At 62.2% G+C, this 57,671-nt stretch carries 53 protein-coding genes and 2 pseudogenes (2 of these 55 cut by a window edge); 23 read left to right on the top strand and 32 right to left on the bottom strand.

Annotation, left to right across the window (positions count from 1 at the left end; translation table 11 throughout):
• Together istA and L0U84_RS40030 are read right to left on the bottom strand one after the other, a co-directional pair.
• Positions 1-155: the start of an IS21 family transposase gene (istA, locus tag L0U84_RS40035; protein WP_267939715.1), read on the bottom strand. It extends 1,324 nt beyond the left edge of the window; only the first 155 of its 1,479 coding nucleotides appear in the window; the start codon lies at positions 153-155; its stop codon lies beyond the left edge, outside the window.
• Positions 156-265: 110 nt separating this feature from the next.
• On the bottom strand, positions 266-547 hold the full coding sequence (locus L0U84_RS40030; RefSeq protein WP_233859225.1) for a hypothetical protein: 282 nt from the start codon (positions 545-547) through the stop codon (positions 266-268).
• Between the two features lie 13 nt (positions 548-560).
• On the opposite strand from L0U84_RS40030, the pseudogene L0U84_RS40025 reads away from it, so the two are divergent.
• Positions 561-815 (top strand): annotated as a pseudogene (locus L0U84_RS40025) (sorbosone dehydrogenase family protein); the annotation flags it as partial.
• A gap of 213 nt (positions 816-1,028) precedes the next feature.
• Positions 1,029-1,436, top strand: a complete 408-nt coding sequence (locus L0U84_RS40020) for an OsmC family protein (RefSeq protein WP_233859224.1) — start codon at positions 1,029-1,031, stop codon at positions 1,434-1,436.
• 137 nt (positions 1,437-1,573) lie between these two features.
• Here L0U84_RS40020 and senB read toward each other — a convergent pair whose 3' ends face one another.
• Positions 1,574-2,590, bottom strand: a complete 1,017-nt coding sequence (senB, locus tag L0U84_RS40015) for a selenoneine biosynthesis selenosugar synthase SenB (RefSeq protein WP_233859223.1) — start codon at positions 2,588-2,590, stop codon at positions 1,574-1,576.
• Here senB and senA point away from each other — a divergent pair.
• Complete coding sequence (gene senA / locus L0U84_RS40010; RefSeq protein ID WP_233859222.1) at positions 2,562-3,791, top strand: selenoneine synthase SenA; 1,230 nt, start codon at positions 2,562-2,564, stop codon at positions 3,789-3,791. The two genes, senB and senA, sit on opposite strands and share 29 nt — an antisense overlap.
• A gap of 15 nt (positions 3,792-3,806) precedes the next feature.
• On the opposite strand, the gene L0U84_RS40005 is transcribed toward senA, so the two are convergent.
• The 20 genes from L0U84_RS40005 to L0U84_RS39910 form a co-directional block, all read right to left on the bottom strand.
• Positions 3,807-4,352 carry an aspartate carbamoyltransferase gene (locus tag L0U84_RS40005; protein ID WP_233859220.1) on the bottom strand — a complete coding sequence of 182 codons (546 nt, stop codon included), beginning with the start codon at positions 4,350-4,352 and terminating at the stop codon, positions 3,807-3,809.
• 227 nt (positions 4,353-4,579) lie between these two features.
• Complete coding sequence (gene chrA, locus L0U84_RS40000; RefSeq protein ID WP_233859219.1) at positions 4,580-5,815, bottom strand: chromate efflux transporter; 1,236 nt, start codon at positions 5,813-5,815, stop codon at positions 4,580-4,582.
• Positions 5,816-5,949: 134 nt separating this feature from the next.
• The gene (locus L0U84_RS39995) at positions 5,950-6,165 is read right to left on the bottom strand and encodes a hypothetical protein (protein WP_233859218.1); all 216 of its coding nucleotides are present in this window, start codon (positions 6,163-6,165) and stop codon (positions 5,950-5,952) included.
• A gap of 19 nt (positions 6,166-6,184) precedes the next feature.
• Complete coding sequence (arsB, locus tag L0U84_RS39990; protein WP_233859217.1) at positions 6,185-7,255, bottom strand: ACR3 family arsenite efflux transporter; 1,071 nt, start codon at positions 7,253-7,255, stop codon at positions 6,185-6,187.
• Positions 7,256-7,278: 23 nt separating this feature from the next.
• Entirely contained in the window at positions 7,279-7,773 is a 495-nt protein-coding gene (locus tag L0U84_RS39985) for an arsenate reductase ArsC (protein WP_233859216.1), read from the bottom strand.
• 24 nt (positions 7,774-7,797) lie between these two features.
• Positions 7,798-8,274, bottom strand: a complete 477-nt coding sequence (locus L0U84_RS39980; protein ID WP_233859214.1) for an ArsI/CadI family heavy metal resistance metalloenzyme — start codon at positions 8,272-8,274, stop codon at positions 7,798-7,800.
• A gap of 12 nt (positions 8,275-8,286) precedes the next feature.
• Entirely contained in the window at positions 8,287-8,610 is a 324-nt protein-coding gene (locus L0U84_RS39975; RefSeq protein WP_233859212.1) for an ArsR/SmtB family transcription factor, read from the bottom strand.
• Between the two features lie 97 nt (positions 8,611-8,707).
• Complete coding sequence (locus L0U84_RS39970; protein ID WP_233859210.1) at positions 8,708-11,209, bottom strand: ATP-binding response regulator; 2,502 nt, start codon at positions 11,207-11,209, stop codon at positions 8,708-8,710.
• Positions 11,210-11,309: 100 nt separating this feature from the next.
• Positions 11,310-11,966, bottom strand: a complete 657-nt coding sequence (locus L0U84_RS39965; RefSeq protein ID WP_233859208.1) for an iron-containing redox enzyme family protein — start codon at positions 11,964-11,966, stop codon at positions 11,310-11,312.
• 50 nt (positions 11,967-12,016) lie between these two features.
• Positions 12,017-12,421, bottom strand: a complete 405-nt coding sequence (locus tag L0U84_RS39960; protein WP_233859206.1) for an N-acetyltransferase — start codon at positions 12,419-12,421, stop codon at positions 12,017-12,019.
• 871 nt (positions 12,422-13,292) lie between these two features.
• Positions 13,293-14,594: an MFS transporter gene (locus tag L0U84_RS39955; protein WP_233859204.1), complete on the bottom strand. Its 1,302-nt coding sequence runs from the start codon at positions 14,592-14,594 to the stop codon at positions 13,293-13,295.
• Positions 14,595-14,961: 367 nt separating this feature from the next.
• On the bottom strand, positions 14,962-16,179 hold the full coding sequence (locus L0U84_RS39950; RefSeq protein ID WP_442794111.1) for a porin: 1,218 nt from the start codon (positions 16,177-16,179) through the stop codon (positions 14,962-14,964).
• Positions 16,180-16,324: 145 nt separating this feature from the next.
• Entirely contained in the window at positions 16,325-16,684 is a 360-nt protein-coding gene (locus tag L0U84_RS39945) for a cupin domain-containing protein (RefSeq protein WP_233859202.1), read from the bottom strand.
• A 127-nt stretch (positions 16,685-16,811) separates the two neighbouring features.
• Positions 16,812-18,260 carry an APC family permease gene (locus L0U84_RS39940; RefSeq protein WP_233859195.1) on the bottom strand — a complete coding sequence of 483 codons (1,449 nt, stop codon included), beginning with the start codon at positions 18,258-18,260 and terminating at the stop codon, positions 16,812-16,814.
• Between the two features lie 299 nt (positions 18,261-18,559).
• Complete coding sequence (locus L0U84_RS39935; protein WP_233859193.1) at positions 18,560-19,498, bottom strand: helix-turn-helix domain-containing protein; 939 nt, start codon at positions 19,496-19,498, stop codon at positions 18,560-18,562.
• Between the two features lie 174 nt (positions 19,499-19,672).
• The gene (locus L0U84_RS39930) at positions 19,673-21,172 is read right to left on the bottom strand and encodes an aldehyde dehydrogenase family protein (RefSeq protein WP_233859190.1); all 1,500 of its coding nucleotides are present in this window, start codon (positions 21,170-21,172) and stop codon (positions 19,673-19,675) included.
• A gap of 217 nt (positions 21,173-21,389) precedes the next feature.
• Entirely contained in the window at positions 21,390-21,851 is a 462-nt protein-coding gene (locus tag L0U84_RS39925; RefSeq protein WP_233859188.1) for a hypothetical protein, read from the bottom strand.
• 98 nt (positions 21,852-21,949) lie between these two features.
• Positions 21,950-22,318, bottom strand: a complete 369-nt coding sequence (locus L0U84_RS39920; protein ID WP_233859186.1) for a cupin domain-containing protein — start codon at positions 22,316-22,318, stop codon at positions 21,950-21,952.
• Positions 22,319-22,351: 33 nt separating this feature from the next.
• On the bottom strand, positions 22,352-23,653 hold the full coding sequence (locus tag L0U84_RS39915) for an NAD(P)/FAD-dependent oxidoreductase (RefSeq protein WP_326491252.1): 1,302 nt from the start codon (positions 23,651-23,653) through the stop codon (positions 22,352-22,354).
• A gap of 221 nt (positions 23,654-23,874) precedes the next feature.
• Complete coding sequence (locus L0U84_RS39910) at positions 23,875-24,801, bottom strand: LysR substrate-binding domain-containing protein (RefSeq protein WP_233859181.1); 927 nt, start codon at positions 24,799-24,801, stop codon at positions 23,875-23,877.
• Positions 24,802-25,121: 320 nt separating this feature from the next.
• Here L0U84_RS39910 and L0U84_RS39905 point away from each other — a divergent pair, with 320 nt between their 5' ends.
• The 3 genes from L0U84_RS39905 to L0U84_RS39895 all read left to right on the top strand — a co-directional run bounded on the left by L0U84_RS39905 (position 25,122) and on the right by L0U84_RS39895 (position 29,299).
• A complete protein-coding gene (locus L0U84_RS39905) occupies positions 25,122-26,435 on the top strand; it encodes an MFS transporter (protein ID WP_233859180.1) in 1,314 nt (437 codons plus the stop codon).
• A 69-nt stretch (positions 26,436-26,504) separates the two neighbouring features.
• Positions 26,505-27,968 (top strand): amidase, encoded by a 1,464-nt coding sequence (locus L0U84_RS39900; protein ID WP_233859178.1) that lies wholly within the window; start codon positions 26,505-26,507, stop codon positions 27,966-27,968.
• Between the two features lie 128 nt (positions 27,969-28,096).
• Positions 28,097-29,299, top strand: coding sequence for a porin (locus tag L0U84_RS39895; protein ID WP_233859176.1), 1,203 nt, complete (start codon positions 28,097-28,099; stop codon positions 29,297-29,299).
• Between the two features lie 149 nt (positions 29,300-29,448).
• Here L0U84_RS39895 and L0U84_RS39890 read toward each other — a convergent pair whose 3' ends face one another.
• The 3 genes from L0U84_RS39890 to glyA form a co-directional block, all read right to left on the bottom strand.
• Positions 29,449-29,817 carry a BON domain-containing protein gene (locus L0U84_RS39890; protein WP_233859174.1) on the bottom strand — a complete coding sequence of 123 codons (369 nt, stop codon included), beginning with the start codon at positions 29,815-29,817 and terminating at the stop codon, positions 29,449-29,451.
• Between the two features lie 150 nt (positions 29,818-29,967).
• Positions 29,968-31,113, bottom strand: coding sequence for a branched-chain amino acid ABC transporter substrate-binding protein (locus L0U84_RS39885; RefSeq protein WP_233859172.1), 1,146 nt, complete (start codon positions 31,111-31,113; stop codon positions 29,968-29,970).
• 105 nt (positions 31,114-31,218) lie between these two features.
• Positions 31,219-32,535 carry a serine hydroxymethyltransferase gene (glyA, locus tag L0U84_RS39880; RefSeq protein ID WP_233859170.1) on the bottom strand — a complete coding sequence of 439 codons (1,317 nt, stop codon included), beginning with the start codon at positions 32,533-32,535 and terminating at the stop codon, positions 31,219-31,221.
• Between the two features lie 225 nt (positions 32,536-32,760).
• Here glyA and L0U84_RS39875 point away from each other — a divergent pair, with 225 nt between their 5' ends.
• The 4 genes and pseudogenes from L0U84_RS39875 to L0U84_RS39860 form a co-directional block, all read left to right on the top strand.
• Positions 32,761-33,663 (top strand): LysR family transcriptional regulator, encoded by a 903-nt coding sequence (locus L0U84_RS39875; protein WP_233859168.1) that lies wholly within the window; start codon positions 32,761-32,763, stop codon positions 33,661-33,663.
• A 96-nt stretch (positions 33,664-33,759) separates the two neighbouring features.
• Positions 33,760-34,122 carry a hypothetical protein gene (locus L0U84_RS39870; protein WP_233859166.1) on the top strand — a complete coding sequence of 121 codons (363 nt, stop codon included), beginning with the start codon at positions 33,760-33,762 and terminating at the stop codon, positions 34,120-34,122.
• The gene (locus L0U84_RS39865; protein WP_233859164.1) at positions 34,119-35,204 is read left to right on the top strand and encodes a DUF3443 family protein; all 1,086 of its coding nucleotides are present in this window, start codon (positions 34,119-34,121) and stop codon (positions 35,202-35,204) included. Before L0U84_RS39870 ends, L0U84_RS39865 begins: the two co-directional genes overlap by 4 nt.
• A gap of 265 nt (positions 35,205-35,469) precedes the next feature.
• Positions 35,470-36,189 (top strand): annotated as a pseudogene (locus L0U84_RS39860) (DUF2242 domain-containing protein); the annotation flags it as partial.
• A gap of 532 nt (positions 36,190-36,721) precedes the next feature.
• Here the strand turns inward: L0U84_RS39860 and pntB are convergent.
• The 4 genes from pntB to L0U84_RS39840 all read right to left on the bottom strand — a co-directional run bounded on the left by pntB (position 36,722) and on the right by L0U84_RS39840 (position 41,402).
• Positions 36,722-38,134 carry a Re/Si-specific NAD(P)(+) transhydrogenase subunit beta gene (gene pntB / locus L0U84_RS39855; protein ID WP_233859163.1) on the bottom strand — a complete coding sequence of 471 codons (1,413 nt, stop codon included), beginning with the start codon at positions 38,132-38,134 and terminating at the stop codon, positions 36,722-36,724.
• A gap of 13 nt (positions 38,135-38,147) precedes the next feature.
• Complete coding sequence (locus L0U84_RS39850) at positions 38,148-39,746, bottom strand: Re/Si-specific NAD(P)(+) transhydrogenase subunit alpha (RefSeq protein ID WP_233859160.1); 1,599 nt, start codon at positions 39,744-39,746, stop codon at positions 38,148-38,150.
• 131 nt (positions 39,747-39,877) lie between these two features.
• Entirely contained in the window at positions 39,878-40,015 is a 138-nt protein-coding gene (locus L0U84_RS39845; protein WP_233859158.1) for a hypothetical protein, read from the bottom strand.
• A 610-nt stretch (positions 40,016-40,625) separates the two neighbouring features.
• Positions 40,626-41,402: a maleate cis-trans isomerase family protein gene (locus L0U84_RS39840; protein WP_233859156.1), complete on the bottom strand. Its 777-nt coding sequence runs from the start codon at positions 41,400-41,402 to the stop codon at positions 40,626-40,628.
• A 312-nt stretch (positions 41,403-41,714) separates the two neighbouring features.
• Between L0U84_RS39840 and L0U84_RS39835 the strand changes: the two genes are divergently transcribed.
• The 6 genes from L0U84_RS39835 (at position 41,715) to L0U84_RS39810 (ending at position 48,721) form a co-directional block, all read left to right on the top strand.
• Positions 41,715-42,917, top strand: coding sequence for a branched-chain amino acid ABC transporter substrate-binding protein (locus L0U84_RS39835; RefSeq protein WP_233859151.1), 1,203 nt, complete (start codon positions 41,715-41,717; stop codon positions 42,915-42,917).
• 25 nt (positions 42,918-42,942) lie between these two features.
• On the top strand, positions 42,943-43,842 hold the full coding sequence (locus L0U84_RS39830) for a branched-chain amino acid ABC transporter permease (RefSeq protein ID WP_233859150.1): 900 nt from the start codon (positions 42,943-42,945) through the stop codon (positions 43,840-43,842).
• 3 nt (positions 43,843-43,845) lie between these two features.
• A complete protein-coding gene (locus tag L0U84_RS39825; RefSeq protein ID WP_233859149.1) occupies positions 43,846-45,654 on the top strand; it encodes a branched-chain amino acid ABC transporter ATP-binding protein/permease in 1,809 nt (602 codons plus the stop codon).
• Positions 45,642-46,373, top strand: coding sequence for an ABC transporter ATP-binding protein (locus tag L0U84_RS39820; RefSeq protein WP_233859148.1), 732 nt, complete (start codon positions 45,642-45,644; stop codon positions 46,371-46,373). Before L0U84_RS39825 ends, L0U84_RS39820 begins: the two co-directional genes overlap by 13 nt.
• 167 nt (positions 46,374-46,540) lie before the next feature.
• Positions 46,541-47,386, top strand: a complete 846-nt coding sequence (locus L0U84_RS39815; RefSeq protein WP_233859146.1) for an urea carboxylase-associated family protein — start codon at positions 46,541-46,543, stop codon at positions 47,384-47,386.
• Between the two features lie 90 nt (positions 47,387-47,476).
• Positions 47,477-48,721: a D-amino acid dehydrogenase gene (locus L0U84_RS39810; protein WP_233859876.1), complete on the top strand. Its 1,245-nt coding sequence runs from the start codon at positions 47,477-47,479 to the stop codon at positions 48,719-48,721.
• Here the strand turns inward: L0U84_RS39810 and L0U84_RS39805 are convergent.
• Positions 48,657-49,709: a 2-hydroxyacid dehydrogenase gene (locus tag L0U84_RS39805; protein WP_233859144.1), complete on the bottom strand. Its 1,053-nt coding sequence runs from the start codon at positions 49,707-49,709 to the stop codon at positions 48,657-48,659. The two genes, L0U84_RS39810 and L0U84_RS39805, sit on opposite strands and share 65 nt — an antisense overlap.
• 93 nt (positions 49,710-49,802) lie before the next feature.
• Positions 49,803-51,158 carry an MFS transporter gene (locus L0U84_RS39800; RefSeq protein ID WP_233859143.1) on the bottom strand — a complete coding sequence of 452 codons (1,356 nt, stop codon included), beginning with the start codon at positions 51,156-51,158 and terminating at the stop codon, positions 49,803-49,805.
• Between the two features lie 150 nt (positions 51,159-51,308).
• Between L0U84_RS39800 and L0U84_RS39795 the strand changes: the two genes are divergently transcribed.
• The 7 genes from L0U84_RS39795 to madL form a co-directional block, all read left to right on the top strand.
• Positions 51,309-52,454 carry a citrate synthase family protein gene (locus tag L0U84_RS39795; protein ID WP_233859141.1) on the top strand — a complete coding sequence of 382 codons (1,146 nt, stop codon included), beginning with the start codon at positions 51,309-51,311 and terminating at the stop codon, positions 52,452-52,454.
• A gap of 295 nt (positions 52,455-52,749) precedes the next feature.
• A complete protein-coding gene (gene mdcA, locus L0U84_RS39790) occupies positions 52,750-54,411 on the top strand; it encodes a malonate decarboxylase subunit alpha (RefSeq protein ID WP_233859139.1) in 1,662 nt (553 codons plus the stop codon).
• Complete coding sequence (locus L0U84_RS39785; protein ID WP_233859138.1) at positions 54,411-55,325, top strand: triphosphoribosyl-dephospho-CoA synthase; 915 nt, start codon at positions 54,411-54,413, stop codon at positions 55,323-55,325. Before mdcA ends, L0U84_RS39785 begins: the two co-directional genes overlap by 1 nt.
• Entirely contained in the window at positions 55,325-55,633 is a 309-nt protein-coding gene (locus tag L0U84_RS39780; protein ID WP_233859137.1) for a malonate decarboxylase subunit delta, read from the top strand. The genes L0U84_RS39785 and L0U84_RS39780 overlap by 1 nt, the downstream gene beginning before the upstream one ends.
• A 5-nt stretch (positions 55,634-55,638) precedes the next feature.
• Positions 55,639-56,490: a biotin-independent malonate decarboxylase subunit beta gene (locus L0U84_RS39775; RefSeq protein ID WP_233859136.1), complete on the top strand. Its 852-nt coding sequence runs from the start codon at positions 55,639-55,641 to the stop codon at positions 56,488-56,490.
• Entirely contained in the window at positions 56,487-57,302 is an 816-nt protein-coding gene (gene mdcE / locus L0U84_RS39770; protein ID WP_233859133.1) for a biotin-independent malonate decarboxylase subunit gamma, read from the top strand. The genes L0U84_RS39775 and mdcE overlap by 4 nt, the downstream gene beginning before the upstream one ends.
• A gap of 111 nt (positions 57,303-57,413) precedes the next feature.
• Positions 57,414-57,671: the 5' portion of a malonate transporter subunit MadL gene (gene madL, locus L0U84_RS39765; RefSeq protein ID WP_129958490.1), read on the top strand. It continues 138 nt past the right edge of the window; 258 of the gene's 396 nt are visible here — the first part of the coding sequence; its start codon is at positions 57,414-57,416; the stop codon falls past the right edge of the window.

Raw genomic sequence — 57,671 nt, 5'->3', positions numbered from 1 at the left:
TGTGCGGCCCACTCGTCAACAACGCTCGGACTGACGCGCTTTGGATACTTCGGCTCGACAGAATCGGTCTGCCGCAGCCAGCTGCGCACCGTGTTTCGGGACAGGCCCGTACGCCTCGCAATCTCGCGCAGCGGGACCTGCTCGCGGAAATACATCCGCCTGATCTTGGCCAATATGCCCACCGTGATCACCTCTGTATCCCCTGCTCAAAGATTGAGCAGGACATTCAATCACGTGGGTCAAAATTCGATGAAAATTACGCCCCTTAGTGGGTCAATTCTGCGTGAACATCAACAGTGTAAAGCCAGCGCGGGTGCGTGAGGCCACCGGCAAACTCGGTGACGAAAAAGCCGGTGGGGGCGGTGGGCATGAAACCGTTGGGGCGCGTCTGAATGGGCGCGATGTTGACCATCGGAACCAACGACGCAGTTTGAGCCGGCATGGCCGGCCACGCGCCGAAACCCGCATCGCTTGAACCTGACGGTCCGATCGCGCAGGAGGCCAGCGGCAAAACCATTGAAACAGCGAGACGATTTAGCAGACGCATGTGGGTCCCGAACGCGTGGAACCGTAAACCGCGTACCGGCTACAAAGTAGTGTTCGTGCCATTTGTCGATGGAGAACCTGCTGGGGTACCCGAGAATTTCCTGAGCGGCTTTCTGACCGCAGACGGCCACGCCGTGGGTCGCCCGGTCGGCGTCGCACTGGACGCACACGGAGCCTTGCTCGTGGCTGACGACGTCGGTAACGCCGTATGGCGAGTGGCGCCGCGAACGACATCGCGCCGGCAGGAAAATGACACGGCGCCGGCCTGATGCGGGCCCGCTTCTCGCAAAGCGCCGATTAAGTTGGCAGCCGAAGTACGGCGCGAAGCAGCCCTGGATCGTACAGGCTGCTTCGCGCCGCCTCGCAGGCGATGGCACAATCGTTCCAGCCAGCGCCGGGTGCCCCACGCCACCGGCGAAACCGAACGCGCTCCGCCGCAATCCGCCACTGCCGCGGCGGGCGTACAGTCACGAGGAGATACCATGCCACTTGCCACCGCCTCCGCGCGACTTGCCGCCGATGCCCCCAACTATCTCGTCTCCCTCGAAGCTGGCAGGCATGCGCTTGCCGGCGACGAGGGGCCGCACGAAGGCGGTCAGGATCGCGGCCCTGCCCCTTTCGAATTCGTACTTGCGGGACTCGCCGCGTGCACGTCCGCGACGCTGCGCATGTACATGCAGCGCAAGGGCTGGCCCGACGGCACCATCGACGTGACTACCACTTTACATGTGGACCATGATGGCAACCAGTATGTTCGCCGCGCCGTCGTCGTGGATGCGCCTCTCGACGCCGCCCAACGGGCCCGTCTCGCGGAGATCTGCGAGAAGACGCCCGTCACGCTCTTCATCAAGCGTGGCACCCGCATTGACACCACGATGATGGAGCGGTGAAGGCATGTGATTCGGCTAGTTGTTGTCGAACCGCAGACCCCATGCACCGCGTCGCGACAGGTAGCACGAACCTGGAAGAACGATTGTAGATGCGACGGCTCGAAGAAGGCAGCGACTGCGGTTGGCCACAGCTCGCTTTAGCTGTCGGGAGTTCTTTGAGCCAAGGCCTCCGTTACCAGTCGGATTACTTGTGCTTCTTCCAACGCGGGCGCAAACAATGGCGCCCGACGGGCGCACTGCTGCTGCAGCGTCGTCAGAAAAGCCCGATCCCGACTCGCCCTATCGAGCAACCGGGCCAGCGCCTTGTCATCACCCAGCGGAAAGTAGCCGTCGTAGTCGCGGCCCAGCATGCCGATATTGCCAGGAATGTGGCTGGCAAGCACCGGCACACCCGCATTCACCGCTTCAATGATCACGTTGGCGCCCCCTTCCATCACGCTTGAAATGATCAATGCCTGGGCGTTGGCAATGCGCCGCAGCGTGGCGCCATGTGGCAGCCCATCGAACCAGACGTACCGCCTCACGGTCCGCCATACCCGCGCTTGCAATGCGTGCGCCGCGATCCGATACTCGTCATCCAGCGCGCGGCCGATATGGATCAGCCGGACTCGCGAATCGTCGGGCAGATGGTCCAACGAGCGCATGGGCGTGCACGGGTCCTTCTCCGCGCGCATGTGGCCGACCAGCACGACATCGAACGTTCGCCGTCGGCGCGTCGACGACACATCGGATGTGCGCGCCGGTGCGGACTGGTAGATGACACGGCATTTCGCGCGATACGCAGCCGTCATTTCCGCCAGGCCTTCCTCCTGCAGCACGACCAGATGTGAAGCAAGATCGAGCGAGTGACGGGCCGTTTCGTCGGTGCGAATATCGCGGTACAGATCGGTGCCCGTCAGGACGACCACAAGCGGACGTCCGGGGCAGGCATCCGCGAATCGGACGATACTCGGTGCCGAGCGTCGCGCATGCAATGCAATCAGACATGCGGGCAGCTCCTGCGGCTGATCAGCGGGAGTCCACTGCGCACCCAGCGAAACGCGGTAGTCTTCATGCAGAAACCTGGACCATCGATGTGCCGTCTGCCAATTGCCGTTGTTGGCGCTTCGAAGTGCCGGGCTGACGATGAAAATTCTGCTCATTGGAGGACGCATGGCGTTACGAACTGACAGAGTGACATCGCGCAGTCTGAACAAACCCCAGCTGGATGCGGCATTCGTCGACGCGCATCGGCGCACATGGGCCATCCTCGCGGACCTGACGCCCGCGCAGATGCAGGTCCCCTGCGACTCTGGCATCAATCCGCCGGCGTGGGAATATGCGCATATTGCCTGGTTCACGGAACACTGGATACTGCGCGATCCACAACCCGACGCGCAGGGCCGCTTCATACCCACGCGCCCTTCGCTGCTCGAGCATGCCGACCGCTGGTTCGATTCGGGGCGAGTGCCCCACGACGATCGCTGGCTTCTGGATCTGCCGCCGCTTGCACAGATTATCGACTACGCCCGTGCCGTGCTGGAACTCGTGCGCGCCCGGCTCGCCGCGGCCGAGGATACGGACGAGGCCCTCTATTTTTTCCGACTTGCCTTGTACCATGAGGATATGCATGCCGAGGCGCTGACCTATATGCGACAGACGCTGGACTATCCAGCGCACGCACCGCTCGCGATGTTGCCCCTCGAGCATCGTGCAGGCGCGAGCGACATCGCGATTGGCGACGAGACGTTCATGACGGGAGGGGCGCGGGACGAAGGATTTGTGTTCGACAACGAAAAATGGCGGCACCTCGTGAGAATCGGGCCGGTGCGAATCGACCGTCAATGCGTGAGCAATGCTCGGTTCGCGGAATTCGTCACGGCGAACGGGTATGTCGACGAGCGCTGGTGGTCAAGCGAGGGGTTGGCGTGGTTGAAGCGCACAGGGCTGAAGGCACCACGGCGTTGGCGTGAATCGAGCAACGGGTCTAGAGACTGGGAGCATCGCTGGTTCGGACAATGGGAGCCACTGCCGGTTTCTCTGTCCATCTGCCACATCAACGCGTACGAAGCGGAAGCCTTTTGTCGGTGGCAAGGTCGACGCCTGCCTAAGGAGGCCGAGTGGGAATATGCCGCATGCAATGGACTGATCGATTGGGGCGAGTCCGTCTGGGAATGGATGGCCGATGCTTTCGAGCCGTACCCAGGCTTTTCGCCTGACCCCTACCATGACTATTCCGCCCCCTGGTTTCATACGCACAGGAGCGTGCGCGGTGCGTCATTCGCCACACATGACAGGATGTGCAATCCCCGCTACCGAAACTTCTATCTGCCCGATCGAAACGACATCTTTGTGGGATTCCGCACCTGCGGATGAAACCACGCTGAGAGCCTATTCGGGGGAGGCATCCATCGGATGATGCTGCATCATGCCGGAATCGTGCCCTGCCATCGCGTCGTGGCCATGATCGGACAACTGTGCATCGAACCATTCGTGCAACGCGGCGACGATGCGTGGTTCGTCCGAACGGTATGCGATTTCGCCCCCATCGGGCAAGTCGCGATAGCGGATCTTCAGTGAGCCCGGCTGTGCTGTACGCAGCGTGGCGAGTCCCGGCATGTTCTTGCCGTGGATCGTCTCAGGCGCTTCGAAATCGCCCATCGAAAACTGCCGGGCGACCGCGGCAAGATGCCTCTGGATCAGCGCGACCTGCTTTGGGTCATGCCCCCTCGCGACGACCTGCTGGATCCCGCCGTCTGAGGTCTTCGTAAAGATGTGAGTGGTGGCCGCGAGCGCAAACGGCATCACCTCAGCGCCGTGTTGCGAGACGTCCTTCTGGTGTGCCGTGCTTTCGGCGCGGGCCGACGACGCAGAACCTGCCGCGCCAAGCAGGAAACCGGTTGCTGCCGCGACTACAGCGGCTAAACGAAATTTCATGGACGACTCCAATCGAACAGGCACTCGCACTCTAGCGCTGGTATCAGCGCGCCTGCACAGCTTTCGCTCGAACTGATCCGGGGTATCGGGTTGTCGAAGGACGCCCGGATCATCGACGCGGACGCCGGCGCATCAACGCTCGTCGACAACCTGCTCGACGACCGCCATGAGAACCTGTCGGTCCTCGACCTCTCAGGCGAGGCACGCGCCATCGCCCGAGAGCGTACTCATTGGATCACTGCGCTGGCAAGCCCTGCCAGCGCGCACAGCGCGACCACGAGGACGGGCGGAGTCTTCCAGCGCACAAGCAGGACAAATGCGACGCAGGCAACCGCAAAGTCAGGTACCGAATGAACCGCACTGGTCCAGACCGGTGAATAGAGTGCAGTGGCCAGCAATCCGACAACCGCGGCGTTCACGCCAGTGAGCGCGGCTGCCATCGACGGATGCGCGCGCAGCGACTGCCAGTACGGCAACACGGCGATCACCAGCAGCAACCCCGGCAGGAACACGCCCGCGGTGGCGATCAACGCACCCGGCAAGCGGTTCGGCACACCGCTCGCGATCCAGCCAAGAAAGGCGGCGAACGTCGAGAGCGGCCCCGGGATTGCCTGTGCGGCGCCATAGCCGGCGAGGAAATCGTTTGGCGTCACCCAGCCCGGTGCAACCGTCTGCTGCTGCAACAAAGGGAGGATCACGTGTCCTCCGCCGAACACGAGCGCACCAGAGTGATAGAACGCGTTGAAGACCGCCACGGCGTGCGTGGTGTCGAGCCGCGCCACTACCGGCAGCGCAAACAGAAGTGCGAGGAACAGGCCGAGCGCGAAGATCGCGACCGTGCGACTAACCGGAGAAAACGGCATGCGCGTCGGGGCGGCGATGCCGTTTGCGGCGCCAGTCTCGCGGCACAGCGCAAGACCCAGCACGGCGCCGCAGACGATAACCGCAAGCTGCGCGAACACGGTCGCGAGTAGCGCCGACATGACGATGGCGACGAGCGCGATCGCCGCGCGCCGGCGATCCGGACAGAGGCGCCGCGCCATGTCCCACACCGCCTGCGCGACCACCGCCACGGCGACGAGCTTGAGACCGTGGATGAACCCCGAGCCCATCGGGCTGTTCAGTCGGGGCGAGAGGACCGCGAATGCGAGCAACAGCAGGACCGAGGGCAGCGTGAAACCGATCCATGCCGCGAGGCCACCCAACCAGCCCCCACGCAGCAAGCCGACCGAAAAGCCCACCTGACTGCTGGCCGGACCCGGCAGAAACTGGCACAGCCCGACGAGATCGGTGAACGTCTCATCGTCAAGCCATCGGCGCCGTTCGACGAATTCCCTGCGGAAGTAGCCTATGTGTGCGACGGGCCCGCCAAAACTGGTGAGACCCAGCTTCAGGAATACCGCCAGGACTTCGAACGCCACGTACATTCGGGCGCGCTTCGCAGTGTAGATGCGGGTTTGCATGAGTTGATGAGAGGTCTTTCGCTAAGGCGCAGAAAAGAATGTTACCTGGTTATTGCTACCCCGTCGCCATCGCGACGATGCGCAACCATCACGGATCAACCTGCGGCAGTTCAGTCGTGAGCTCAGTCGGCAGATCAGACACGCCTGCCCTCCCCAGCGATGACCACTTCGCCGTCTTCCTTCGTGAACGCGCCGCGTTGCGGCTCGGGCAGATCGATCAGCATTTCGCGCGACGGCGGATGTTTCAGGTACTCGATGACCGTGGGCTCGATACCCGAGTTGCGGATCATCGCGAGGGTGTGGCGCGAGGTTCCACAGTCCGGGTTGTGATAGATGATGACTTCGTTCATGTGGTTCGTTCCGTAACCGTCAGGCGCACTCGTACCAGTTCTTCGAACGGTTGACGATCCTCACGACGAGCAACATGACCGGCACCTCGATCAGCACCCCCACGACCGTCGCGAGCGCGGCGCCTGAGTTGAAACCGAACAGGCCGATTGCCGTGGCGACGGCCAGTTCGAAGAAGTTCGACGCGCCGATTAGCGCAGACGGGCAGGCGATGTTGTGCTTTTCGCCGACTGCTCGATTGAGCCAGTACGCCAGCGCCGAGTTGAAGAACACCTGGATCAGGATCGGCACGGCGAGCAGCACGATGACGAGCGGCTGCTTCAGGATGGCTTCACCCTGGAACGCGAACAGCAGCACCAGCGTCGCGAGCAGCGCCATGATCGACCAGGGACCAATCCTGGCCATTGCTGCATCAAACGCCGCCGCTCCATCGGCGAGCAGCACCTTGCGCAGAATCTGCGCGAGGATCACGGGAATGACGATGTAAAGCACGACCGAGGTGAGCAGCGTTGCCCACGGCACCGTGATCGCCGAGATGCCGAGCAGCAGGCCGACGAGCGGCGCAAACGCGACCACCATGATGCTGTCGTTGAGTGCGACCTGCGAGAGCGTGAACAGCGGGTCGCCACCGGTCAGGCGGCTCCAGACGAACACCATCGCCGTGCAGGGCGCGGCGGCCAACAGGATCAGCCCGGCCACATAGCTCTCGAGCTGCGCCGCTGGCAGCATCGGTGCGAACAGCTGCTTGATGAAGAGCCACGCCAGGAACGCCATCGTGAAAGGCTTGACCAGCCAGTTGACGACGAGCGTGACGCCAATGCCCTTGATGTGCTGACGCACTTCATGCAGCGAGCCGAAGTCGACCTTGATGAGCATCGGGATGATCATCACCCAGATCAGCAGACCGACCGGCAGATTGACGTGTGCGTATTCCATCCGGCCAATTGCCTGGAACACGCCAGGCAGAATCTGGCCGAGCAGGATGCCCGCGACAATGCACAACGCGACCCAGATAGTCAGGTATCGCTCGAAGAAGCTGATGGCCGGTTTCGGAGCGGTCTTGCGCGAAGCCGCGACGTTGGGGGTATTCATGGGACAACTCGACAAAGAAGGTTTCAGCTGTGCAGAATGGCGTCGAGTGCCTGTTGAAGCTCGGCATTCCCGAGCCGCTCCAGGGGCAATTCAAGCAGTTGCAGCATGCGATAGCCGATGGCCTGGCGTGTGAGCTCGAATGCCTGGCGCCTGCCTTCATCACCGCCCGGTGCGTTCGACGGATCGGCGTAGCCCCAGTGGACCTTGACCGGGCTACCGGGCCAGAACGGGCACTGTTCAGCGGCCGCGCTGTCGCACACCGTGATGACGATGCGCATTTGCGGCGCGCCATTCTGTGCGAATTCATCCCAGCTCTTGCTCCGATAGCCTTGCGTATCGATACCCGCGTTCGTCAGTGCTTCGAGCGCGAACGGATTGATGCGGCCGCTCGGGGCGCTGCCGGCGCTGAACGCGCGTACGTCCCTGCCGAGCTTGCGCGCCCAGTGGTTCAGCATGGCTTCGGAAAGCACGCTGCGCGCGGAATTGTGCGTGCAGAGAATCAGGACGTTGGTGGGCATGGTGTTATCGGACGCGTTGCGCGATCAACAGCAGGCCGAACCGGCCGGTTTCACGGGAACAGCAACGGACTTGCCGCTCGACCCGCAGCAGGCCGCCGCGCCCGGCGCCGGCACTTCCTGCCGGCTTTCGCCGTAGACCGGGGCGCTCTCGAGGGTATGGAAATGCTCCCAGGCAATCCCTTGCGGATCGACGATCCAGTGCTTGTCGCTTCGCGCATAGCAGCAGGTCGTTTTGCCCTGGTCGAGCAACGCCATGTCCGCGGCCTGCGCACGCTGCGCGAGTTCGGCCAGCTCCGCCGTGTCATCCACCTGGAAACCGAGGTGGTCGACACCGACCTTCGTGCCGCGTGTCGAGATCGCGAAGTTCACGCGAGGATCGTCCAGCATCCACTTCGCGTAGTCCGTTTCGGCGCGTGTCGGCTCTGCGCCGAACAGCTTCGAATAGAACGCGACACTAGTTGCGATGTCGTTCACGCGAACATGAATGTGAAACCGCTTCATGATGGTTCTCCGTCAGCATTGGCATGAATTTGCGCCCGGCGTGAGGCAGGCCTGCCCCTGGCAGCAGTTCTCAGTCAGAAAGCCGAGGACTGCGTTCATCTGCTCGTAGGCAGCCCGGTAGATCAGGCTGCGCCCGTCGCGCTCCTGCGTGACCAGCCCGGCGAGCATCAGCTCCTTCAGATGAAAGGAGAGCGTCGCGTTGGGCACATCCAGCTGTGTCGCAATGGCGCCGGGTGTCAATCCGGCCGGCCCGGCGACAACCAGCATCCGGAACACGCGCAGGCGCAGGTCGTGGGCGAGCGCCGCTAAGGCGCGGGTGATGTCTGTCTGTTCCATATTTCGAATATATTCGAAATATGGAACAGCCGCAAGGTGGTTAAAGCCTCGCAGGCCGTGCGCCGCGCTACCCGCTCGTATCGCGTAGCCGACTACGTCACGATCCCAGAGCCGGGCATTCCCGGTGCAGCAGCCGAACGGTATCCGCCATGACGTTCCTGAGTTCACACAACCAGTTTTCGTCCGTTGGCCATCGGTGTTCGTTCGCTACTGGCACATAGAGCCGCCTCACCAGTCGGTGCAGCGCCGCTCCCCCAATGTTTGCGCTTACGCCAAGCAGCGAATGCAACGCTTCATGGGCGTCGCCCAGGTCGTTCGACACAAGGCTTGCGTCAAGCCGGGCAATTAGAGGATCAAGCGTCAAAAGATAGTCGCCCACCAACTCGACGAGCAAGCCGTCACGCTTCAACTCCTGAAGGCGATCGATGTCGAGGAGATTTTCACTTTGAACTGCCGGGGCGTGGTCTTTTCCCTCTGCGTCGTCCGCAGCGTCCAGCGTTGCCACGGGCCACCGCAGGTCTGTCATGCCAGAACAGATGTGCTGACTCAGCTTCTCGAAAAGGACCGCGCCGCGGACTGGCTTCGTCATGACATCGTTCATTCCGGCGTTGAACGCAGATTCCACCGTGACCGCATCCGAGTACCCTGTCAGTGCGATGATCGGTATTGCGGACGAATCACTCGAATAGGAACGGATCGCCCGGCTGGTTTCCAAACCGCCGAGGCCCGGCATGTTCAGGTCCAGCAATATGACGTCGCATCGCTGCCCGCCGGCAATCATATCGAGCACTTCCTGGCCGTGATTCGCCTCGATGACCTCGATGCCGTACTTCTCCAGCCAGCCTCGTGCGATGTGCCGACCGACCTCGTCGTCATCCGCGAGGATAGCCGTCTTGCCTGCCAACACGTCGGCAGCAACACTCGAGCGGTCAAGGCATGATCGCAACGCGCGGACAAGATCAGAGTGTTTGCACGGTTTGGAGATCATTCCGGACATGCCCGATCTCTCGATCTTCATGCGCACGAGATGCGACGGTTCGCTGGTACAGGCGAGGACCGGTACCGACTGGTGGCCCGGGACAACCCCGCTACGAATCAATCGCGTTGCGGCATACCCGTCGAGCACGGGCATCCTCAAATCCATCATCACGAGGTCGTAGCGGGCCGCCCGCATCCGGTCGATCGCATATTGACCGTCGTGCGCCTCGTCGATTTCCATCCCGAGACCAGTCAGTTGCCTGCGTATCGCCATACGCTGCATGGAGTCGTCGTCGACGATCAGTAGCCGCTTACCCGCAAAAATCGCGAGAGAGTCTCGTGTTGATACTTGAGGACGCTCGTCCTCCTCGGCTGATGCGGTTTGCGGAAATCGGAGGGTAAACCGGCTCCCCTCGCCTTCGACCGAATCGCAAGAAATATCTCCATTGAATGCCGCAATTACCCGTTTGCAGTAAGCGAGCCCCAGGCCCGTACCGCCCGCTTTGCCCGATGTCTGGAACGAGTCGAACAGACGCGGCAATACTGATTGCGGGATGCCCGGTCCGGTATCACTGACAATGACATGACCCGCCTGTACAGTAACGACGACCTTCATTCCTGGATAGAGGCGGTGGTAATAAAGGGCGTTCTTCAAGAGGTTGAACACGACAAAAATAAAAAGCGTTTCGTCGCCGCGGAACACAAAATCCTCAATCACCGAAAGCGACACGATCGCGCGCTCTTCTTCGGTTTCGTACGCATATTCAGCCAGCGCTTTCTGAACCGCATCGAAAGCGTGAATGAGCGCAAATCTGCTGGTATCGATGGACTTTGCGTTGACCTCGTCCAATGTCATCGCAATGACCTGCAAGCCTCGCTCAACGGCCAGTTGGCCTTGAGACAGAAAAGCATAGAGATCATTGATCTGCTTTCGCGTCAACGGCTGGACGTCAGGGTTCGTCGTGGGCTCAGGTAGCGCCCGGCTTGCCCCATCAAGGCTGTACTGGATCCGACTCAAAGGGGTACGCATTTCGTGCGCGATCGACCCTGCCAGGGCCGTCGCGCCGCGCAACTTTGCTTCCTGCAATTGCTTTTCGGAAAACTTGAAGAGACTTCCGCCAATTACCACCAGAATGACTGTCGGCAATCTTGCAACATAATCCAGAGGCAAATAAATCTGATCCGTTGTTGCCAGGTAAAGCGCAACTCCCAATCCTGTCCCCAGGCACAACATGGTGACCGTATTGCGCCAGTCGGTCAGCAATACGAGAAAGAAAACCGCCATGAAACTATCCGCGATGAATACGAGATTGCCGTGATTCTTCAGTGACATGAACACGTGGAAGAATGGCAGACAGTAAAGCACCACCGCGTACGACCAGGCGAAGTAGTATTTCCTCAGTCGGGCGGGCCAGTACTCTCGTATCACCACTGCCGCGCACGAAGCCGACGCAATCAACCTCATGCCCAGATTGTCGTACGGTTGCGGAAGAACAAATCTATAGATCAGATAGAAAAGCGGGTACCCGACGGCGCCCACTAATCCGGCATATCTCAGAATTCCTTTCCGGTAATTGCAGTATTCCTCGTAGCTGACAAAGAGCTTGCGTAGATATTTCATGGGGCGTGCACCCGGAAAGGTGGCCGGGAAGCAGTCTTGAGGACCTGAGATAGATGCGGATCGGGGAGGCGCTTTGCTCGGCCGGCGCTCCCCCGCTGATTTATTGGTGTCGCTGCGCGACCTGCTCCAGCATCTGCCCGGTCAGGAACAGCGTCGTCTCCGCGGTTGAGCGAACCAGCGCCTGGTCCGCAGGTGTCTTTGCGTAGCGGTCGATGCATTCTTCCACTTGAACGATGTGCTTTTTGTCGATCGTGGAATGAGCAACAAAAAAGGACATATTCTTTTCGGAGAGCGAGAGGTCGCTGCGAAACTTTCCGAGAACATCGCCGATGTGGTGGTACACGCTTTCCGCCCAGAAACTGTAGCCAAGCCGTGCGATGGGGCCGTACCTGAGCGCCACGAAGTACAAATATCCGATCAACGCCTCGGTTGCAGGAAGGGGCGCGCGTCCCAGTTGCTCCCTGTCAAGCAGGCCAATACTTTCGAGATCGTGAACGGCCATGCGTTCGTGCCCGAGTTCTTCTGCTGCGTGCTGATACGCAAACCTCAGCAGGCCCTCAGGCGCGTTGACGAAAGCCGTGACGGCCTGGTTCATCGAATTATGCTTCGTGTAATGGTGAATCTCGATCATTAAATCGCGATACAACTCCTTGGTGACCGGTTTCTCCATGACGCGATTCCAGAACCGGCCGCCCCTGATCTGTTCCCAATGCTGATCGACCGTTTGCCGCAGTGAGTTAATGAATTCATTTTGCATCGCTTTTCTTCCTTTATTATGTCTTTCTCGTTTTCTCAAACCATACAAAGTCAAGCGGAAAAACCACCCATCATGGCCCTCGAGACATCCGAGAGTGCAGCGTGAATGAGCGTGTACGTCTTGTCTGCTCCAGCCAGCGGCACGTTGGTGGCAAGCGCCGAAAACCCGAATCTGCGGTAAAGCCGGCTCAGCACATGTGAACAGGAGGCGTGGAAATTCTTGCCAGAAGTATTTTCACTGACAAAACCCAGCGCCAGCATCAGGCATTTTTTTAACTGGTCCTGGCCGTGTCTAAACGCGGGATCAAGTACGAGGCGCCCCACTTCCCAGCTGTCTTCAAGCAGTGATGGATCTATGTTTACGCTCTTGTGCAGCTTTTCTGTCAGCGTCAAGTCATGCGTCATAGGCACAAAGCGAATTGTGCCGATTAGTTGACCGTCCTGTTCGAACGCCACTGAAAGTCCAATGTCGTCTCTTTTTTTTCGTCACTATGAAAAAAGGGATTCAGTTGCGCGTGTACAGATAGATCGATCTCCTGGCGCAAACGTTGCACGGCGCCAACGTCAGAGGCGGCGTCCAGGTGCCGCAAAACAATCTCTTGTGACCCAAATGACGGAGGTATGAACGGCAACTGATTTCGTACCTGAAACGTGTCCAGTAGCATATGATTTCCCCTGTGTTGAAGCGAGAACCGATAACGCCTCGGTCAGCCGGCGTTCGAAGCACCGCACAGCGGGTCCTTGTTGAAAAATCAACTTTGGTTCGCCCGCACGTCTGCGCTGATTCCCCACCGTACCAACGTCAAGCACGCCAGATCTGCAACTGATTTGGCTTGAAGCGCATTTTTGTGGATGCAGCCGACATGTTGACATTTGGAACAATAACGTGCGGCCCTGCAAATAGCATCTGTTTTTTAAATGATTAATGCTGATTGCATATTTTTTGTGTGAGACAGCCAACGTTTCTCTCCCGCGGTTCGCTTTACGTCGCGGAATGGACCGAACTATATGCACAGGGCATGTACATGAACGGTCTTCTCCCCTTTTCTGGCGAATCAGTTCAGGAGGAAAGTCCACAGACGCATGGCGAGCGCCACTAGTTCCGTTTGCTGGTACTTGAAAGTCATTGCCAGAGGCCGCTGTTCGACGTGCTCGACCGGCAAACGGCAATCTCGCTTCGACGCAGGAGCAGCACTAGCCAAAAGGGGCGCCCATTCGTCGAATGGACGCCCCTGACTTGTTCGCGCCGGCCTCATCTTCATCAAGTCAGCGTTCGCATCGCGACTCGTTGGGAAGCCGCACGATCAAGACCCGCGTAAACATTACGTTACGCGGCATGCTCCATTTCTTCGACAAGCTGCGCCGTACGCGTTTCCTTGACCACGAATAGATAAACGAGCGCAGCCACGAGTGCGATCGCCGCGCTGATCAGGAATGCATCGACGAACGAATGCGTCCGGTCGACGATCACGCCCGTGAGAATCGGCGCGAGCGAGCCGCCGAGATAGCCGCCGAAATTCTGCATGCCTCCGAGCGATGCCACCAGGCGACGCGGAGCAGCAACGCCCACGAGCGCCCACGCACCGCCGCTGGCGAGATTCAGGAAAAACATCGCCAGGCACAGATACATCACGGCCATCGTGGTAGAGGGTGTATAGGCGGCCGGCACTGTGAACGACGCCGCGCCAACCAGTCCAATGCAGACCGGCCACTTGCGGCTGTTCACCGGTGAAATGCCTCGCCGCGCGATAAAGTCCGCAAAGAAGCCGCTCGAACACATGCCCAGCACGCCGAACACATACGGAATTGCGACCACCCAGCCGGTGCGGGCGATACTCAGATGACGCTCGTGCTCCAGATACGCGGGCAGCCAGGTCACATACAGCCAGATCATATAGATCACGCCCATAAAGCCCAGCACCATTCCCCAGGTGTTACGCTGGCGGAACAGACTTGCCCATTCGGACAAACGCACCGCATGCGACGTGAATGGAGCATTCTCGCCCTCGTCGAGATGTGCGGCCTCCTCGTCCGTCAGTTCGACTTCGGCCCGGTTGCGATAGAAAGCTATCCAGCCGAGCGCAATGACGATGCCGATGGCGCCCATCAAGACGAACATCTGGCGCCAGCCGAACGAAAGCATCAACGCGGTCAGGATCGGCGGTCCAAGCATCGGGCCGATTGCGCTCGACGACTGGTAAATGCCGGTCGGGCCGCCACGCTCGCGAGCGGCGAACCATTCGCTGATGACCTTGACGCCGGCCGGAAACAGCGGGGCTTCGCAAACGCCTAGGACAAGCCGCGAATAGAAAAACTGGTTCAAGGTTTGAATGAAGCCGCCTGCAAATTGCGCGGCGGACCAGAGCAAAATACCAAGGCCGAGCACGACTCGCGAACCAAAGCGGTCGAGCAACGCCCCCACTGGTAACTGCGCGAACGCATAGGCCAGCGAGAACCCGGACAACAGCAAACCCATCTGCGACGCGGACAGGCCGAGTTCCTGGCTGATCGAATGGTTGGCGATCGACAGCGTGCTGCGATCGAAATAGTTGACAGTACCGGCCAGCGTCAGAAAAGCAATGGCCAGGATCTGCGTGCGCTTCAAGCGCCCGCTTTTTGGGTAACGCATGTCAAATCTCCTTCGTTAGTGTTATTTGATCGATTCGGGCAGCCCCAGGCGACGAGCCGCCAACTCCCCGCTCCCGCCACGCCAGCGCAAACGCACCCGCATGTGCGAGTGTCGTCGCAGCGTCCTCCCCGGACGGGAGAAACGCGCGTTCAAAGCCGCCATCTGACGACACTTACATGATCCCCGCCCCCGAGCCCGGGTTTCGATCACAAGTCGAATGCATCGCTGGGCACCAGCAATGGGCGCGCTCGGATGCCCCGTGCGAGGCGCCGGCGATTATATGAAACCCGCGATGTTTTAAGAATATTTGGACAGGAAACTCATATCTTGGGAAATGCGAAGCTCCCGCAGCGTGCCGGGCAGCCGCTCAGAAGTTCGCGCGGAGGCCCGCGAGGATTGCAAGTTGCCGATTCGAGTTGCTATTCACCAGATTCGGAATCTGCGCGTAATTGGCAGACGCGCCCGTCGCCGGATCCACCCCGAGCCCCGCCCCCGACGCCTTCTGCGCGATCCCGACTGCGTACAACGCAGTTCGCTTCGACAGCGAGTATGTCGTGCCGAGACTCAGTTGCTGGAAGCGCGACGAGCTGCCGCCACTGATCCGCACGTTGTTGAAGATATAGGCCGCGCCTAACGCCCACTCGGGCGTCAGGTTGTACACGGTATTGAACTCGGCTATATCGAACGACGCGGTGGCGCCCTCGGGACGCGCGGCACTCGCGAAGTACGCACTGTCCTCGAGGCGCGTATGCGTGTAGACGAGCGCCACCGTCGCTTTGCCCAATGCTACCGAACCGCCGGCGCCGAACGCTTTGATCGCGCGGGCGTCCTGCAGTTTGCAATACATCGCCGCAGCATTGCTGCACGCGAAATCGCCGATATAACCGTTCGCGCCGCCGAGCGCCGCGTTCAACGGATCATTCAGCGTCATGTATCCCGCGCTGAGCGAAACCGGGCCGTGGTTATATGCGGCGGCGAGCGCATAGCCACGCCGCGCGCTGAAGTCGCCCGCCTGGCCGCCGAAGCTGAAAGTGCCACCGAACGTGAAGCCGCCGAAATCCGCGCTCGTGAATTTGGCCGCATTGTTCATGTTGAACGCTTCGTTGAGGTTGTCGACATCGCCGAAATGCGATCCGTACATGGTCGCCCACGAGGTGCTCGATACATAGACGCCAAGAAAATCAGAATACGAATCATATTGCCGCCCGAAGCTCAGTGTGCCGAACCGTTCATCGCGCACACCAACCCACGCCTGGCGGTCGAACAGCGAGCCGCTTTGCAGCATCGCGCCATTGCCGATCAGAAACTGGTTCTCCAGCGTGAACATCGTCTTCACGCCGCCACCGAGATCTTCAACGCCCATCAAGCCCCAGCGCGACGGCACGAGGTTGCCGCCGCCGATCTGCACGTTATGGCCGCTGTGGAGCGCGCCGCTCGCGTCCGTCACCTGCTCGTTGGTGGAATAGATGACGCCGGCATCGACGGTTCCATACAGCGTGACGCTACTCTGCGCGCTGGCTTGCTGGGTGCCCAGCGCGACCAGCATTGCGCATGACAATGTAGACAGCAAAAGGTGCTTTTTCATGGTGGCTTTCAGGAGTTATGGACGTGCGTCGTCGGCGGTGGGCCGCGTCGCGGCCACCGGGCTGAAATAGGAAAGAAGGGAAAAACGAGCCGCGCGCCAGCGGCTGGCAGATGTCCAGTGTTGGGTGCCGTGCGCGCTGTGTGTGCTAGGCGAGCGCCAGGTAGTGCTTGGTGAATGTATCGCTCAGGATGTGCCAGGAGATCGGCGCGCCTTTTTCGATAAACCAGCTATCGCCCGCTTTGTAGTGAACCGATTGGCCCGTATCGCGACGGGTCAACCTGCACTCGCCGTCTATCACCGTCGCATGCTCGTCGAATGGGTACGTCATGTCGAACTTGCCCTTCGTACAGGCGAAATAGCCCGCGCTGACAGGCGTGTGTTCGTCGCCGTGATGCGTGAGCCCGAAGACGAACACGTCACCTTCGATGATCGTCGCTCCGAGATCCGCAACCGTGCCCCATGGCTCGAGCGCAGGCGGCTTCGCGCCCAGTTTGATGCTGTGCATGTGTTTCTCCTGATGTAATTGACAGGGACCGCGGCCGGTTGCCCTGATTGAAGGCGCCCAACGATCGCGCCCGTGACGGGATGTTTCGCCCGCCGGTGCAACTCGCCGACGGAACCACAGACGTGATTTACAGACGTGAGCTGCCCAGCCTGTCGAACGCATGCCGGTCACGCGATCTCAGCCGCAGCGCGGTCACGACGCCGGCCACCGCGAACACCGGCATCAGCGCGGTCAGCCCGTACGAAACCAGCGGACCAGCGCCCGTCAGCAGAGGGAAGTTGACGATGGCCAGCACCAGCACGGCGAGAAGCGCGAGGCCCGAGACCAGCGGAAAGAACACCACGCGCAGCGCGCCTTCCTCGCGGCTTTTCAGGCTCGCGAAGAATGCGATCACAGCAGCGGAAGACAGCGCCATCAACGCAATGATGCAAAGCGTGGCAACGTTGGTGAGCCACGAGAACAACGTCAGCACAGGATCGGCATGCATCACGACGAACACCAGAACCACAACTGCCGCGATTGCCGATTGCCACAGCGAGCCGATATGCGGGCTGCTATGCGACGCGTGCGTGCGGCCCAGTGACGCCGGCAGCAGGCCCTCGCGTCCGCTCGCGTAGAAGTATCGTGAGGCCGAGTTGTGAAACGCGAGCAGACCCGCATACACGCTCGTGATGAACAGCACGCTCATGGCTGCGGTCAGCGTGCGATTCGCGTAGTGGTCGGACAGCGAGTACATGAACGTCGTCGGATCCGCGAGCGCGCTCAGCGTCTTGACGATGTCCGCGCTGCCCGCGCCGATCACGATGCACCACAACGAAAACGCGTAAAAGCCGCCGATCAGAAGCACCGAAATATACGTGGCGAGCGGCACCGTGCGCTTCGGGTCCTTTGCTTCCTCGCTGTAAATCGTCGTGGCTTCAAAGCCGATGAAGCTCGCGAAGCAGAACAGAAAACCGATCGCCGGCGTACCGCCCAGAAATGTGCGAGGCTTGAATGAAACGAAATCGATGCCGTGTGCGCCGCCGGCCTTCAGGATCGCGATGTCGAGAATCAGGACCACGATGTATTCGCCGAACACCAGCAGCGAGAGCACCTTCGCGGACAGATCGATCTGCCGGTAGCCGAGCACCGCGATGCTCAACATGGCAGCGAACGCGCACACCCACCACGGCGCATCGATGCCGAAATGCGTGCCGAGAAATCCCGAGCACACGGCACCAAACATCCCGTACAGGCCGATCTGCATCGCGTTGTAACCGAGCAGCGCGATCAGCGCCGCGGCGCCGCCCGCTGTACCGCCGAGCCCGCGCGCGGTGAATGCATAGAAGCCGCCCGCGTTCGTGATGTGACGCGACATCGCCGTGTACCCCGCGGCGAACATCAGCAGGATCGCCACGGTCGCGATGATCAGCGACGGCGTACCCGCGCCGTTGCCGAGCATGATGCCGATTGGGAAGCCCCCGGCAATCGCGACGAGCGGTCCGGCCGCGGAGATGACAAAGAAAACGATAAAGCCGAGGCCGAGCGCGCCTTGGCGCAACTCGCTCGATGGCTTGGTTTCCAACGCGACGCTCATGGGTCTCACTCCAATTGATTTGACTGATCACGTCGAGCCGCGTCATACGACCCGATTGCACATCCGCGTGCGGCGCGGACGTTGCACCCGCTAATAAATCGCAGCGGATGATTGCAATGTAGGGATTCAAAAAGATCTACCGGGAGCACAAATTGGCAATGAGACACAGGCATCGGGAAAACGACAGCGCGCGGCCTGATGGGCGAAAGAAATTCGCACGCGTTTGAAAGCTGTCTGGAATATTCCGCGCGCGACATAGGCGTTGCCGATGCGGAAATACGTTGTGGAAGGGAGTTCGCTCAGCTCTTGCGTGGCGTCTGCGAAGGCAGCTCGCCGAACAGATCACGATACTCGCGCGCGAAGTAGCTGAGGTGAGTAAAGCCCCATCGCGCCGCGGCATCGCCGATCAGCAGCTCGGTTGTGTTGGTCGAGCGCAATAGCCGACGCACGGCATTGAGGCGGTACGAGCGCAGATACTCTACCGGCGTCACGTTGGCGACGCGCTGGAAGCTCGTCTGCAACGTACGACGGCTGCAACGCAACATCGCGCACAGATCGAGCACGGTGACCGGTTCCTCCGCGTACTCGTGCAAAAAACGTTCGCAACGGCGGACGATATCGCTATACGTGGCGTGCGTGAGATCGCGCGAATTGCCGGTCGCGGCTTCCACGAGTGCGAGCAGCACGCTCATCACTTCGTGTTGAAACCGGCGATCCGACTCGACTGACGAGAGCCGCTCCTCTGTTGATTGCATCGCGTCGAGAAAAGGCACGAGGTGCAACTGCAGCACGGCGGCGGCGGACTCGGGCACCTGCAAGACGCTTTGCGACAGTTTGCTGACCGCGCTTTCGTCGACAGTATCGCTGACGAGTTGCTCCATCAATCCGGAAGGCAGACTCACGCCGATGTAGTGCATCGACTCGGGCGTGTGGAGATGAAACTCTTCGCCCGGCCCCAGCAGCATCAGCGGGAACCCGACGATATGCTGCCCCTGGAAAGTCCCGGTCGATAAACCGTACAACGGCACCGCGATCGACGAAAAGCCTTCCGGCGATACGCCAGCCTGCGCGATCCGCCGGTTGGTCGATTCACGAAAAAACTGGAAATTGTCGTCGCTCGCCTGCACGAGCGTGCTTTCGAACCGCCCCGGCGTGATCTGGTGGTACACCTGTTCCCACCCACTCACCGCAAGTGAATGGTCGTGCACATCGTCGAGCGCGCTGACCCTGAACTCCATCTATGTCTCCCTGCACCGGCGCTCCGGGACCTGTCGCGCTCCACGCGACAGCCGTGTCAATTCGTCCTGGAGCGCCGGCATACGCCATTTGCCCAAGGATAGCAGCGCCGGCTTTGTTTGGCGCGATGGCCTTCCGCAACGGGGGAAAGTCACCGGTGGCGAGCCAGCGCGCCGTCAATGGGCGATGCACACGGATTTGGTTTCGGTGAACGCGTCGATCGCGTGCTTGCCGAATTCACGTCCCATGCCCGACTGCTTCATACCGCCGAACGGCATGCCGGGATCGAGTGGCACGTGCGAGTTGACCCAGACCGTTCCCGCATCGATGTCCCGCACGAGGTTCATCGTCGCGCGCAGATCGTTGGTCCACAGGCTCGCCGCAAGGCCATAAGGCGAGTCGTTGGCGAGACGCAGTGCTTCGGCGGCGTCGTCGAAGGGAACGAGAGCGAGGACCGGGCCGAACACTTCGTCGCGGATGATCGGCGCGTCGTGCGGAACGTCGCCGATGACCGTCGGGCGCACATAGTAGCCCGCGCCTTCGACCGGCGTGCCGCCCGCCAGAAAGCGCAGCCCGGCATGCTTCGCCTGCGCGATATGCTGCTCGACGCGCGCGCGATGATGGCTCGACACCAGCGGGTTGATCTGCGCGGACGGATCGAGGCCCGAACCCAGCGTCATCGCGTTGGCGAGGTCGGCGAGACCGTCGGCGATCTGCCGGTACTTGCTGCGATGCACGTAGATGCGCGAGACCGCGGCGCAGACCTGCCCCTGGTTCAGGAAGCCGCCCGCGAGCGCGCCCTGCACCGCCTGATCGACGTCTACATCGGCCAGCATGATGGCCGGATTCTTGCCGCCAAGTTCAAGCGAGAAGCGCGTCATGTTCTGCACCGCGGCCGAGCCGACCAGCTTGCCGGTCGGCGTCGAGCCGGTGAAAGAGATCTTGCTCACGCCCGGATGCGCGGCGAGCGCCGAGCCGCATTCGCGTGCGCCGGTGACCACGTTGAACACGCCCGCCGGGACACCCGCTTCGATCGCCAGTTCGGCGAGCCGCAGCGCTGTCAGCGGTGTCTCCGGGGATGGTTTGATGACGATCGTGCAGCCGGCCGCGAGCGCCGGAATCAGCTTCCAGATCGCGATCATCAGCGGGAAATTCCACGGCACGATGCCTGCGACGACACCCACCGGCTCCTTGCGCGTGAAGGCGCTATAGCGAGCGCCCGGCGGAAACGGAATCGACACGTCGAGCGTCTCGCCGGTGATCTTGGTGGTCCAGCCTGCCATGTAACGCACGTATTCGATGCTGGCGCCGACTTCGATCGCGCGCGCGATGTTGATCGATTTGCCCTGGTTCAACGTTTCGAGCTGCGCGAGTTCTTCCGCGTGTTGTTCGAGCACGTCGGCCAGACGCAGCAGAATGCGCTCGCGATCCGCCGGACGCAAACCGCTCCATACACGCCGGTCGAAGGCATGTCGCGCGCTGGATACCGCGCGATCGACGTCCTGCGCATCGGCGTCCGGCACAGAGGTGAGGACGTCGCCGGTCGCGGGGTTGAAAACATCGAGCCGGCGCGGCGAGTGCGCCGGCTGCGCACTACCGTCGATGAAAAGACCCAGGTCGCGGGCCAGGAATTGGTTGACGGCTTCGCTAACTACGACATTCGCAACGTTGTTCATTGAGTCTCTCTCGTGGCTAAGGGTGGCGGCGGCCGGTCGGCAGCCGGGACGCGGGGCCGCGCGGCACGCTCACCGAAGCACCACTGCGGGTCTTTTCGCGGGCGGCGGGTGAACTGATTGAGAGGACTGTAAGCAGGCCGATCTTCGGGCGTTAGCGCAAATTGGCATCGTCGCCGGGATTACGGGCAAACCCCGAGTCGAAGCGCCCGCAAAAGCGCTAGCGGGCGAGCGCGGCCATGGCCGTGGCACAACCAATGCACTGCTCGAACGACAGGCGCTCGCCGAATGGCCGGTGCGGCAGCAGCACGGCTTCAGCGGCGTTGATCTGCATCAGCAGCGCGAAGCGGCGGCCATCGTCGTGCGCGACGATCGCGCAATTCGCGTTGACGAAGCCGTTCTTGAAGCGGGGATCGACCGACACGATGTCGGGCTCGTCGTGCAGCCCCACGCAACAGGCCGTATCGACGATGTTCCAGCAGTCCGGCAGCCTCAGAAGAATGTCCGACACGTCTTCCTCGCGCGAGATCACGGCCGCGAGCGCGCAGGGCCGGCGACGGAACCAGCCAGCAGCGTCGGCGGGTTCCACCTGCACGGCGGCGACCGAGAACAGCAACAGCTCGCCACAATCGGCTCGCTGCGCAAGGTCCGCGTAGGCGGCGATGGCGTGAGCGTCATCCATTGTTGAGGGCACCTCGTTGCAGGCGCTTTTTCGCACGCATGGAGTCAGTGGACTCGCCAGCCGGTCTACTGAACACCCGCTGGCGCATGGCGCCAGGATCAGACAAAAGCGAGGTAGTGCTTCGTGAAGCTGTCGCCGACGACTTCCCACACGGTCGGGGTGCCCTTCTTGACGAACCACGAGTCGCCGGATTTGAAATGACGCGTTTCACCCGTCGATTCATCGGTAATTCTGACTTCCCCGCTGACCAGCGTGGCCTGCTCGCTGAACGGATAAACCAGCCGGAACTTGCCCTTGGACGTGCCAAAGTACGCCGCCGAGATCGGCTCGGTCGGGCTGCCGTGAGTGAATTTGCCGAATGCCTGCACGTCGCCGCCCTCGAGGATTTCCCCGCCGATACCCGCGAGGCTGCCCCACGAATCGAGTTCCGAAATGGCGACGCCCTTCCTGATTTCGATCAGACCCATGTTGTGATTCTCCAGTGAAGTAAATTGAAACGATCAGCGACGGCCGTGCCAGTAGCCGGACGTCTGATGCATGACCTTGCCGAGCGTGACCAGCAGCGCGCGGTAGCGATCCTTTCCTTCGATCGTCGCCCGAGGGATCGAGCTGACGAGCCGATATCGCTCGGATCCGCCGAGAATGCCTTCGCCGAGGATCTTGCAGATGATCTGACTCGGCGTGACGCCGAAGCCTGAATACCCCTGCACGAAAAACGCGTTCGGCCGGTCCGGCAGCGTGCCGATCTGCGGAAACAGATTGAGTGTCGAAGCCATCGGACCGCCCCACGCGAGGTCGATCTTCACGTCTTTCAGATACGGAAACACTTCGAGCATCAGGCGGCGGTTCCACGCTTTCAGATCGCTCGGGATGTGCTCGACCAGCGACGTCGACGAGCCGAACAGCAGCCGGTTCTCGTTGGTCACGCGGTAGTAATTGATCACCGGCCGGATGTCGGAATACGCGCCGTGAATTGGACTGATACGGCGGATCAGTTCATCGCTCAGCGGCTCGGTCATCGAGTTGTACGCATACACGTTGATCGTGCTGCGATGCAACTCCGGTTCGATGCCGTTGTTGAAGCCGTCGCACGCCCAGACCAGCTTGCGCGCCGTCACGCTGCCTTTGGCGGTGCGCACGGTGATTCGGTCGCCGTAGGTCACTTCGAGCGCGGGGCTGTATTCGAAGATCTTCGTGCCGTAAATTTCGGTGACCGCCTTTGCTTCGCCGAGCAGCAGATTCAGCGAGTGCACGTGGCCGCCGCCCATGTGCAACAGGCCCGCCTGATAGACTTCCGAACCGACGAGGTCCTGCACGTCCTTGCCCTCGACGTAGCGAATCTCATGCGGCGAGCGCAGCGACTTGAAGTCTCTTTCCCAGTTGCGCAGCGTCTTCGCCTGACGGCCGTTGTAGGCCATGTAACCGTAGCCGCTGCAGAAGTCGGCGTCGATGTTGTATCTGGCGATGCGCTCGCGCATGATCTGCGGGCCGAGGTCGCTGAGCGCGAAGATCGCCTGCAGCCCATCGTCGCCGACATCTTTCTTTATCGCATCGAGGTCGTGGCCGATACCGGCCATCACCTGCCCCCCGTTGCGGCCGGTACCGCCGAAGCCCAGATAACGCGCTTCGAGCACGACGACATCCGTCACGCCCTGTTCGGTCAGCTCCAACGCCGTATGGATGCCGGAAAACCCGCCGCCGATGATCACGACTTCGGCCTGGATATGGTCCTCGAGAGACGGGAAGCTCAGTTCGTACTTCTTCGTGGCCGTGTAGTAGGTAGCCGTTTCATCTGCATGCATCATGTGCCTCTGAAGTGACATCGCAGCCGGGACGTACTGGTCGGTCGACGTTGCGTCGCCGCATTCCAGCCGGTTGCCGATGACTCATTGTCTGCGTGCATTATTCGGGCAGTGAGCACAAATCGGCAAAACAGGGGGCACTGCGCAAGAACGTGATGGGCAGAAGAAATCAGGCGATAAAAGCATTCGGCACAAGTTCCAACTTCGTCGTACCGCCGCGCTCAGCCTGCACCTATCGCTTCGTGGTTGAACAACGGCGCGTTCGCTACCGCCTCGCAAAAGCAGTCGATCAGATAATCGCAAGCGGCCGTATTCAACGCGTCGCGCCGCGAAATGATGCCGACCGCAACGCGCGGCAGCGGCTCGCGCACTGGCAGCGCGATCACCTGCTGTCTGAACCATTCGGATTCGACAAAACTCTTTGGACAGCACGAAAGAAAATCGCTGTGTGACGACAAAGAGAAGCTCCCGCTAAATGAACTGCATTCGACCACGACGCGCGGCGCCGCCGCGCCCACGCTGACGAAATAGTCCTGCAGCACACGTCCGATGCTTTCCGGCGTGGTGTTCAGCATCCATTCGGCGCCTTCCAGTTCGGCGATGGATTGCGCGTGCGCAAGCGGGTGTCCCTTGCGCGCCGAGATGATCAGTTCTGCTTCGAGTAGCGGTCTGAATTGAAACTCGCTGGTGATCTTGGTGTCGTCGACGATCGCGATCGCAAAGTCCAGCGTGCCGTCGCGCAACCCCGCCAGCGCGGAACTGAGAAAGCCCTCCTGCACTGAGAGCCGCGTGTCCGCCATGCGCAGCCGGAACGTGTGGATCGCGCGCGGCAAGTACTTGAGCGCCACGAGCGGCGTGACCGCGCACGACACCTTGCCACCCTCGAAGCCCGACAACTGGATCACATCTTCGCGCGCATGCTGCATCTCCGCGAGTATCAGCTTCGCGCGCGCATAGATCGCCTGACCGAACTGGGTGAGCTGCGCGCCGCGAGCATTGCGCGCGACGAGCGGTACGCCGAGATCCTGCTCGAGTTCGCGGATGGCCTTCGTGAGGGCCGGCTGCGATAGACAGACCGTCCGTGCCGCGGCGCGCAGGCTACCGTGTTCGGCGATGGCAACGAGCGCGCGTAACTGATTGGGTTTCAAGAGACAGGGCCGCGAATGTGGAGTGGGAAGATTGCCGCGATACATCTGACGCAACGATGCGTCGGTGCGCAGGGGCTGCACGATTTGCGCCGATAGTACACGGCGCAAAAGAGCACGGCCATGAGGCTTAGCCCGTATCCGCGTGCGAAGCCGGCTGCGTACGGGGCGATAACCCGCTGTTATCGCGATAAGAAAAAGCAAATCCGCGTTGCTATTTTGGCTCTCTAGACTTTTTCCTGTCGCGATGAAGGCAGCACTGACCGCCTGATGCCGCCGACGTCGTTTCGGCGAAAGCTCCACTCACGATAGGGATGCCGTTCATGAAGTCACCGTCACTCAGCCCAGTCGCCGGCTCGCAGGCCAGCGCGCACTCCACTACGATCTCCACGCGCGGTCTGATCGTCGCGACGACGATCGGCAATGCCTTCGAGTTTTTCGATCTGACCGTCTACAGCTTCTTTGCCGTGCTGCTCGGCAAGCTGTTCTTCCCGCTCGCTTCGTCACAGCAGCAACTGTTGCTGTCCGTCGGCACATTTGGTGTCGGCTTCATCGCGCGTCCCGTCGGCGGCGTGATGTTCGGCATTCTGGCGGACCGTTTCGGGCGCGTCGTCGCGATGAACATCACGTTGCTGACGATGGCAGTCGGCACGGGTCTGATCGGCCTCGCACCCACGTACGCGCAGATCGGCCTCGCCGCGCCCATCGTGATTCTGATTGCACGGCTGTTGCAGGGCTTTTCCGCGGGCGGCGAAGTCGGCGTCGCGACGACCTTGCTCGCCGAGCGCGCCTCGGTGGAGCGGCGCGGATTCATCACCAGCTGGCAGTTCGCGAGCCAGGGCGCGGCGGCACTCGTCGGTTCGCTGGTGGGGTTTCTGCTGTCGCACTTTCTCGATACCGCGTCGCTCGAGAGCTGGGGCTGGCGCGTGCCGTTTCTTGCGGGCGTGCTGATCGCGCCGCTCGGTCTGTATCTGCGGGCACGCATCGACGACGACGGGCACGCCTCGCCCGGCGCGGCGCAGCCCGCAGGCGGCGTTCTGAGAACCGTATTCGCACGCGACGGCAAGCTGTTGCTGCTCGCGTTCATGCTCGTGATCGGCGGCACGTCCGCGCATTTCATCGTGCTGTACTACATGTCGACGTATGCGATCAAGGTGCTCCATCTGCCGATGGATACGGCGATGTGGTGCGGCATTCTCTCCGGCGCGGTGATGCTCGTCGTCTCGCCGATCGGGGGTCTATGGTCCGACCGCTTCGGACGCAAACGCGTCACGTTCGTCTCGCGACTGCTGTTGACGCTGCTGATTTTGCCGGGCTTCTACGCGATCGCTCATATGCCTTCGGTCGGCACGCTGTACCTCGTCGTCTGCGCGCTCGCCGCGTTGCACTCGATCAATGCCGGCGCAACCGGCCCGCTTCTTCCGGAAATGTTCCCTCGCAGCACGCGTGCCACGGGACTGTCGATTTCCTACGCGGCAGGTGTTTCGATCTTCGGCGGCTTCGCGCAGTTCGTCGTCACGTGGCTGATCGGCGCGACGGGCAATGCGGCCGTCCCCGCCTGGTACGTGATCGTCTGCGGCGTGGTTTCCCTGATCGCACTCGCGTTCATCACCGATCGCACCCGTGAAGAAATCTAGCGGCACGCAGTACAGCCTTCCCGCGCTGCGTGAATCAATGGATCAACGAATCAACCGAAGAGCCCTATCATGTCCGACCCATTGCAACTCGATACGAACACCGCCGTCAACGACTCGCTGTGCGACGCGTCCGCGCTGACGCTGCTCGACCTGCAACGCAAACGCGAGGTCAGCGCGACGGAAATACTCGACGCGCATCTTGCACGCATCGAAGCGGTCAATCCGCGCGTGAACGCCCTCGTGACGATCGGCGACGCCGATGTGCTCAGGCAACGCGCCCGACACCTCGACGAGCGCTGGGCGCGCGGCGAATGGCAAGGCCCCCTGCACGGTCTGCCGGTGTCGCAGAAGGATCTGACGGCGACGCGCGGCGTGCGCACCACCTTCGGCTCGAAAGTCTTCGAGCATCACGTACCGACCCAGGACGCACTGATCGTGCGGCGCTGCGATGCGGCAGGCGCGCTGATGATCGGCAAGTCGAACACACCGGAATTCGGCGCCGGTTCGCACACCTTCAATGAAGTGTTCGGCGTGACGCGCAACCCGTGGAATCTGGACAAGTCCGCGGGCGGCAGTAGCGGTGGCGCGGCGGCGTCGGTTGCCTGCGGCATGAACCCGCTCGCGTGCGGCAGCGACATGGGAGGTTCGCTGCGCAATCCGGCTGCGTGGAATGGCGTGGTCGGGTTGCGTCCTTCGCCGGGCCGGGTGCCGCGCGCGCCCGATATCAACGGCTGGGGCACGCTCGGCGTCGATGGCCCGATGGCCCGCAACGTTGCGGACACCGCGTTGTTGCTGAGCGCGATCGCCGGTCCAGGCGGCGAGGTCGCCACCGAACTCAGCGAACCGGGTGCGCTGTTCGCTCGTCCGCTGCAACGCGATTTTCGGGGCACGCGGGTCGCATTTTCGACTGGACTGGCAGGCTTGCCCGTCGACCCGGAAATCCAGCGCACCGTACAGGCTCAAGCGCGCATTTTCGAGGCGCTCGGCTGCGAAGTCATCTTCGCCGACCCCGATCTGGCCGATGCGGAAGAGGTGTTCCGGATGGAACGCGCGTGGATGATCGGCACGCTGGTCCAGCAACTGGATGCCGGTGCTCAGGCACTCCTGAAGCCCGAGATCGAGGACGAATGCCGACTGCACCGCTCGCTCAGCGCCGCGGATCTCGGCCGGATGTTCGTGCGCAAGACCGCGCTGTTCCAGCGGATGCGCAACTTCATGAACGAGTATCCGTTCTATGTGCTGCCCGCCACGCAGATGCTCCCGTTCGACGCCGACTTGCGCTGGCCGGCGTCGTTCATGGGGCAAGCCTATACGTCGTATATCGACTGGATGCGTATCTGCTGGTACCTGTCCTCCACCGAGTCACCCGTACTTGCCGTGCCATGCGGCATCAGTGCCTCGGGGTTGCCCATCGGTCTGCAGATCGCGGGCCGCTATCGCGACGACTGGGGCGTGCTGCAACTCGGTCATGCCTATGAGCAGGCGGCGGCGCACAGGCTGCCCCGCCCTCCAGTGGTCGACGCACTCAGCTAGGCGCCTGCCGTTCCGCTGCCGCGTTTTCCGGTGGCCCAGCGCGGGCCGCCGGCCCCTGTGCGTGCTCGCGAAACGCGGCGCGCCCCCATGCCACTGCAACTGCACCCTCAACCTGAACGTCAAACAACATGAATAAAGCGTTTTTCGCGGTTTGCGTCGCGGCCGCCATGCCCGCGTGTGCTCACGCACAAAGCTCGGTTACGCTGTACGGCATCGTCGACGAGGGCATCAGCTATTTCAGCAATGCCGCCACGACGGCGGCGAACGGAAGCGTCTCGGGACACAGCGCCGTGCGCCTGCTCAGTGGCGTGATGCAGCAAAGCCGCTGGGGCCTGCGAGGTTCCGAAGATTTGGGGGGTGGCCTGAAGACGATCTTCGTGCTGGAAAACGGCTTCGATGCCAGTACGGGCAAGGCGGGCCAGGGCGGCTTGCTGTCCGGCAAGAAAGCGTTCGTCGGCATGTCGACGCCGTTCGGCACGGTGACGCTCGGCCGGCAATACGACACCAACGTCGACATCCTCGGGCCGATGATCGCGGGCGGTCAATGGGGCGGCTATATGGCCGCACACCCCGGCGATCTCGACAACTTCAACAACACGAATTCCACCAACAACGCCATCAAGTTCACGAGCAACAGCTATGGCGGCCTGACCGTGGCGGGCATGTTCAGCCTTGGCGGCGTTGCTGGCAACTTCGCGCGCAACCGGATCTGGTCAGTTTCGGCGGGCTACGTGACGGGCGCTGTGTCGCTTGGCGCGGGCTATCTGTCGGTCGAGAATCCGAACACGTCGTTCTTCGGTAGCACGGGCAGCCCGGCGCCGACCGTCAACGGCGTGCCCGGCAACAACATGCTGTCGCCCGTCTATTCCGGCTATGCATCGGCCCGATCGATGAGCGTAATCGGCGCGGCGGCCGCCTATACGATCGGTTCGGCAACCGTCGGCGCGGTGTATTCGAACACCCGCTTCGACGATCTCGGCGATCTGTCTTCCGGTCCGAACCCACTGGGATTGAGTGGTTCGAAAAGCCTGAACAACGGCGAACTGAACTTTCGCTATCAGATCAGTCCCGCGCTGCTGTGGGGCTTCGCCTACAACTACACGAAAGGCAGTTCGATCGAAGGACGAACGGGCGCGGCATATCATCAGTTCGGCACGGGCGTCGACTACCTGTTGTCCAAACGCACGGACGTCTATCTGATCGGCGTCTATCAGAAGGCGACCGGTACGGACTCGACAGGCAAGCCGGCGGTGGCGGCAATCAACGGGCCCTCGGCATCGTCGGACGACAAACAGGCGGTTGTGCGCATCGGATTGCGCCACAAGTTTTGAGCCCATTCCAGACCTTGTCCGGTTAGCCTCGTCAGCCTTGCGGCTTCCGGACGACCCCTGTTCTGCGCCGTTTCGTTGCTCGCTGCCATCGAGCGCACGCCGACGCATGTTTCAAAGGTACTGACAATGTCTGCGCCGGCGAACGTGCGTCATGGCGACCTGACGTGCAGCTCGTTGTTCACGGAGCGCACCCCCGGCACAGCGTGGACCACCGCAAGCGCTTTCAGAATCTGTGCCTCTGAGTCTACGTCTCCCGACAGCTGCACGACGCCTCGATACGTTGCCACACTCACCGGCAACGATCGGAGCGTCGGGTCCGCGACCAGCGCCTGCTTCACCCGGCCGGCGAGCGTAGCGTCGTCAGTGGGGACGACCGCCGGTGCGGTCGCGGACGGGGGCGGTGCAGGTGTCCGTGTCGCCGTCGCCGTCGACTTACAGCCGCTAGTGAACACGAACGCGGGTAACGCGAACATCGCGACGATCAGCAGGCGGCTTTTGATGTATGACGCATTTCGCATGTCGGCTATGGCATCCAGATCGTTCATCGAGCAGGGACAGCGCCATGAGTCCAATTTCCGGAATGAGCTCTGAATGGCGAACTGAGGTCCCAATGATCGAGTATACGGCGTCGGGCGGCACAGCATGGCATGCGATGCGGCAGTAACGGCTCAGTGTTGTACGCCGAGACTTTCGCGTTTGCCGTCGTTGAACGTATAGAGCGTGAGTGTCGCGTTCTGCAGGTCGCCCCTGGAATCAAAACGGGTCTCGCCAATGACGCCCTTGTAATCCGTCTTCTTCAGATAGGGCAGATACTTTGCCGGATCGGACGAACCCGCCCGCTTCATCGCGTCCACGAGGATCATGACTGCGTCATACGCGTACGGTGCATAGATGACGACGTCCTGACCGTATTTCGCCTTGAACCGTTTCTTGAAGTCTTCCATGCCTGCGGAGTATTCCGGCGTGATCCCGCCCGCCTCTGCACAGATGACCTGCCGCCCCTGCAACGCGGCGCCCGCCAGGCTCGGCAATTCACCGGTACAGATGCCGTCACCGCCCATGAACTTCGACTGCATGCCGAGCTGCTGCATCTGCTTGATCATCGGGCCGCCTTGCGCGTCCATCCCGCCATAGAACACCACGTCCGGGTTTTCTCCCTTGACCGCCGTCAGGACACCGCGGAAGTCCGTGGCCTTGTCAGTTGTGTACTGACGGGAGACGAGCTTCGCACCGGACGCCTGAGCGGACTTCAGGAATTCGTCCGCGATACCCTCTCCATATGCGGTACGGTCATCGATCACCGCGACCGTCTTCGCGTTCCATTTCTGGACAGCATATTTGCCGAGCACCGCGCCCAACTGACCGTCGTTGGCGACCAGACGGAATGCGGTATCGAAGCCTTGCTGCGTGTACTTGGGGTTGGTGGACGACTGGGAGATTTCTGGAATGTGGTTGTCGAAGTAGATCTTTGACGCGGGGATCGTCGCCCCCGAATTGAAGTGACCCACGACGCCCTTCACGCCGCCGTCGACAAGACGCTGCGCAACCTGCGTGGCCTGCCGGGGGTCTCCGGCGTCATCTTCGACCTGCAGGTCGATCTTGACCTTCCTGCCTCCGATAACGGGCGGATTCGCATTCAGATCATCGACCGCCATGCGCGCGCCTCGTTCGACGTCCTTGCCCAGGTTTGCATTCTGGCCGGTCAGCGGACCGGCAAAGCCCAGTTTCACGGTGTCTTCCTGTGCGTGGGCGACTCCCGACGCGAGCGCGGCGACCGCGCCGCCAACAACGATGACCGATTTCAAGAGTTTCATTACCGTTCCTCCAAGCTTCGATTGATGTCTCGCAACATACTTATCGGCATCGGAATCACGGGTGTGACGCGGATGCCGGAACGAATGCCATTACACGTCCCCGTTTCAGCGCAGATAGTGCAGTTGCGAGAACTGCCGCCGATACTCGCTCACAGCGGGCGCCACCTCTTCAGGTGACTTGCGGCGTAGCAGGACATCGGCGATGAAGCCGGCGAGCCGCGGCATGTCGTCGGCAACCATTCCCCAGCGAACGAGTTCCGGCGTGCCCATGCGCAGCCCGTTGACGTCACCGTCAACTTCCGGCAGCGGCAGACCGATGCCACACGCGAGAACGTTGGCTCGCCTCAGAAGCTTCGCCATCGTCTGGCCTCCGCCAAACTCGTGCGCCTCGATCGCGAACTGGTGCGACGTCGTCATGCCGCGGTCACGGGCAAACACGGGCAAACCTTCTTCCATGAGCGCGGTCGCGAGGGCCTTGGCCGCCTTCACCATCCCGGCAGCATACGGACGACCCAACGCCTGCCAGTCGAGCATGGTCATCGCGATCGACGCCGACTTGCCCGCGTCGAAATTGGCTGTCATGCCAGGATAGGCGATAGCGTCGAGCTTGCGCGCCATCTCCGCGTCGTTGGTCACGATCAATCCACCGGCCGCGCCCGCCAGGCTCTTGTACGTGCTCATGGTCATGACATGCGCCCCCTGCGTGAGCGGCTGCTGCCACGCGTGACCCGCGATCAGACCGCACAGGTGCGCCGCATCGTAGAGCAGCACCGCCCCGACCTCATCCGCAATCGCGCGCACCTCCTCGACCGGATGAGGAAAAAGGTTGAGGCTCTGACCCAGCGTGATGACCTTGGGTCGCAGCCTCAGCGCGTCCTCGCGCAGTGCATTGAGATCGACCGTATAACGCTTCGCGTCGAATGCCATCAGGTACGGCTTGACGCCGTACATGCCGGCAGCCCCGTTGGCGTGGTGACTGAAATGCCCGCCAACCGTGGCGGGCGGCACGAACACCGTATCGCCCGGTTTCGCCGCCGCAACGTAGGTGTAGAGATTCGCCAGCGCACCAGACGCAACGCGGATCTCCGCAAAGCGCGCGCCAAATACCTGGGCCACGAGTTCGGCCGCAAGCACTTCGATCTTTTCGACACCCTCCAGACCCATTTCGTACTTGTCGCCCGGATACCCAAGCGACGGGCGCGAACCAACGCCAGCCGCCAGCAACGCTTCCGCTTTCGGGTTGATGGCATTCGTCGCCGGATTGAGGTTGAAGCAGTCGCGCTCGTGGATCACACGATTCTCCTCGACGAATGCAAGCAGATCCCTTTCGTTCTGCTCGGGATTCTGGGAAGCAAAGCGTTTCACCAGCGCTTGAATGTAGTTCTCGGGATCGCGCGGAACCCAGGGGCGAGCTTCCAGCATGGTGACTTCCTTATCGATGGGTCTGTGTGGGCGGCGGTTCGACTGACCGGTCCTTGCGGCAGCAGCGCGAGCGTGCGCGTGTATCGTCGCCGCGCTTTAGTGCTCACGTGCTCTGCAATGGAACCCATCGTAGGGCGTGAAAACATCGACGTATACTTATCTTTTCTTGCGTAATACATTAGCTATTCTGTCGAATCAATCGCTGTCGAACGGAGGGTCAACACCATGGAAGTGGGTCGCCTGCGGGCGCTGCTCGAACTGTCGAGGTGTGGCACGATTGCCGCTGCCGCAGAGGCGATGTTCCTGACGCCATCGGCCGTCTCGCAGCAGATCGCCCAGCTCGAGGAGGAGGCAGGCGTCAAGCTGACGGAGCGGGTCGGACGCGGTGTCCGGCTCACTGCCGCGGGGCAGGCGCTGGTGGGCTACGCGGAACGGGTGATGGTCGTACTCGACGAAGCGCGTTCTGAACTGGCCGTGCTGCGCCGCGAAATCGCGGGCGAACTGCGTGTCGCCGCGTTTCCGTCGGTCGCCTCGGCGGTGCTGCCGGACACGGTCAAGGCATTGCGGCAGGTCTTCCCGCGCCTCGACATCATCCTGGAAGAGCTGGAGCCGGTTGATGGACTTGCGGCGCTGCGTTCCTGGCGAGCGGACATTGCCCTGATCGACGACCTGTCGATCGTCGTCGGCAATAAGCAGGAAAGCGTCGGTGTTGTACCGCTCGCCGAAGATGTGCTGTCGGTGGCGCTCTCGACGGCTCATCCGCTGGCCGGGAAGCCGTCGCTGAGCGTGGCAGAGCTGAGGAATGAAGCCTGGGCGATCGATTCGACGTCGAGCGTGTTTGGCGACTTCATCACCAACCTGTGCCGGCGCGCCGGATTCGAACCGCAGATCAACGCCAGGTGTCGCGGCTTTGAAATGGTCGGCGCGATGGTGGCGTCGGGTTGTTCCGTGTCGATTGTCCCCGGTCTCAGGCTGGTGCGGCCGCCAGCCGGTGTCGCCTGGGTCAGGCTGAAGCCGGAAGTGCGCAGAAAGATCTATGTCGCGTTTCGGCGAGGCGAGCGGAACCACCCTGCGATCAAGGTGTTCGTCGAGGAGGTCGTCCGAACTGCCGCCCGTCTCCTTGGATAGAGCATCAACGGCGGATGCGGATGTGTGATGGTTTGCTCGTGGGTGTTATGCGGGTTTGCGAAGGTGTGGCTTCAAGACGTATGAAGCTACGTCACGGTGACGCTGGCGATTTACCTCGAGCTGCACAACGTCTTCGTCAACCTGTTGCCGATTCTCGACATGTGCGGCGGCAGCGCGACTGATCAAGTGCCGGTCTGCCGCTTCCACTGGGAAGCGCTCGCCAGCGCACAGATTCCCGTCCAGCCGCGCGCGCATATTGGCAACACGGAACGCGAACACTGGGTGCGTTGCGTTTCAATGGTCCGAGAGAACGAACGCACCGCGAGCTTGGGTCCGGAGGTCCCGAGTTTAGACCCGATGTGGCAAGGAACGAATCGCCGTGAATCAAGAGACCAAACAAAAACACTCTACCTCGATGGTCGGATGGAAGGCCAATCAACTATTTCGAGGAAAACATGACAGTGACTGCATTGGGGAAATTTATCGCTATCAGCGCGATGGTCGGGCTCTCAGCGTGCGGTGGCGGGGGTAGTGACGGCGGAAGCACCCGCGATGCTTCACCGCAGCAGCAATCGTCCCAGCTGGCGGCAAACGTTGTCAACATGACGTTCGGCTCGCACAACACGCCGACGATGACGGTTACCGTGTGTCAACCGGGCACTAGCAACTGTGCGAACATCGACAATGTCGTAATCGATACAGGGTCTGTGGGTCTACGTCTGTGGCAGTCCGCTCTGCCTTCCTCGCTGAATCTTCCCCAGGAAAGCTACAACGGCTTCGCGCTCGCGGACTGCGTGACATACGTTGTCGGATCTGGGTGGGGTCCAATGGTTACGGCCGATGTCAAGATCTCTGGCGAAACTGCTGCCAGCGTGCCGGTGCATATCATCAACAACGCTTATGCCGGCGGATCGGCGACGTGCAATACCTACGGCGTACTTCCAACACTGTACAACGGCATTATGGGTATCGGGAACGAGCTGTCTGATGGCGATACGCTGTCGGTGTGCACCGGCAATTCCTGCGTGCGGGACCAGGACCTGACCAATTCTCTCAAAGCGGCTAATCCTGTCGTCCGTTTTGCTCACGACAACAACGGCTATATCCTCTCGTTCCAGAATGCCAATACTTCGGGCACGCTGACGTTTGGTCTGGGTACCGAGACTAACAATCCGGTGACGGGTGTGAAATTCATCCCCGGCTATTCGCAGCAAATGCTAGTGGCTTCGATCAACGGAGTCCACGCTTCGGTGATGTTCGACACCGGTGCACCAGCCAACATCGTTTCGTCGAGTCTGAACATCAACGGCACTGCCAACGAAACGATCCAGGTTGGCGTGCCTGACGATGACACCATGCCGGTGACGTTCAACCTACAGGGCGCCAATCAGGCCAGATCGGGCGACGCGATATTCGACTCACCGGTACTGGTTCTGGGTATGCCGTATCTCTTAGGACACACGCTGTATCTGCAACTTCCGCAGCATTCGACCAGCGATTTTGCGGATCAAACTGCCGGTGGCCAGATTGCACTGCAGTAGTTCGCAGGCCGCTTGAACTGAGAGTTCGCCTCCTAAGATCCTGCTCAGTCCGATGAACATTTTTGTGCGCGGACGTCACGGATCGGGTTACCTCGGTACGGTCCGTAACGAGGTCGAAGGTTCCTGTAGGGAAAGAAAACTATAATGGCGCGGCCTATTCACTTTCTGACCGGTGGCATGATGTGTCCCTCATGCTATGCGAGAGAATCGGTGTCCTGACTTTTTATCCGACCCTATCTCTCTCGCGCTGGTCCATTCGTTCATCATGCATACCCAGTCCCGTCTTCTCCCCGCGGCTGTCGTTCTTGCACTTGCGGGCGCCCTGTCTGCGTGCTCGACGCCGAAACCGCTTTACCAGCAGGAGCAGTTCGACTCGGCCGACAGCCCCTATATGCAACGGTTCGAGGCAACGGCGGATTCCACCTGCGAAGCCGCCCGCCGCGCGTTGCTGAGCCAAGGGTATATCGCCAGTTCATCGAGGTCGGATTCGGTCGACGGATCGAAGAATTTCCAGCCCAACAACGACTCGCATGCGGTGATAGAAGTCCACGTCGTCTGCACCGCTGACGATCCGAAGAGCACCCACAGCACCGCGTATGTGAATGCAGTGCAGGATCGCTACGCGCTGAAAAAGAGCAATACTTCGGCGAGCGTCGGCCTGAGCGTGTTCGGATCCTTGTCGCTTCCGATCGGTTCGAGTGATGACTCGATGGTTAAGGTCGCGAGTGAGACGATTCCAGCCGGGGTCTTCTATCAGCGTTACTTCGCGCTCGTTGAACATTACCTTAAAGCGGACGCGGTCCAACCGGACCCTGCCGTTGCCACGCCCCCGGCTGCTGCGGCGCGTCCGGCTGCCTCTATGGCTACCGCTACGGCTACGACTATGGCTGCGGCGCCAGCCGAGCCACAGCCCCTGTCATCGAGCAACGATGCTCTGCCGCCGATTGGCGCATCGGGGGCAGCTAGCACTCCGCAAAAAGCCGCGAACGAGAAGTAAGCGTCACCGGTATCGCGGGTTGCCGCTGCTCTTGCTGAGTCCGCTGTCGTGTTCGCACTATCGAACCAGCCGATCACCGGCGGGCAGCAGCCCGACTCGCGGCTCCGATCTGCACGACGTCCTGGCTGCTGAACCCAAGGTGGCTGAGCAAATCGGCGCAGCGCGCGGTTAAGAGGCGTGTTGCGAGCGGTTCGTCCGTCGCGCGACGCTCAGCCGTTCGGACCGCCGACTCGAACGCGATGTACAACCGTCTCTGATGTTTGGATCTCGCTTTCAGACGCGAAGGCCGGATGCACAAAAAGCCCCGCTTCGCGGGGCCAAATTCCTCATGATTCAGTTCGCACCCGAATGGCGGCGCGTTCTGGGCCGAAGACTTTCCAAAGGCCTTCGTCCAGCTGAAGCCCGGTGCCACAGCCTCTGCCGTTGATCTGATTGTCCGTTGCAAGGTGGCGCCCGACTGAGCGCCATGACCTTCTCCGACTCGCTTCGTTGTACTTCGGCGAGTCCCGCATCGCCGCGTTCAGGCCTTCAGCGCGCCGAAAATCTCGCTCAACATCGACTTCGCATCGCCGAACAGCATGCGATTGTTGTCCTTATAGAAGAGCGGGTTGTCTACGCCGGCATAGCCCGAGGCCATGCTGCGTTTCATCACGATCGAGGTTTTGGCCTTCCAGACCTCCAGCACCGGCATACCGGCGATCGGGCTCCCCGGGTCCTCCTGCGCCGCCGGGTTCACGATGTCGTTGGCGCCGATGACCATCGAGACGTCCGCCTCGGGGAAGTCCGCGTTGATCTCATCCATCTCCATCACGATGTTGTAGGGCACCTTCGCTTCGGCCAGCAGCACGTTCATGTGGCCCGGCATCCGGCCGGCGACCGGGTGGATCGCGAAGCGCACGTCGACGCCCTTTTCGCGCAGCAGACTCGTGAGTTCGAAGACCGTGTGCTGGGCCTGCGCCACGGCCATGCCATAGCCCGGCACGATGATCACGCTCTTCGCGTCGCGCAGCAGCTCGGCGGTTTCTGCGGAGCTCACCGCGACCACCTCGCCGGCCGGTTGCGCGCCGCCGCCTGCGGGCGCGGACGCGCCGCTACCGGTACCGAAGCCGCCGGCAATCACGCTGACGAAATTGCGGTTCATCGCACGGCACATGATGTAGGACAGAATCGCGCCCGACGAGCCCACCAGCGCACCGATCACGATCAGCAGATCGTTGCTGAGCATGAAGCCGGTGGCCGCCGCCGCCCAGCCCGAGTAGCTGTTGAGCATCGACACGACCACGGGCATGTCGGCACCGCCGATCGCCATCACCATGTGCACGCCGAACAGCAGCGCGATCACCGTCATCACGATGAGCGGCGTCATGCCGTCCTGAATGCTTTCTGCATGCAGGAACGCGCGACCGTAGTAAATCACGATCAGCAGCGCGGCCAGGTTCAGCCAGTGCCGGGCCGGCAGCAGCAGCGGCTTGCCGCCGATCTTGCCGGAGAGCTTGCAGAAGGCGATGATCGAACCCGAGAACGTCACCGCGCCGATCAGGATGCCGACGTAGATTTCAACTTCGTGGATGGCCTTTTCCGCGCCGGTGAACTGCACCGACGTATCGATGTAGCTGGCGAAGCCGACGAGACACGCCGACAGGCCGACCAGGCTGTGCATCAGCGCGACCAGTTCGGGCATCTGCGTCATTTGCACTTTCTTCGCGGCGAACAGGCCCACGGCGCCGCCGACGACCAGCGCCGCGACGACGTACGGAATGCCCGCAGCCGACACGCGCGGACCGAGCACGGTGGCCAGCACGGCGATCACCATGCCGATCATGCCGAGCAGGTTGCCGCGGCGCGCGGTCTCGGGATTGGCCAGCCCGCCGAGGCTGAGGATGAACAGGATGGCCGCGCCGATGTAGGAAACGGTAGTCAGGTTGGAAGTCATTGTTGTCGTTTCCTTATTTGCGGAACATCGCCAGCATGCGCCGCGTCACCGCGAAGCCACCGAACATGTTGACGGCCGTGAGCGCCAACGCGCCCACCGCCAGGCCCAGAATCAGCCCGGACGGCCGGTCGCCCACCGCGGCCCCGTCGAGCGGCGGCGCAACCTGCACCAGCGCACCGATCGCGATGATCGACGAGATTGCGTTGGTCACGCTCATCAGCGGCGTATGCAGTGACGGCGTGACGTTCCAGACCACCATGTAGCCGACGAAGCAGGCCAGCACGAACACTGTGAAGTGCGACAGGAACGCGGCCGGTGCAAATTGGCCAACCAGCAGGAAAACCAGTGCGCCGAGGCCGAAAACGGTGGCAAGCGCCCTGGCCGACATCGGCTCGCCGCTGCCGTGGCCATGCCCTTTGGACTTGGCCGCCGCCACCGCAGGCGCGGCCGCTTGGGGCTTGGGCGCGACGGCCGGCTGCTTGATCGGCGGCGGCGGCCAGGTAATGTTGCCTTCCTTGATGACCGTGAGGCCACGAATGGCGTCGTCGTCGAAGTCGACGTTGATCGTGCCGTCCTTGGTCTTACACAGTTCCTCGACCACGCGCAGCAGGTTGTTGCCATACAGCGTGGACGACTGCCGCGCGAGGCGCGAGGCGAGATCCGTGTAGCCGACGATGGTCACGCCGTGGCGCACCACCGCCTCGCCGGGCACGGTCAGCTCACAGTTGCCGCCCTGCTCCGCGGCCATGTCCACGATCACGCTGCCCGGCTTCATCGACTGCACCATCTCGGCCGTGATGAGCTTCGGCGCCGGCTTGCCCGGAATCAGCGCGGTCGTGATGATGATGTCCGCGTCCTTCGCCTGCTGCGCGTACATCGCGCGCTGCGCCTGCTGGAAGCCCTCGCTCATGACCTTGGCGTAGCCGCCGCCGCCCGAGCCTTCCTCTTCGTAGTCCACCTTGACGAATTCGCCACCCAGGGACTTGACCTGGTCGGCCACCTCGGCGCGCGTGTCGTTGGCGCGCACGATCGCGCCGAGACTGGCCGCGGTGCCGATTGCAGCCAGGCCTGCTACGCCGGCGCCGGCGATGAAGACCTTGGCCGGAGGGACCTTGCCGGCAGCGGTGACCTGACCGTTCAGGAAGCGGCCAAACGCATGGGCGGCCTCGATCACCGCACGGTAGCCGCTGATGCTGGCCATCGAGGTGAGCGCGTCCATCTTCTGCGCGCGCGACAGCGTGCGTGGCAGAGAATCGATGGCCAGCACGGTGGCGTGCTTCGCGGCCAGCTGCTGCATCAATTCAGGGTTTTGGGCCGGCCACACGAAGCCGATCAGCGTGCCGCCCTCGCGCATCAGGGACACTTCTTCGCTGCCCGGGGGGCGCACCTTGAAAACGATGTCGCTGCGGGCCCAGAGTTCGGCGGCCGTTGCCACGACCTCGGCACCCGCAGCACGGTAATCATCATCGCCAAAGTTCGCACCTAGGCCGGCGCCGCTTTGCACGGCAACCGGGAACCCCAGTTTGATCAGTTTCTCGACCACCTCGGGCACGGTTGCTACACGCCGCTCCCCGGTGGTTGTCTCCAGAGGAATGCCAATCAGTAATGTCATATCGTCTATTGATGGTAGTGGCCGTCGCAAGGAGCTCGGGCTCGCGCTTCAGGTTTTGTCGCAGTGAGGAGCACGGAGCGAACAATGTCGAGATGGGAAGTACTGCTTATATTGCGAGGTCGTCGAATTGATCAGCGACGGATATGCATCGACTTCGATCCCCCAGAATGCAAGCGCTTCAGCACACGAACTACCGCCTGATTCAGCGTCGATGCGTCGACGCCGGCTTTCTGCGAGGCGACAAGTTGCTCCGTAGTAAAACTGCTCATCAGTGGCTCCATGAAAGGAGTGCCCGGATGTCCACGAGAGCCGCTCACGGACAATAAGACACGACACACATTCGGTGGTGCAATGCAGCAACGGTCCATTGTAAGATCGAGTTGACATATGTCAATCGTTTGTTGGCGGAAACCGCCTGATGTCTCGCAAGGGCATCGGCAAACGCCTTGTCAGCTTTGGTGTACAGGGGATTACCTAGTACAAACCCGCACAAGGAATGCGTTGTGCCGCGAACACAAGAATTCGTTTTGCCAGATGTTTGCAATGCAGCAAACCGAGTGGCGGCAAGTGTTTTCTGCACGCTTCGAGACTCGCAAATCAAGCTTCGCCTATGGCCAGTTTTCTTTGCGGATCTCGCTCGAAGCGACCGCATCGACGATGGGCGCGTGATTCCGCGAACGGCGTCGGAGTCCGTGCCACGGCGTACGGGGAGATGAATGCGCCCGTGTTGCCGACTCGGGTCGGGGCCACGCGCCCCTGCACCTCCCGTTGACGGAACGCTGTGATGCCCAGATCATCAGCCGAAATAAGCATGGCATTGCTAACTGTTTTCTCGCGATACGGCCGACGCGTTACTGCGAACTGGCGCGGCCCTTCTCGTCACAGTGCAAAGAGCCGCCCACGATGAGGCTCGCAATCTCCCACGCCGGCGAGCCGCAACGCGTGCCACGCCATCGCATAGTTGCTCGATATCACCGGCTTGTGAATCGCCGCCTCCAGCTCCGGAATCAACCCGGCGATGCGCAAGCTCGTGCACGATACGAAAATCGCGTCCACGTCGCGATTGCGCGCAAGTCGCTCGACACCATTTCTCAACGACGCCGCATCGATCCGCGCCACTTCGTTATCGTTCGCATGTTCGAACGACGCCATGCGCGTAATGCCGTGACCACGCGACTCGATATAGTCGCGCATGTAATCATTGATCGAACGCACATAGGGCGTAAGCAGGGCCGTACGTTGAACTCCCAGTGCGCGAAGCGCCGCCAGCGCCGCGGTGATCGGCGTAGTGCACGCGGCATCCGCACGCGCTTCGCGAATCCGCGCGAACACCTTTTCCTCCCCAATCACCATCGACGCGGACGTGCAGCCAAACGCCACCACATCGATACGCTCGGCCGGACGGATCAGCGCGACCGCCGGTGCAATACGGTCCTCCATTTCAGCTAACCGTTCAGGCGTGATGTCCGCCGAGTTATACACACGGCTTTCGTAGAACGCCACGCCGTCCTGCGTCAGCAAGCCGCGCCACTCATGCTCAATCGTATGATCGGTGGCGAGCACCACGAGCCCGATCGCGGCGCGACGGCAGATGCCGTCGTCCAGCGTGAAATCGAGCCTCGTGTACACGTCGTCGTGCCGTGCAATCTCACTCATTTCGAAGTCGTCCTGTCATGTCGCGTTCGGGTTCGCGAGTCTCTGCCGTCACTGCCTCCCTAAAGGTAGAGGATTGCCGACGCCTTTGTGTAGTCGTTTATACGCAAATACCCTATACCGTCCCAACGCACACCGGCTCCTATCATGAAAGAAGCGCTTTGGTGTCAGCGCTCCGGTGAAAGCAGCAGTCACGCTGTTGACCTGGTGGGTATGAATCACACGCAATCGCCTCATTTCCGCCCGCTTTCCGATGTCGCCGGTATACCCGTGTGGCGGATCGTCCAATCCCTCTCACAATAAGGAGTCGCTAACATGTTTGCTCAGAAGATTGGCTGGTCCGGTGCAGAGCAGGACTCGCGGCAAACGATTATTGCGGGCCTGGCGGCCGCCGTGGCGCTGCTTGTCGGCATGGCTCCCGGTTCGGCGCTGAGCCAGAGCAACACCATCAAGATCGGCGTGCCCGTCCCGCTGTCGGGCAGCAGTGCCAATGCCGGTACGGATATCGTCAATGGCGCGAAGCTCGCCGCCGCCAGAATCAACGCGAGCGGCGGCGTGCTCGGCAAGCAGATCGAACTGGTGCCCGAGGACGACGCCTGCGATGCGCAGACCGCGGTGCAGGCGGCACAGAAACTCGTCGATGCGGGCGTCGTCGCGGTAGCGGGCGGCTATTGCTCCAGCGCCGCGCTGCCGGAATCGACGACCTTTCATCGCGCCGGGATTCCCTACGTGCTGGATGCGTCGACGAATCCACAGCTGACCGAGATGGGGTACGACAACGTGTTCCGCACGATCGGCCGTGACGACCAGCAGGGCCCGTTCGCTGCAAGCTTCATGAAAGACGTGCTGCACGCGAAGCACGTGGCGGTGATCGACGACAACACGACCTATTCCAAAGGCCTCGCCCAGAACACCGTGCAAGCCCTGAAGAAGGACGGTGTCGATGTCGTGTACGCCAATTCGATCACGCCCGGACAGATGGACTACTCTCCGACGCTCACGCGGGTCTCCTCACTGAAACCTGACGTGATCTACTACACAGGCTACTTCTCCGAAGCTGGCCTGCTGGTCAAGGAAGCGCGGCAACTGGGTCTGAAAATGACCTTGATGGGCGGCGACGCCACCAATGACCCCACCCTGATGAAGACGGCCGGTCCCGCCGCCGACGGCATGATCATCACGACGGCACCGCTCGCGCAGTTCCTGAGCGGCGCGCACGCGTACGTCGACGACTACACGAAAGCTTACGGGCAAGCGCCTGGACCCTACTCGGTCTACGAATACGATGCCGTCGGGGTCACGGCGAAAGCCATCGCGGACGCAAAATCGACGCAGCCTGCCGCGATCTCGGCTGCTCTGCACAAGATCTCGAACTACCCGGGCGCGACCGGTACGATTGCTTTCAATCCGAAGGGGGACCGCAGCAAAGCCGTGTACATCACGATCATCGTGCACAACGACAACTTCGAGCCCTACCAGAGGCAGGATGCGAGCGGACATTGGGCGGCCATGAAGTAGGCGCTACTGCGCGCCCCACGCCGTCATGAGCGACTTCTTCCAGTTCGTCGTCGAAGGGCTGACGACCGGCTCGTTTTACGCGCTCGTCGCCCTCGGCTACACGATGGTCTACGGAATCATCCGGCTGATCAACTTCGCTCATGGCGATCTGTTCATGGTCGGCGCGTTCATCGGCTGGACCGGTCTGATGGTGCTCGCGTCCGCGCATCTGCCCCTCGCCCTGGCACTGCTGATCGCCCTGGTGGCCGCCATGACGGTCACAGGCGCGCTCGGCCTGCTGATCGAGCGGCTCGCGTATCAGCCGTTGCTGCGCGCGCCGCGGCTGTCGATTCTGATCACGGCGCTGGGCGTCTCGCTGGCGCTGCAAAACGGGGTGCTGCTGATCTACGGCGCAGGTTTTCGCACCTATCCGCACGTGCTGAGCCAGGCGGGCTTCGAACTCCACGGCGTGCAAATCACCTTCGCGCAGATCGGCATCATCGTGGCAAGCCTGGCCCTGATGCTGGCACTGTATTTCTTCGTTCACCACACTTTCCTCGGCACCGCGATGCGCGCGCTGGCAATCGATCAGGACGCCGCACGTCTGATGGGCATCGACGTCGAACGCCTGATCCAGCTCACCTTTCTGCTCGGTTCGGTGCTGGCCGCCGTGGCGGGGGTCATGGAGGGGCTTTACTACACGCAGATCAATTTCTTCATGGGCTTCGTGCTAGGCCTGCGCGCGTTCACCGCCGCCGTGCTCGGCGGCATCGGCAACATTCCGGGAGCGATGGCGGGCGGCATCCTGATTGGCCTGCTCGAAGCCTTCGGCGCGGGCTATGTCTCGTCGCAATGGACCGACGTGTTCGTCTTCGGCGTGCTGATCGCCGTGCTCGTGATCAAGCCGACCGGGCTGTTCGGCGAGCGCGTTGTCGAGAGAATGTAGTCCATGAGCGCCAGTCAGGCTTCCGCGCGTTGGGCCAGGCCTGTCGGCGGTGCGCTGCTGGCCGCCGCCGTGGCGCTGCCCGCTGTCGCCGGCAACTATGTCGTCGATGTCGGCCTGACCATCGTCACGTATTCGATCCTGGGTCTCGGGCTGAACATCGTGGTCGGTTATGCCGGACTGCTCGATCTGGGCTACGCGGCCTTCTTCGCGATCGGCGCGTACACGACGGCGTTGCTGGAAACCCTGCTGCACTTCTCGTTCTGGGAAACCCTGCCGTTCAGTCTGGCGTTCGCCGGGGTATCGGGCATCGTCATCGGCTATCCCACCCTGCGCCTGCGCAGCGACTATCTGGCGATCGTCACGCTCGGGTTCGGCGAAATCACGCGTATCGTCGCCACCAATCTCGACATCACCGGCGGCCCGAACGGCATCTTCGGCATCGCGAGCCCGAGTCTGTTCGGTTTCGAGATCAGTTCCCCGCTAGCGCTCTACGAACTGGGCATGGCGTTCCTCGTGCTGGTGCTGGTGTTCGCGATCCGGCTCGGCCAGTCGCGGCTGGGCCGCGCGTGGACCAGCATCCGCGAGGACGAGGCAGCTGCCGAGGCCGTCGGCGTGCCGACACTGCGCGTCAAGCTGCTCGCCTATGTGATGGGCGCGCTGATCGGCGGGCTGGGCGGCAGCCTGTTCGCCGCCCGCTTCGGCACGATCGATCCGACCGGCTTCACCTATCTGCAGTCCGTCACGATCCTGATCGTCGTCGTGCTCGGCGGCCGGGGCAGCATTCCCGGGGTGATCCTCGGCGCCATCATCGTCGCCGGCTTGCCGGAGCTGCTGCGTTTTCTCAACCTCTGGCGCATCTTCGCTTTCGCGATCGGGCTCGTGATCCTGATGCTGCTGAGGCCGCAAGGGCTGTGGCCAGCGCCGTTGCGCCGCGTCGCGCCGCCGCGCAAGGGCGCTGACGCAGATCGGGCCCCGGTGCCCAGCCACGCCGTCACCGATGAGATCCTGCTGGACGTGCGCGACATGCAGCGCCGCTTCGGTGGCGTGCTGGCGCTCGGCGGTGTCAGCTTCGCGGTGCGCAGCGGCGAGATCGTGAGCCTGATCGGTCCGAACGGCGCCGGCAAGACGACCGTGTTCAACTGCCTGACCGGCGTGATCCGTCCGACCGGCGGCCAGATCGTCTGGTGCGGGGAACGGCTTGCCGGCGGCGCGCCTCATCGCATCGTCCATCAAGGCATGGCGCGCACCTTCCAGGGCATCCGCCTGTTCGGCCACATGACTGCCTTCGAAAACGTTCTGACCGGCATGGATCATCGGCTTCGGACCTCGCTCGCAGCCGAGCTTCTGGCGTTACCGTCCGCGCGTGCCGAGGCGGCGGACCATTCCACCGAGGGCCTGCGCTGGCTCGCCTTCGTCGGTCTTGCCGGCAGGGCCGGCGAGCGCGCCGCCGATCTGCCCTACGGCGACCAACGCAGGCTGGAGATCGCCCGTGCGCTCGCCAGCAGCCCTCGCCTCCTGCTGCTCGATGAGCCGGCTGCGGGCATGAACCCGACCGAGAAACGCGCGCTGATGGAACTGATCCGGCGGATCCGGGATCATGGCGTGACGGTGCTGCTGATCGAGCACGACATGATGCTGGTGATGGGCGTGTCGGACCGGATCATCGTGATGGATCACGGCGTCATCATCGCCGAGGGCCAGCCCGCCGCGATCCAGGTGGACCCGCGGGTAATCGATGCCTATCTCGGCACCGCCGAAAAGGACGAGGCGAGCGACGATACCGCCGGGGAGAAATCGCTGTGGGACTCCTAGAAATCCGCGATCTGCGTGTGAGCTATGGGACTGTCGAAGTGCTGCACGGCATTTCGCTGGACGTCGCACAGGGCGAGATCGTCGCGTTGCTCGGCAGCAATGGCGCGGGAAAAACGACCACACTGCGGGCGATTTCCGGCTTGATCCGGCCGCGCGCGGGCGACATTGCGATGGATGGCCAGCGCCTGACGGGACTGCGCGCACACCAGATCGTGGCGTTGGGTCTGGGTCATGTACCAGAGGGGCGGCGCATTTTCGGGGCGCTGACGGTGGAGGAAAATCTGCATCTCGGCGGCTATCTGATCCGGCGCGACAGCGCGGCATTGCAACAGCGAAGGGATCAGCTCTATGCGACTTTCCCCCGGCTCGGCGAGCGACGCAGCCAGCTGGCAGGCACGCTCAGCGGCGGCGAACAGCAGATGCTGGCGATTGCCCGCGCCCTGATGCTGCGCCCGCGTATCGTGGTTCTGGACGAACCGTCGATGGGACTCGCGCCGAAGCTGGTCCGCGCGATCTTCGGCATGATCGCCGACATCTGCCGCGAAGGCACCTCGATTCTCCTCGTCGAGCAGAACGCCCGCCAGGCGCTGCGAATCGCTCATCGGGCTTACGTGCTGGAAAGCGGGCACATTGCGCTCGCGGGGTCCGCTCGCGAGCTGGCTCAGGATAGCCGGGTCCGCGCTGCCTATCTGGGCGGCAGTGCCATCGCGGCGGAATAAGCCACCAACTGAGCGATTGAGGTTGGCTGAAACGGGGCCGACGTCACGGACGTAAATATGTCAGAGATCGGTTAGGAAAAGCTCGTTGAAGTGCTGCGTCGCTCGAGCGATGAGGACGCCGCCTGATCGCGGCACGGCGCAGGCCTGAATTCAAAGGAGAATGCATCATGCTGAATTATCCTGCTGCCTATCAGTCCACCAAAGGCTCGGCGCTCGACGTCGACAAGGTGTTCTATCAGCGCATCGCCTCACAGCACGACACCCGCACGCTGGTCGAATCGATCGTCGTGCCGATCCGCTCTGGGCAGGCGTGGACGGTGCCGGCCGGCCACGTGTTTCGCATTGTCACGATCGAAGGCCCGCAGGTTGCCGACCTGAACATGTGGAACCGGCACAACCCCCGCGAGCGCATGTGGGCATCGCGCACGCGCCAGTTGCAGCAGGCGCACGTGAGCACGTTCGACCGTCTGTGGTCGACGCTGCCATTCCTGCGTCCGATGGTGACCATCACCGATGACAGTCTCGCAAGCTACGGCGTCGACGAGCACGGCGGCCGTGTCCACGATCTGCTCGGCACGCGCTGCGACCCCTACGTGAACCGCATGCTGAGCGGCGAGGATTTTCATTTCCACTGCCACTCCAACCTGACGCGCGCCATCGCCCCGTATGGATTGACTGAGTACGACGTCCACGACGTACTCAACGTGTTCCAGTGCACCGGCCTGAATCTCGAAGACAAATACTTCATGAAGGCGTGTCCGGCCAAGAAAGGCGACTACCTCGAATTCTTCGCGGAGATCGATTTGCTGTGCGCACTGTCGACCTGCCCGGGCGGCGATCTGTCTGTGCCGATGTGGGGCCCGGACGCGCGCGATCCGCTGGAAGTATGCCGCCCGCTCGGCATCGAGGTCTGGCAACTCGCGCCACACATGCTGGACGGGTGGACGCCGCCGGCCGTGGCTGCCTACAAGGGACAGCACGGCATGGTGCTGAATCAGCCGCAATGGAAGTGAGACTGCCGCAGCAGCCCGCCTTGATCGAACTCCGTCCGGGAGACCGCGCTGCCGTGAATGCCCGCCGGCCTCCTCGTATCTGAGGACATCATGAAAGTTATCGTGCTCGGTGGCGGGGTAGTCGGTGTGACGACCGCGTACCAGTTGCAGAAGGACAGTCACGAGGTCGTGATCGTCGAACGGCAGCCTTTGGTCGCAGCGGAAACCAGTTGGGGTAACGCGGGCATGATCGCGCCCGGGCATTCCTTTGTCTGGTCCTCGCCCAAAGCGCCGATGATTCTGCTCAAATCGCTGGTGCTGAAGGATCAGGCGTTGCGCTTCAGGTTCTCGGCAGATCCCAGGCTTTACAGCTGGTCGTGGCGGTTCCTGATGGAATGCACATCAGAGAAGGCCCGCCGCAATACCCTGCTCAAGCATCGGCTGGCCGCGTACTCGCAACGCGTGCTGCACGAGGTGGTCGCTGAGGACGACATTGCATACGATCGGAACGACCACGGAATTCTGTATCTCCATCGGACTCAGGAAGCGCAGGACCGGGGAGTCGAACACATGAAACTGCTGGAATCCGATGGTCAAGTGATCCGGGTTCTCAGCCGCGATCAGGTCGTCGCACTCGACCCGTCGCTGGCTTCGGCAAGAGACAGGATAGCGGGTGCCATATACTGCCCGACCGATGAGACCGGAGACCCTGCGAAGTTCACGCGCGCCCTTGCGGAAAAGATCGTCGCGCGTGGCGGCACGCTTCTGACGGACACCACCATCGACGGCTTCGAAACCGCCGGCCAGGACGTGGTGGGCATAAGAACGAGTCGAGGCCTTCTAAAAGGCGACGCGTATGTGCTCGCCCTCGGCCCCTATAGTCCGATTCTTTCCCGACAGATCGGTATCGATCTCCCGATCTATCCGATCAAGGGGTACTCCCTCACGATTCCGATCGATGGCCGGCCGTTGCCACCCGCCGTTGCAGCGGTCGACGAGCACAATCTGGTCGCTATCTCGCGCTTCGGCGACCGGATCCGGGTCACCGCAACGGCCGAGTTTGCCGGCTACGACACGAGCCATCAGCCTTCTGATTTTGCGTTTATGAAGAGCGTGACGCAGGAACTCTACCCGGCTGGCGCCAACTACGATCGCGCCGAAATGTGGGCCGGGCTCAGGCCGATGACACCGACGAACTTGCCGATTTTTGGGCGCAAGAAGTATCGCAATCTTTATCTGAATACCGGTCACGGTCATATCGGCTGGACCATGTCGCACGGATCGGCTCGAATCACGGCCGACCTGATCGCGGGACGTACCCCGGCGATTCCGATGGAGGGGCTGCTTTGCGACTGATGGCGACGCGTTTTGCAGCCAAAGCATCGTACTCATGCTCCGTGTCGCCGACCACCCTATTGCGCGGGCTGCCGATGCCGAAATGCCTCGCAAGCGCATCGACGACATGTTCCGCCATCGCGTGGCGCGTTTCCTCGGTTCCCGAACCGATATGAGGCGTCAGCACCACTCTGCGATCACGAATGAGCGCCTCGGGAACGGCAGGTTCATGCTCGAAGACATCGAGCGCGGCGCCCGCGAGCTTGTCTGCCGCAAGCGCCGCGATCAGCGCGCTTTCATCGACCACCGGGCCGCGCGCGATATTCACGACGAAACCGTTGGGACCCAGCGCGTCGATGACGGCAGCATCGACGAGATGATGCGTCGCGGGCGACAGCGGACACGTGAGGATCAGCATGTCGCTATCGCGCGCGAGTTCGCACACGTCGTCGTAGTACGGAATGTCGACGGCCTTGCGGCTGGGGCCGAAATAGGCGAGCGTCGAACCGAAGGCCTGCAGGCGCGTTGCGATAGCCGACCCGATGGTGCCGAGCCCGACGATGCCGACTTTCATGCGCGAGATCGAGCGCCCAAGCGGATACTGACCCTGTACGGGCCATTGACCTGAGCGAACGAATGCATCGGCGTTCACGAAGTCGCGCGTGAGCGCCAGCGCCAGGCCGACGGCCGCATTTGCAACGTCTTGCGCAAGAATGTGCGAGGTATTCTCGATCACGATGCCACGCGCGCGGACCGCCCCGATGTCCACGTTGTCCAGTCCCGCGCTATAGCTCGAGATGATTTCCAGAGCGGGAAGCGCATCGAGGACTGCCGCGTCGACTATCGTCTTACGCAACGCAATTCCCTGCACCTTGGCGCCGTACGCATTCAGAAACGCATGTGCGGCGGCGGGATCCTTGGGCAGATCGAGCACCGTGAAAAGCGCTTGCAGTTCTGCATGGGTCCACTCGGGCAATTCTGCCGCATTGAGGATGATCGGCTTGGTCATGATTCAAATTCGAAAGTGATGATTCGACGCGCCATCGACGCGCCCGGTGTGTTGTGCAACTGACGCAGAGCAAAGCGAAGCTACGAAGACGATTCAACTCATCTTCACGCGTTCAATCTTGCCCATGAAGAACAGATAGACGACGGCCGCAACGAGACAGTGCGCGGCGACGAAATACAGTCCGACCGTATAGCCGCCCGTCGCCTGCACGATATAGCCAAAGGCGATCGGCGTCACGATGCCGCCGATGTTACCGATGCAATTGAAGATTGCGCCCGCGAGACCAACTGCCTCGCGCGGAGCGGTGTCGCTGACGACAGCCCAGGTGCCCGCGCCTGCCGCCGCACCCTTGCCGAAGAAGGCCAGGGTCATCAGCAGAACGATCACGGTATTGCTTTCGGTGACGGCCGACAGAACGAGGCTGCACCCCAGCGCCATGCCGACGATATACGGCGTTTTGCGGGCCCACGACACGCTCCAGCCGCGACGGATCAGCCAGTCGGAAATCGTGCCGCCCGCAATGCCGCCGACGAAGCCCGCAACGGCCGGAACCATCGTCGCGAAGCCCGCCTCCATCACGTTCATGCCGCGCGCCTGAACGAGGTAGATCGGAAACCAGGTGATGAAGAAATAACTGAGCGCGATGGTGCAGTACTGCCCGATATACGAGCACCACAACATGCGATTGGCGAGCAGCATGCGCACCATGCCGCGCGAGATCGCGGGGCGCGACTGCAGCTCGTGCTTCGAATCGATATCGACCATCGCACCGCCCGCGATGATGTGATCGAGCTCGCCGCTGGAGACGCGCGGATGGTTGCGCGGCTCATGCATGACGAAGGCCCACACGGCTGCCGTCGCGAGACCGATCAATCCCAGCGCGATGAACGGAGCGGGCCAGCCGAATCGCGACGTCAGCCAGCCGGCGAACGGCGAGAAGATCGCGACGGCGAAATACGAAGCCGATGCGAACAGCGAAGTGGCGAGGCCCCGTTCCTGCCTCGGAAACCACATCACCGCGACGCGGCCGTTGGCGGGAAAGCTCGGCGCCTCGATCAGTCCGAGCGCGAAGCGCAGTGCGAACAGCAATCCCAGCGCAATCGACAGATCCGACGTGAAGTTGCCGATGAACCCGACCAGCATGGTCGCGATCGACCACAGAATCAGCGTCGCGCCGTACATCGTCTTCGTGCCGAAGCGATCGAGCAACAGGCCGCCGGGTATCTGGCCTACGACATAGGCCCAGCTGAAGGCCGACAGCACGTAACCCAGTTGCACGTGATTCAGGCCGAACTCCTTCGATATGCCGGGACCGGCGATCGACAGGATGGCGCGGTCCGCATACGCGACCGTCGCGAGCAGCAGGATCATCGCAAGGATCGAGTAACGCGTGCGGGTCGTGCGGGCAGCCGTGCCCGCTATATACTGGGTCGTGCGCTCTGTAGCCACTGATATCTCCTCTTTCATGCCCCTGAATGGTTCGCGACGGCGCGCGGCGCGAAAGCCTTTCGACCTGTCGGCCGGACTTTTTTTTGGGGGGTGTGTTCCGGATTAAACCGATGCCGCGTAAGACCGTCAATCTTGATTGAGTCAATCAACGTGAAAAACTGGATGACGCAGGAAGAAGCCTGCGACGCCCTGGGCGTGCGCAAGCAGACGCTCTATGCCTATGTCAGCCGCGGTCGGATCGAGGTCCAGGGCGACCCGGACAATGCCAACCGCAACCTCTATCGCTCGACGGATATCGCGGCACTCGTGAAGAGGCGCAGCCTCGGGCGAGCGCGCAAAAACATCGCGGCAAGCACGATGTCGTGGGGAGAGCCGATCATCGACACGAGCATCTCCACGATCGTGCGCGGCAGGCTCTACTATCGCGGCCGCGATGCGGTGCAACTGGCGGCATCCTCGACGCTGGAAGAGGCCGCGCGCCTGCTTTGGAACACGACCGGGCCGCCGCACTTTCCGTCGTTCGAGCCGGTCCCGTTCGAAGGCCCGATCAGCGCGCGTATCTACGCCGCGCTGGCTTGCGACGCGGCGTACGATCGAGCGCAAGCGGCACGCGACCTCGCCCAAAGAGTCGATCAGGCCGCCGCGCTGGTGGGCCGCCTCGCCAGCAATTTTGTCGAGCTGCGGGCGGATGACGGCCCGTTGCATCTGCGGATCGCGAATGCGTGGGGCGCTGAGCATCATGCGGATCTACTGCGGCGCGTGCTGGTGCTGCTTGCCGATCAGGAGCTGACGAGCTCGTCATTTGCGGCCCGCGTGGCCGCATCGACGGGGGCGTCGCTCGGCGCGTGCATGGTCGCAGGGCTCGCCGCGTTCTCCGGTCCGCTGCATGGCAATGCCATCGTGCGCGTTCTTCAGTTCATGGACGATGCGAAGCGCTCGGGAACCGAAACAGTCGTCCGGACACTGATCGCGGCTGGCGAGCCGTTGCCCGGTTTCGGTCACGAGCTGTATCCGCAAGGCGATCCGCGCGCGGCGGACCTGCTGGCCTCCTTCCAGGCGCCCGACGCGGCGCGCGATCTGATCGACCGTGTCGAACGTCTGACGGGCAAGTTGCCCGCTATCGACATCGCACTCGCCGCGCTCGTCGAGCATTGCGCTCTCCCCGAGGGAGCGGCGTTCGCGCTGTTTTCCATCGCGCGCAGCGTCGGGTGGATGGCTCATTCGATCGAGCAGATCACGCAGGGATGTCTATTGCGGCCGAGGGCGCATTATGTCGGGCCGGCTGCGCTCGACTGAAGGCAAAAGGATCAGGCCGCGTTTGCTGATGCAGTAACGCCCACATTCGCCGGGAACGAACCCCTCGCCGCATCCCGTGCGATGCTTGCTAGTGAAAACCCCAAGTTCAGAGTCCGGTCATTGAACCGCGCTTGCGAAACATCATTCCATCGAGGTCCGCGCCTTTGCGGACCTGTCCGTTTTGCCGTTCAACCTGAACCATCGTTACCCTGGAGATAACAGTCGCATCCGGAGCGTTATTGAATGCATGTCCGTCGCTCCCTAGACTCGCCTCATGTCCTGAGCGAGAGCGCACATGTCCAGTCAAAGTCAGTTCCAGTCCCGTTGGGCTACACGCCGCGCGGAAAAGCAACGGCGCATCGCGCGGGTCGCGTCGATCGCGGACGGCGCGGTCCTGCCCACCGGGCGCATCGTCGAAGTCTTGCAATACCTGATTGCCCCTGGAGACCGCGTGGTCCTCGAAGGAAACAACCAGAAGCAGGCTGACTTCCTGTCGCGCTCGCTCGCGAAAGTCGATCCGGAAATCGTTCACGACCTGCATCTGATCATTCCGAGCGTGAGCCGTGCCGAGCATCTGGACCTGTTCGAGCGAGGCATCGCCCGAAAGCTGGATTTCGCTTTCGCCGGCGCGCAAAGCCTGCGCATTTCGCAGTTCCTGCAGGACGGCATCCTCGAAATCGGCGCCATCCACACGTATATCGAACTGTACGGGCGGCTCTATGTCGATCTGACTCCGAACGTTGTGCTGGTCGCGGGCTACAAGGCGGATCGCGACGGCAATCTCTACACCGGCGCCAGCACCGAAGACACGCCGGCACTCGTCGAATCCGCAGCCTTTCGCGACGGCATCGTGATCGCGCAGGTCAACGAGATCGTCGACGATCCGCAAGACCTGCCGCGCGTCGACATTCCCGGTTCGTGGGTCGACTTCGTGGTCCAGTCGGACAAGCCGTTCTTTATCGAGCCGCTGTTCACGCGAGACCCACGCCTGATCACGCCGGTCCATGTACTGATGGCGATGATGGCGATTCGCGGCATCTATGAGCGACATCAGGTGCAATCGCTGAATCACGGCATCGGCTTCAATACGGCCGCGATCGAACTGATCCTGCCCACATACGGCGCGAAGCTCGGGCTCAAGGGCAAGATCTGCCGGCACTGGACACTCAATCCGCATCCGACGCTGATCCCCGCGATCGAGACCGGCTGGGTCGACAGCGTGCATTGCTTCGGCGGCGAGCTCGGCATGGATGCCTATGTCGCGCAACGGCCCGATGTCTTTTTCACGGGGCGCGACGGCTCAATGCGTTCGAATCGCGCCATGTCGCAGCTCGCCGGCCAGTACGCGGTCGACATGTTCATTGGCTCGACGCTGCAGATGGATGGCGCAGGCAACTCGTCGACCGTCACGCATGGACGACTCGCGGGCTTCGGCGGTGCGCCCAACATGGGCCACGATCCGCGCGGCCGGCGTCATGCGACGCCGGCCTGGCTGGATCTGCTGCAAACCGACAACCCGCTCGAGCGTGGCCGCAAGCTCGTCGTGCAGATGGTCGAGACTTTTCAGGCCGGCGCCCAGCCGACCATCGTCGACACGCTCGACGCGGTGGAAGTCGGACGCGAATCGGGCATGCCGATCGCGCCCGTGATGATCTACGGCGACGACGTCACGCATGTACTGACCGAGGAAGGGATCGCCTATCTCTACAAGGCGGGCTCGCTCGAACAACGCAAGGAGATGATCGCGGCCGTCGCGGGCGTGACGCCGATCGGCCTTGCAAGCAGCCCGGAAAAACGCGCAGCCCTGCGGCGCGATGGTCTGATCGCGCTCCCCGAGGACCTTGGCATTCACCGCAGCGAAGCGAACCGGTCGCTGCTGGCCGCAAAGAGCGTCGCGGATCTGGTCGACTGGTCGGACGGGCTGTACGAGCCGCCCGCACGTTACCGGAGCTGGTGATGCGGGAGAACCTCGCCATGGTTTGCGCGCCGCTACCACGCGCTTCGTTCGACCTTGCCGCGCACTTCGGCTCGCAGGTGGTCGGTGCGCTGATCGACGAAGTGACGCTCGCGCCCAAACCCGGACTTGTCGATATCCGAAGCCAGGGCGCGCATCACGATCTCGACTGGAAGCTGATGTGCCAATCCGCGTTGGCGCTGCAGCCGACCTTCGCGGAGCTCGCACGGGCGGGCATCGAAACGCGGGCGATGCCCAAATTGCGTGAGCGCATTGGCGCGATCGGCCGCGACGGCGAAGCACGGATGATGGACGCGACGCATGGCGTCAACACGCATCGGGGCGCGATCTGGGCGCTCGGACTGTTGGTGACGGCAGCCGCACGCGAACCGGATGACCTCGCGGCCGATGCGATCGCCGCACGCGCTGGCGAGATCGCGCGCATCGCCGACCGCCACGCACCGCTGCAGACCGGCCACAAAGGCGAACAGGCATGCGTCGACTACAACGTCGGCGGCGCGCGTGGCCAGGCGCAGGCCGGTTTTCCGCACGTCGTGCAAGTCGCGCTCCCCGAACTCGCCCGTTCGCGCAGCCGCGGCGACAGTGAAACCGCCGCCAGATTGAATGCGCTGCTCGCCGTGATGGCGAGCCTCGACGACACCTGCGTGCTGGCTCGCGGCGGCCGCGGCGCACTCGCCGAGATGCAAAGCGGTGCGCGGCGCGTGCTTGCGCACGGCGGGGCCGCTGCGCTGTCCGGCCGCCGTCATCTGAAGGCTCTGGATCGGCGTCTGGTCGAACTGCACGTGTCGCCCGGCGGCGCCGCCGATCTGCTCGCCGCCACCCTCTTTCTCGACCGGCTGCAGGTCGAAGGCACCGCAACGACCAAGCCCTACACGACTCACACACAGGAAAGCTGATGGAAACCATCGTTCTCGAATTTGCGGCGGGAGCGCCCGCGCATGGCCGTGCAGCGGCCGGCGTGGTCGCGTCGGGCGATCTCGAAGTCCTGCTCGAAGCCAACGAGCCGCATCGTACCGTCGTGAACATCACGACTTCGGTCGACGGCAACGCGCATGTATGGGAAGCCGTGCTGGAGCGCATTTTCGGCGACGGCTCGTGGCCGGCCGCGAAGCTGGAAATCAACGACTCCGGCGCGACACCCGGGGTCGTGCAAATGCGCATCGGCCAGGTGTTGGAACAATTGCAATCAACGGGCGGAGCATGACGATCATGGATAAACAGCAACTGCTCGAGCGTCAGAGCTTCATCGAGCTCGACGCGCGCAGCCGGGCAAGGAGGCTGCTCGATTCAGGCAGCTTCGCTGAACTGCTCGATCCGTTCGAGCGCGTGCGCTCGCCGTGGCTCGCGCGGCAAGGGATCGTCACGCAGGCTGACGACGGCACCGTGGTGGCCAAAGGACGGATCGACGGCCAGCCCGCCGTCGTGCTCGCCATCGATGGCGGCTACCAGGGCGGAAGCATGGGTGAAGTGTCGGCGGCGAAGATCGCGGGCAGCCTCGAACTCGCCGCCGACGACAACCGCAACGGCATCCCGACGCGCGCGGTGATCCTGTTCGAGACCGGTGGCGTGCGCTTGCAGGAGGCCAATCTCGGGCTCGCCGGGATTGCGGAGATTCACGCAGCAATCGTGGACCTGCGGCGCTATCAGCCGGTGATCGGCATCACCGCCGGGCCGATCGGCTGCTACGGCGGCATGTCGATCTCGGCGGGACTATGCAGCTATCTGATCGGCACGCGCGAAGCGCGACTTGGGTTGAACGGACCGGCGGTCATCGAACAGGAGGCCGGCGTCGCCGAATTCGACTCGCGGGACCGGCCGATGATCTGGAGCTTCACCGGCTGCGAGCAGCGTCACCGCACCGGGCTAGTCGACATCTACGCAGCCGATGACACCGATGCGATCCGCGCGGCCGTCATCGAGCTGTTTCGCAACGGTCGTCCGCCGATGTGCCGCAGCGAACGTGTCGCCAGCTTTTTGCAGCGGCTGTCGGAAATCGATCCGGGCGCGCAAGTTACCCCGGAGCAAGTGGTCGCCGCCTACGGCGAGGGATTTCAGTCATGAGCACACAGCAACTCTCCGCACGTGGCGCTGTCTGGCTCGACGCGCTCACGAATAGCGCGCCATTGCGGCAAGGTTTTCCGCCCTCGGTGCGGGTGGTCGATGCGCGCCTCGGCGAATCCCCGGCGCGCTATATCGCGGTGGTGCCCGATCCGGACAATCCGTTTGCGCGCGCACGCCGCGGCGAGATCGGGTTGATCGAGGGATGGGAACTCGCGCGGGCAGTGCGCGAAGTGGTCGACGCCGACGCGGCGCATGACGGCAAGCGCGCAATCGTCGCGATTATCGATGTCGCCAGTCAGGCGTATGGGCGGCGCGAAGAGGCCTACGGGATTCATCAGGCGTTGGCTGGCGCCGCCGATGCCTACGCGAGCGCACGGCTGGCCGGTCATCCGGTGATCGGGTTGATCGTGGGGCGCGCGATGTCGGGTGCGTTTCTCGCGCATGGCTACCAGGCGAACCGGCTGATCGCGCTGGCCGATTCACAGGTGATGGTCCACGCGATGGGCAAGGAATCCGCTGCACGCATCACCTTGCGCTCAGTGGCCGATCTCGAAGCGTTCACCGCCCAGGTGCCGCCAATGGCCTACGACATCGACAACTATGCGTCGCTCGGACTGCTGTGGAAGCTCCTGACGGTGAGCAACGCGGATGCGCCCAGCGGCGCGGATCAGGCATCGATCGAAACGACGCTGCGCGAAGCGCTCGACGACATTCGCACCGACCCCTCGCGTGGCCTCGCCGGGCGGCTTGCAAGCCCGCACCGCGCGGCATCGGCGACGGTACGGCAAAAGTTGCGCGAGCAATGGCGTTGAACCCGCCCTGACCTCGGCCCCGATGCGGCATCAAACACCGCGTCGAGGCAACTTCGCCAGCCTGCCACGACCCTTCAGAGGTCAACGAAATCAATCATCGGAGACAGCAACATGATCATCTACGGAACCGCCCTGCTCGCGTTCTGCCACCTGGCCGGACTTTTTCTCGGCGACCTGCTCGGGGTCGCGATCGGCGTCAAGACGAATGTCGGCGGTGTCGGCATCGCGATGCTGCTGCTGATCTTTCTGCGCCTCTATCTGCATGGAAAAGGCCTGCTGCCGAAAGAAACCGAAGCGGGTGTCGGCTTCTGGGGCGCGATGTATATCCCCGTGGTCGTCGCGATGGCAGCGAATCAGAACGTCGTGGCG

It is taken from the genome of Paraburkholderia sp. HD33-4 (assembly GCF_021390635.1).
GTDB lineage: Bacteria > Pseudomonadota > Gammaproteobacteria > Burkholderiales > Burkholderiaceae > Paraburkholderia.
The sequence above is the reverse complement of the archived record's forward strand: the minus strand, read 5'-3'. Positions and strand labels throughout refer to the sequence as shown.

Excerpts from the sequence above, each read along its gene's own strand:
- L0U84_RS39975 (WP_233859212.1), bottom strand. The coding sequence starts at position 8,610 with ATGGAACAGACAGACATCACCCGCGCCTTAGCGGCGCTCGCCCACGAC.
- L0U84_RS39955 (WP_233859204.1), bottom strand. The coding sequence starts at position 14,594 with ATGCGTTACCCAAAAAGCGGGCGCTTGAAGCGCACGCAGATCCTGGCC.
- L0U84_RS39970 (WP_233859210.1), bottom strand. The coding sequence starts at position 11,209 with ATGAAATATCTACGCAAGCTCTTTGTCAGCTACGAGGAATACTGCAAT.
- L0U84_RS39840 (WP_233859156.1), bottom strand. The coding sequence starts at position 41,402 with ATGAGTGAGATTGCACGGCACGACGACGTGTACACGAGGCTCGATTTC.
- L0U84_RS40005 (WP_233859220.1), bottom strand. The coding sequence starts at position 4,352 with ATGAAATTTCGTTTAGCCGCTGTAGTCGCGGCAGCAACCGGTTTCCTG.
- L0U84_RS39920 (WP_233859186.1), bottom strand. The coding sequence starts at position 22,318 with ATGGGTCTGATCGAAATCAGGAAGGGCGTCGCCATTTCGGAACTCGAT.
- arsB (WP_233859217.1), bottom strand. The coding sequence starts at position 7,255 with ATGAATACCCCCAACGTCGCGGCTTCGCGCAAGACCGCTCCGAAACCG.
- L0U84_RS39900 (WP_233859178.1), top strand. The coding sequence starts at position 26,505 with ATGTCCGACCCATTGCAACTCGATACGAACACCGCCGTCAACGACTCG.
- pntB (WP_233859163.1), bottom strand. The coding sequence starts at position 38,134 with ATGACTTCCAACCTGACTACCGTTTCCTACATCGGCGCGGCCATCCTG.
- L0U84_RS39835 (WP_233859151.1), top strand. The coding sequence starts at position 41,715 with ATGTTTGCTCAGAAGATTGGCTGGTCCGGTGCAGAGCAGGACTCGCGG.
- L0U84_RS39825 (WP_233859149.1), top strand. The coding sequence starts at position 43,846 with ATGAGCGCCAGTCAGGCTTCCGCGCGTTGGGCCAGGCCTGTCGGCGGT.
- L0U84_RS40030 (WP_233859225.1), bottom strand. The coding sequence starts at position 547 with ATGCGTCTGCTAAATCGTCTCGCTGTTTCAATGGTTTTGCCGCTGGCC.
- glyA (WP_233859170.1), bottom strand. The coding sequence starts at position 32,535 with ATGCTGGAAGCTCGCCCCTGGGTTCCGCGCGATCCCGAGAACTACATT.
- L0U84_RS39885 (WP_233859172.1), bottom strand. The coding sequence starts at position 31,113 with ATGAAACTCTTGAAATCGGTCATCGTTGTTGGCGGCGCGGTCGCCGCG.
- senB (WP_233859223.1), bottom strand. The coding sequence starts at position 2,590 with ATGCGTCCTCCAATGAGCAGAATTTTCATCGTCAGCCCGGCACTTCGA.
- L0U84_RS39875 (WP_233859168.1), top strand. The coding sequence starts at position 32,761 with ATGGAAGTGGGTCGCCTGCGGGCGCTGCTCGAACTGTCGAGGTGTGGC.
- L0U84_RS39950 (WP_442794111.1), bottom strand. The coding sequence starts at position 16,179 with ATGAAAAAGCACCTTTTGCTGTCTACATTGTCATGCGCAATGCTGGTC.
- L0U84_RS40020 (WP_233859224.1), top strand. The coding sequence starts at position 1,029 with ATGCCACTTGCCACCGCCTCCGCGCGACTTGCCGCCGATGCCCCCAAC.
- L0U84_RS39940 (WP_233859195.1), bottom strand. The coding sequence starts at position 18,260 with ATGAGCGTCGCGTTGGAAACCAAGCCATCGAGCGAGTTGCGCCAAGGC.
- L0U84_RS39925 (WP_233859188.1), bottom strand. The coding sequence starts at position 21,851 with ATGGATGACGCTCACGCCATCGCCGCCTACGCGGACCTTGCGCAGCGA.
- L0U84_RS39965 (WP_233859208.1), bottom strand. The coding sequence starts at position 11,966 with ATGCAAAATGAATTCATTAACTCACTGCGGCAAACGGTCGATCAGCAT.
- L0U84_RS39915 (WP_326491252.1), bottom strand. The coding sequence starts at position 23,653 with ATGCATGCAGATGAAACGGCTACCTACTACACGGCCACGAAGAAGTAC.
- L0U84_RS39775 (WP_233859136.1), top strand. The coding sequence starts at position 55,639 with ATGGATAAACAGCAACTGCTCGAGCGTCAGAGCTTCATCGAGCTCGAC.
- L0U84_RS39895 (WP_233859176.1), top strand. The coding sequence starts at position 28,097 with ATGAATAAAGCGTTTTTCGCGGTTTGCGTCGCGGCCGCCATGCCCGCG.
- L0U84_RS39985 (WP_233859216.1), bottom strand. The coding sequence starts at position 7,773 with ATGCCCACCAACGTCCTGATTCTCTGCACGCACAATTCCGCGCGCAGC.
- chrA (WP_233859219.1), bottom strand. The coding sequence starts at position 5,815 with ATGCAAACCCGCATCTACACTGCGAAGCGCGCCCGAATGTACGTGGCG.
- L0U84_RS39890 (WP_233859174.1), bottom strand. The coding sequence starts at position 29,817 with ATGCGAAATGCGTCATACATCAAAAGCCGCCTGCTGATCGTCGCGATG.
- mdcA (WP_233859139.1), top strand. The coding sequence starts at position 52,750 with ATGTCCAGTCAAAGTCAGTTCCAGTCCCGTTGGGCTACACGCCGCGCG.
- L0U84_RS39850 (WP_233859160.1), bottom strand. The coding sequence starts at position 39,746 with ATGACATTACTGATTGGCATTCCTCTGGAGACAACCACCGGGGAGCGG.
- senA (WP_233859222.1), top strand. The coding sequence starts at position 2,562 with ATGAAAATTCTGCTCATTGGAGGACGCATGGCGTTACGAACTGACAGA.
- L0U84_RS39780 (WP_233859137.1), top strand. The coding sequence starts at position 55,325 with ATGGAAACCATCGTTCTCGAATTTGCGGCGGGAGCGCCCGCGCATGGC.
- L0U84_RS39980 (WP_233859214.1), bottom strand. The coding sequence starts at position 8,274 with ATGAAGCGGTTTCACATTCATGTTCGCGTGAACGACATCGCAACTAGT.
- L0U84_RS39830 (WP_233859150.1), top strand. The coding sequence starts at position 42,943 with ATGAGCGACTTCTTCCAGTTCGTCGTCGAAGGGCTGACGACCGGCTCG.
- L0U84_RS39995 (WP_233859218.1), bottom strand. The coding sequence starts at position 6,165 with ATGAACGAAGTCATCATCTATCACAACCCGGACTGTGGAACCTCGCGC.
- L0U84_RS39810 (WP_233859876.1), top strand. The coding sequence starts at position 47,477 with ATGAAAGTTATCGTGCTCGGTGGCGGGGTAGTCGGTGTGACGACCGCG.
- L0U84_RS39945 (WP_233859202.1), bottom strand. The coding sequence starts at position 16,684 with ATGCACAGCATCAAACTGGGCGCGAAGCCGCCTGCGCTCGAGCCATGG.
- L0U84_RS39815 (WP_233859146.1), top strand. The coding sequence starts at position 46,541 with ATGCTGAATTATCCTGCTGCCTATCAGTCCACCAAAGGCTCGGCGCTC.
- L0U84_RS39805 (WP_233859144.1), bottom strand. The coding sequence starts at position 49,709 with ATGACCAAGCCGATCATCCTCAATGCGGCAGAATTGCCCGAGTGGACC.
- L0U84_RS39930 (WP_233859190.1), bottom strand. The coding sequence starts at position 21,172 with ATGAACAACGTTGCGAATGTCGTAGTTAGCGAAGCCGTCAACCAATTC.
- L0U84_RS39845 (WP_233859158.1), bottom strand. The coding sequence starts at position 40,015 with ATGAGCAGTTTTACTACGGAGCAACTTGTCGCCTCGCAGAAAGCCGGC.
- mdcE (WP_233859133.1), top strand. The coding sequence starts at position 56,487 with ATGAGCACACAGCAACTCTCCGCACGTGGCGCTGTCTGGCTCGACGCG.
- L0U84_RS39785 (WP_233859138.1), top strand. The coding sequence starts at position 54,411 with ATGCGGGAGAACCTCGCCATGGTTTGCGCGCCGCTACCACGCGCTTCG.
- L0U84_RS39935 (WP_233859193.1), bottom strand. The coding sequence starts at position 19,498 with ATGGAGTTCAGGGTCAGCGCGCTCGACGATGTGCACGACCATTCACTT.
- L0U84_RS39865 (WP_233859164.1), top strand. The coding sequence starts at position 34,119 with ATGACAGTGACTGCATTGGGGAAATTTATCGCTATCAGCGCGATGGTC.
- L0U84_RS39905 (WP_233859180.1), top strand. The coding sequence starts at position 25,122 with ATGAAGTCACCGTCACTCAGCCCAGTCGCCGGCTCGCAGGCCAGCGCG.